This is a genomic window from Pseudomonas sp. NFACC46-3, assembly GCF_900114515.1.
Lineage (GTDB): Bacteria > Pseudomonadota > Gammaproteobacteria > Pseudomonadales > Pseudomonadaceae > Aquipseudomonas > Aquipseudomonas fluorescens_Q.
Window position 1 is genome coordinate 1 of sequence record NZ_FOTH01000026.1, and the last position, 57,671, is coordinate 57,671.

General features: G+C 59.6%; 52 protein-coding genes and 1 pseudogene. 30 read left to right on the top strand and 23 right to left on the bottom strand.

Translation table 11 applies throughout. The features are described from left to right. A partial coding sequence (locus tag BM300_RS22305) for a hypothetical protein (RefSeq protein ID WP_092464057.1) occupies positions 1-749 on the bottom strand: 749 nt, incomplete at its 3' end. Positions 750-856: 107 nt separating this feature from the next. Beyond that, a complete protein-coding gene (locus BM300_RS22310; RefSeq protein WP_092147770.1) occupies positions 857-1,822 on the bottom strand; it encodes an alpha/beta hydrolase in 966 nt (321 codons plus the stop codon). A gap of 142 nt (positions 1,823-1,964) precedes the next feature. On the opposite strand from BM300_RS22310, the gene aroC reads away from it, so the two are divergent. The 3 genes from aroC to BM300_RS22325 are packed head-to-tail and all read left to right on the top strand — an operon-like array spanning position 1,965 to position 4,804. Beyond that, entirely contained in the window at positions 1,965-3,056 is a 1,092-nt protein-coding gene (gene aroC, locus BM300_RS22315) for a chorismate synthase (RefSeq protein ID WP_003204486.1), read from the top strand. A gap of 34 nt (positions 3,057-3,090) precedes the next feature. Beyond that, a complete protein-coding gene (locus BM300_RS22320; RefSeq protein WP_063324824.1) occupies positions 3,091-4,236 on the top strand; it encodes an MFS transporter in 1,146 nt (381 codons plus the stop codon). 34 nt (positions 4,237-4,270) lie between these two features. Beyond that, positions 4,271-4,804, top strand: a complete 534-nt coding sequence (locus BM300_RS22325; RefSeq protein WP_092224668.1) for an acireductone dioxygenase — start codon at positions 4,271-4,273, stop codon at positions 4,802-4,804. Positions 4,805-5,008: 204 nt separating this feature from the next. Here BM300_RS22325 and BM300_RS22330 read toward each other — a convergent pair whose 3' ends face one another. Continuing rightward, positions 5,009-5,287: a DUF3509 domain-containing protein gene (locus tag BM300_RS22330; protein WP_003204481.1), complete on the bottom strand. Its 279-nt coding sequence runs from the start codon at positions 5,285-5,287 to the stop codon at positions 5,009-5,011. Positions 5,288-5,641: 354 nt separating this feature from the next. Here BM300_RS22330 and BM300_RS22335 point away from each other — a divergent pair, with 354 nt between their 5' ends. The 4 genes from BM300_RS22335 to BM300_RS22350 all read left to right on the top strand — a co-directional run bounded on the left by BM300_RS22335 (position 5,642) and on the right by BM300_RS22350 (position 9,136). After that, on the top strand, positions 5,642-7,480 hold the full coding sequence (locus tag BM300_RS22335; protein WP_092348818.1) for a long-chain-acyl-CoA synthetase: 1,839 nt from the start codon (positions 5,642-5,644) through the stop codon (positions 7,478-7,480). A gap of 94 nt (positions 7,481-7,574) precedes the next feature. Further along, complete coding sequence (locus BM300_RS22340; protein ID WP_092147782.1) at positions 7,575-8,093, top strand: ankyrin repeat domain-containing protein; 519 nt, start codon at positions 7,575-7,577, stop codon at positions 8,091-8,093. Between the two features lie 249 nt (positions 8,094-8,342). Then, positions 8,343-8,873, top strand: a complete 531-nt coding sequence (locus BM300_RS22345; RefSeq protein WP_063324827.1) for a hypothetical protein — start codon at positions 8,343-8,345, stop codon at positions 8,871-8,873. Between the two features lie 71 nt (positions 8,874-8,944). Then, positions 8,945-9,136, top strand: a complete 192-nt coding sequence (locus BM300_RS22350) for a PLDc N-terminal domain-containing protein (protein ID WP_003204476.1) — start codon at positions 8,945-8,947, stop codon at positions 9,134-9,136. A 60-nt stretch (positions 9,137-9,196) separates the two neighbouring features. Here BM300_RS22350 and BM300_RS22355 read toward each other — a convergent pair whose 3' ends face one another. From BM300_RS22355 to gcl, 8 genes are all read right to left on the bottom strand, one after another. Continuing rightward, complete coding sequence (locus tag BM300_RS22355) at positions 9,197-10,399, bottom strand: MFS transporter (RefSeq protein ID WP_092464110.1); 1,203 nt, start codon at positions 10,397-10,399, stop codon at positions 9,197-9,199. A gap of 293 nt (positions 10,400-10,692) precedes the next feature. Beyond that, complete coding sequence (locus BM300_RS22360) at positions 10,693-11,691, bottom strand: sulfate ABC transporter substrate-binding protein (RefSeq protein ID WP_092224672.1); 999 nt, start codon at positions 11,689-11,691, stop codon at positions 10,693-10,695. A gap of 93 nt (positions 11,692-11,784) precedes the next feature. Continuing rightward, positions 11,785-12,609: an ion transporter gene (locus BM300_RS22365; RefSeq protein ID WP_092464060.1), complete on the bottom strand. Its 825-nt coding sequence runs from the start codon at positions 12,607-12,609 to the stop codon at positions 11,785-11,787. Between the two features lie 20 nt (positions 12,610-12,629). After that, a complete protein-coding gene (locus tag BM300_RS22370; RefSeq protein ID WP_092464062.1) occupies positions 12,630-13,544 on the bottom strand; it encodes an urea transporter in 915 nt (304 codons plus the stop codon). A gap of 178 nt (positions 13,545-13,722) precedes the next feature. After that, on the bottom strand, positions 13,723-15,003 hold the full coding sequence (locus BM300_RS22375; protein WP_092464065.1) for a glycerate kinase type-2 family protein: 1,281 nt from the start codon (positions 15,001-15,003) through the stop codon (positions 13,723-13,725). An 88-nt stretch (positions 15,004-15,091) separates the two neighbouring features. Beyond that, entirely contained in the window at positions 15,092-15,982 is an 891-nt protein-coding gene (locus BM300_RS22380) for a 2-hydroxy-3-oxopropionate reductase (RefSeq protein ID WP_092348809.1), read from the bottom strand. Between the two features lie 178 nt (positions 15,983-16,160). Further along, positions 16,161-16,943, bottom strand: a complete 783-nt coding sequence (gene hyi, locus BM300_RS22385; protein ID WP_092147797.1) for a hydroxypyruvate isomerase — start codon at positions 16,941-16,943, stop codon at positions 16,161-16,163. A gap of 169 nt (positions 16,944-17,112) precedes the next feature. After that, positions 17,113-18,888: a glyoxylate carboligase gene (gene gcl, locus BM300_RS22390; RefSeq protein ID WP_092147800.1), complete on the bottom strand. Its 1,776-nt coding sequence runs from the start codon at positions 18,886-18,888 to the stop codon at positions 17,113-17,115. A gap of 267 nt (positions 18,889-19,155) precedes the next feature. Between gcl and BM300_RS22395 the strand changes: the two genes are divergently transcribed. After that, positions 19,156-19,596: a GlcG/HbpS family heme-binding protein gene (locus BM300_RS22395; RefSeq protein ID WP_092147803.1), complete on the top strand. Its 441-nt coding sequence runs from the start codon at positions 19,156-19,158 to the stop codon at positions 19,594-19,596. 129 nt (positions 19,597-19,725) lie between these two features. Here the strand turns inward: BM300_RS22395 and BM300_RS22400 are convergent, their stop codons facing one another. Continuing rightward, positions 19,726-20,331, bottom strand: coding sequence for a TetR/AcrR family transcriptional regulator (locus tag BM300_RS22400; RefSeq protein WP_014339596.1), 606 nt, complete (start codon positions 20,329-20,331; stop codon positions 19,726-19,728). 131 nt (positions 20,332-20,462) lie between these two features. Between BM300_RS22400 and BM300_RS22405 the strand changes: the two genes are divergently transcribed. Continuing rightward, entirely contained in the window at positions 20,463-21,377 is a 915-nt protein-coding gene (locus BM300_RS22405; protein ID WP_092464068.1) for a DUF808 domain-containing protein, read from the top strand. Between the two features lie 3 nt (positions 21,378-21,380). On the opposite strand, the gene BM300_RS22410 is transcribed toward BM300_RS22405, so the two are convergent. The 7 genes from BM300_RS22410 to BM300_RS22440 all read right to left on the bottom strand — a co-directional run bounded on the left by BM300_RS22410 (position 21,381) and on the right by BM300_RS22440 (position 29,920). Then, positions 21,381-22,280, bottom strand: a complete 900-nt coding sequence (locus BM300_RS22410) for a Cof-type HAD-IIB family hydrolase (protein ID WP_256575855.1) — start codon at positions 22,278-22,280, stop codon at positions 21,381-21,383. After that, the gene (locus BM300_RS22415; protein WP_092348798.1) at positions 22,267-22,935 is read right to left on the bottom strand and encodes a formyl transferase; all 669 of its coding nucleotides are present in this window, start codon (positions 22,933-22,935) and stop codon (positions 22,267-22,269) included. The genes BM300_RS22410 and BM300_RS22415 overlap by 14 nt, the downstream gene beginning before the upstream one ends. Next, positions 22,928-24,775, bottom strand: coding sequence for an aminotransferase class I/II-fold pyridoxal phosphate-dependent enzyme (locus tag BM300_RS22420; RefSeq protein WP_092147815.1), 1,848 nt, complete (start codon positions 24,773-24,775; stop codon positions 22,928-22,930). The genes BM300_RS22415 and BM300_RS22420 overlap by 8 nt, the downstream gene beginning before the upstream one ends. 12 nt (positions 24,776-24,787) lie before the next feature. Beyond that, positions 24,788-25,984 carry a hypothetical protein gene (locus BM300_RS22425; protein WP_092464074.1) on the bottom strand — a complete coding sequence of 399 codons (1,197 nt, stop codon included), beginning with the start codon at positions 25,982-25,984 and terminating at the stop codon, positions 24,788-24,790. Positions 25,985-26,093: 109 nt separating this feature from the next. Next, positions 26,094-27,368: an MFS transporter gene (locus BM300_RS22430; protein ID WP_092464076.1), complete on the bottom strand. Its 1,275-nt coding sequence runs from the start codon at positions 27,366-27,368 to the stop codon at positions 26,094-26,096. 472 nt (positions 27,369-27,840) lie between these two features. Continuing rightward, entirely contained in the window at positions 27,841-28,629 is a 789-nt protein-coding gene (locus tag BM300_RS22435; protein WP_092224681.1) for an MlaA family lipoprotein, read from the bottom strand. Then, a complete protein-coding gene (locus BM300_RS22440; RefSeq protein ID WP_092224683.1) occupies positions 28,622-29,920 on the bottom strand; it encodes an alpha/beta fold hydrolase in 1,299 nt (432 codons plus the stop codon). Before BM300_RS22440 ends, BM300_RS22435 begins: the two co-directional genes overlap by 8 nt. Before the next feature lie 422 nt (positions 29,921-30,342). Here BM300_RS22440 and BM300_RS22445 point away from each other — a divergent pair, with 422 nt between their 5' ends. The 3 genes from BM300_RS22445 (at position 30,343) to BM300_RS22455 (ending at position 33,504) form a co-directional block, all read left to right on the top strand. Continuing rightward, the gene (locus BM300_RS22445) at positions 30,343-31,197 is read left to right on the top strand and encodes a glycine betaine ABC transporter substrate-binding protein (RefSeq protein ID WP_063324839.1); all 855 of its coding nucleotides are present in this window, start codon (positions 30,343-30,345) and stop codon (positions 31,195-31,197) included. A gap of 340 nt (positions 31,198-31,537) precedes the next feature. After that, positions 31,538-31,849: a DUF485 domain-containing protein gene (locus tag BM300_RS22450; RefSeq protein WP_003179217.1), complete on the top strand. Its 312-nt coding sequence runs from the start codon at positions 31,538-31,540 to the stop codon at positions 31,847-31,849. After that, a complete protein-coding gene (locus BM300_RS22455) occupies positions 31,846-33,504 on the top strand; it encodes a cation acetate symporter (RefSeq protein WP_063324840.1) in 1,659 nt (552 codons plus the stop codon). The genes BM300_RS22450 and BM300_RS22455 overlap by 4 nt, the downstream gene beginning before the upstream one ends. 244 nt (positions 33,505-33,748) lie before the next feature. Here the strand turns inward: BM300_RS22455 and gltA are convergent, their stop codons facing one another. Then, positions 33,749-35,038, bottom strand: a complete 1,290-nt coding sequence (gene gltA, locus BM300_RS22460) for a citrate synthase (protein WP_092224685.1) — start codon at positions 35,036-35,038, stop codon at positions 33,749-33,751. 365 nt (positions 35,039-35,403) lie between these two features. Here gltA and sdhC point away from each other — a divergent pair, with 365 nt between their 5' ends. The 11 genes from sdhC to BM300_RS22515 all read left to right on the top strand — a co-directional run bounded on the left by sdhC (position 35,404) and on the right by BM300_RS22515 (position 49,559). Then, positions 35,404-35,778, top strand: a complete 375-nt coding sequence (gene sdhC / locus BM300_RS22465; RefSeq protein ID WP_024780620.1) for a succinate dehydrogenase, cytochrome b556 subunit — start codon at positions 35,404-35,406, stop codon at positions 35,776-35,778. Beyond that, a complete protein-coding gene (gene sdhD / locus BM300_RS22470) occupies positions 35,772-36,140 on the top strand; it encodes a succinate dehydrogenase, hydrophobic membrane anchor protein (protein ID WP_003204438.1) in 369 nt (122 codons plus the stop codon). The genes sdhC and sdhD overlap by 7 nt, the downstream gene beginning before the upstream one ends. Before the next feature lie 3 nt (positions 36,141-36,143). Further along, entirely contained in the window at positions 36,144-37,916 is a 1,773-nt protein-coding gene (gene sdhA, locus BM300_RS22475; RefSeq protein ID WP_063324841.1) for a succinate dehydrogenase flavoprotein subunit, read from the top strand. An 11-nt stretch (positions 37,917-37,927) separates the two neighbouring features. Next, entirely contained in the window at positions 37,928-38,632 is a 705-nt protein-coding gene (locus BM300_RS22480; RefSeq protein WP_003204434.1) for a succinate dehydrogenase iron-sulfur subunit, read from the top strand. Positions 38,633-38,894: 262 nt separating this feature from the next. Further along, entirely contained in the window at positions 38,895-41,726 is a 2,832-nt protein-coding gene (locus BM300_RS22485) for a 2-oxoglutarate dehydrogenase E1 component (RefSeq protein WP_092147827.1), read from the top strand. A gap of 43 nt (positions 41,727-41,769) precedes the next feature. Then, the gene (odhB, locus tag BM300_RS22490; RefSeq protein WP_072345690.1) at positions 41,770-42,993 is read left to right on the top strand and encodes a 2-oxoglutarate dehydrogenase complex dihydrolipoyllysine-residue succinyltransferase; all 1,224 of its coding nucleotides are present in this window, start codon (positions 41,770-41,772) and stop codon (positions 42,991-42,993) included. A gap of 113 nt (positions 42,994-43,106) precedes the next feature. Beyond that, positions 43,107-44,552, top strand: coding sequence for a dihydrolipoyl dehydrogenase (gene lpdA, locus BM300_RS22495; protein ID WP_092147830.1), 1,446 nt, complete (start codon positions 43,107-43,109; stop codon positions 44,550-44,552). A 196-nt stretch (positions 44,553-44,748) separates the two neighbouring features. Next, positions 44,749-45,915, top strand: coding sequence for an ADP-forming succinate--CoA ligase subunit beta (gene sucC, locus BM300_RS22500; protein ID WP_003179235.1), 1,167 nt, complete (start codon positions 44,749-44,751; stop codon positions 45,913-45,915). Beyond that, the gene (sucD, locus tag BM300_RS22505) at positions 45,915-46,799 is read left to right on the top strand and encodes a succinate--CoA ligase subunit alpha (protein ID WP_003179236.1); all 885 of its coding nucleotides are present in this window, start codon (positions 45,915-45,917) and stop codon (positions 46,797-46,799) included. The genes sucC and sucD overlap by 1 nt, the downstream gene beginning before the upstream one ends. A 492-nt stretch (positions 46,800-47,291) precedes the next feature. Next, entirely contained in the window at positions 47,292-48,605 is a 1,314-nt protein-coding gene (brnQ, locus tag BM300_RS22510) for a branched-chain amino acid transport system II carrier protein (protein WP_063324845.1), read from the top strand. A gap of 216 nt (positions 48,606-48,821) precedes the next feature. After that, complete coding sequence (locus BM300_RS22515; protein ID WP_063324846.1) at positions 48,822-49,559, top strand: DUF599 domain-containing protein; 738 nt, start codon at positions 48,822-48,824, stop codon at positions 49,557-49,559. A gap of 73 nt (positions 49,560-49,632) precedes the next feature. Here BM300_RS22515 and BM300_RS22520 read toward each other — a convergent pair whose 3' ends face one another. Next, positions 49,633-49,881: a hypothetical protein gene (locus tag BM300_RS22520; protein WP_063324847.1), complete on the bottom strand. Its 249-nt coding sequence runs from the start codon at positions 49,879-49,881 to the stop codon at positions 49,633-49,635. Positions 49,882-50,038: 157 nt separating this feature from the next. Between BM300_RS22520 and BM300_RS22525 the strand changes: the two genes are divergently transcribed. Next, complete coding sequence (locus BM300_RS22525) at positions 50,039-50,515, top strand: PaaI family thioesterase (protein ID WP_092147835.1); 477 nt, start codon at positions 50,039-50,041, stop codon at positions 50,513-50,515. Then, a complete protein-coding gene (locus BM300_RS22530) occupies positions 50,512-50,973 on the top strand; it encodes a PaaI family thioesterase (RefSeq protein ID WP_092464079.1) in 462 nt (153 codons plus the stop codon). Before BM300_RS22525 ends, BM300_RS22530 begins: the two co-directional genes overlap by 4 nt. A gap of 5 nt (positions 50,974-50,978) precedes the next feature. Here BM300_RS22530 and BM300_RS22535 read toward each other — a convergent pair whose 3' ends face one another. Then, positions 50,979-51,866, bottom strand: coding sequence for a DMT family transporter (locus tag BM300_RS22535; protein ID WP_092224689.1), 888 nt, complete (start codon positions 51,864-51,866; stop codon positions 50,979-50,981). A gap of 117 nt (positions 51,867-51,983) precedes the next feature. On the opposite strand from BM300_RS22535, the pseudogene BM300_RS22540 reads away from it, so the two are divergent. The 3 genes and pseudogenes from BM300_RS22540 to BM300_RS22550 form a co-directional block, all read left to right on the top strand. Continuing rightward, positions 51,984-52,103 (top strand): annotated as a pseudogene (locus BM300_RS22540) (PaaI family thioesterase); the annotation flags it as partial. A gap of 87 nt (positions 52,104-52,190) precedes the next feature. Further along, entirely contained in the window at positions 52,191-54,095 is a 1,905-nt protein-coding gene (gene htpG, locus BM300_RS22545; RefSeq protein ID WP_092348827.1) for a molecular chaperone HtpG, read from the top strand. A gap of 70 nt (positions 54,096-54,165) precedes the next feature. Continuing rightward, positions 54,166-54,894, top strand: a complete 729-nt coding sequence (locus BM300_RS22550; RefSeq protein WP_092464082.1) for a dienelactone hydrolase family protein — start codon at positions 54,166-54,168, stop codon at positions 54,892-54,894. Positions 54,895-55,019: 125 nt separating this feature from the next. On the opposite strand, the gene BM300_RS22555 is transcribed toward BM300_RS22550, so the two are convergent. Then, positions 55,020-55,880, bottom strand: a complete 861-nt coding sequence (locus tag BM300_RS22555) for a pirin family protein (protein WP_092464113.1) — start codon at positions 55,878-55,880, stop codon at positions 55,020-55,022. Positions 55,881-56,000: 120 nt separating this feature from the next. Between BM300_RS22555 and BM300_RS22560 the strand changes: the two genes are divergently transcribed. Both BM300_RS22560 and BM300_RS22565 read left to right on the top strand, forming a co-directional pair. After that, a complete protein-coding gene (locus tag BM300_RS22560; RefSeq protein WP_170862094.1) occupies positions 56,001-57,017 on the top strand; it encodes an amidohydrolase family protein in 1,017 nt (338 codons plus the stop codon). A 184-nt stretch (positions 57,018-57,201) separates the two neighbouring features. Continuing rightward, the gene (locus BM300_RS22565; RefSeq protein WP_063324852.1) at positions 57,202-57,666 is read left to right on the top strand and encodes a DUF3859 domain-containing protein; all 465 of its coding nucleotides are present in this window, start codon (positions 57,202-57,204) and stop codon (positions 57,664-57,666) included. The last annotated feature ends 5 nt before the right edge of the window (positions 57,667-57,671 follow it).

A 57,671-nucleotide genomic window follows, 5' to 3' on the forward strand; every position in this document is an offset into this window, starting at 1 on the left:
AACATGGCAAAGGCCACCAGGCAGGTGATGGTGAAGCGCAGGCCGGCGTCTTCGCGCTTGAACTTGGTGACCTTTTCTTCCTGCTGCTTGAGTTTGACTTCCTGTTCCGCCAGGTTCTGCTCGGCCTGTTGCAGCATCTGCGCCGCTTCAAGGATTTCCACGAACTGCAGCTTCTCGGTGTTCCAGTCCCCGAGCAGATCACCAACGTGGGTTGGCTTGACGCTGCCCTTGAGGTGCTGGGCGTCGGCGTAGACCACCTCGAAACCCTGGGCTTTGAGAAAGCGGTCGCGGCGCAGGCGAGTGTCTTCGTTCAGGGCGTCCTTGTTATCCAGGTCGTTGCCGTGCACCTGGTAGGCCGACCAGCGTTTCTTGGCCCAGGTAATGCCCTGGGCCGCCAGGAAACGGCCGATGCCACGGTTGGACGGCTCGACTTGCAGGTTGTCCGGGGAAAAAAACAGGCGTTTCTCGACGTGGTCCGCCCAGACGTCCAAGTGATTCTGTTCCTTGCGCACACGCTGGTTCGGCAACTGGATGCTCATGCGCAGCAGGCTGCGTTCCTTGCTGTGGCGCTCGGCATAGCTGAACTCGACAAACCGCAATGGCCGCGCACCGGTGGCGCGGTCGGTCTTGAGCGGCGCCAGGCGGAGCATCTTGTGATGCTCGGTATGCACGTCGGCCCACGGCAGTTCCACCGCAGACGAGGCGGGGGCTTCGGCAGCGGTGTCGGGGGAAGCTTGAGTTTCAGTCATAACGGCAAAAATCCTGTCCAGGCCGGCGGGTCGGTAGCCATTGCGCTATCCGACACCGGGTTATCGGCTGTTTTTGCCAGTACTGAAGCTAAATCGACTAAAACCGCCTAACGGGCGGCTAACGAGTCAATAAAACGCAAAATCCGCGTACCCAGCTCGGCCGCCAGGGGTAGGTTGGGATCCTTGTAGGAGGCCAGTTGCCGTTTCACGTCGTTGGGCACGATGCGCATCACGTGGTTCATGCCCTCGATCAGCGCCAATTCAGCGTCGGGCTTGGCGGCTTTCAACTGCCTGGCGTCATCGACGCTGACCTGGATATCGTTGCTGCCCTGGATGATCAAGGCTGGCATCTTCAATGCCGCAAAGGCCCGGGCCGGGTCCTGGCGGAACAACGAGATCAGGTAGGGCTGTACGCTGGGGCGGAAAATGACCAGCAGTTGTGCCGGCACGTTATCGTCGGGCCGACCGGCCTTGAGGCTGTCGAGCAGCTCGTTGCTGCGCAACATCAGCGGCGGTGGCAAGCGGTTGCTCAATTGTTGACGCAGCACCTGGTCGATCGGCCTGGCGCTGCCAGACAGTGAAATCACCGCCGCCGCGTTGGCCTGGGGCGCGGCGAGGCTGGCGATCAACGCGCCTTCGCTGTGGCCCAGCAGGATCAATGGGCCCAGGCGCGGATCGGCGGCGAGCTTGTGGCTCCAGGCCACGGCATCGGCCACATAGGCCTCGACGCTCAGGTTGCGCTCGTCCGGGGTCGCCGCGAGGCTGGCGGCCACCCCACGCTTGTCATAGCGCACGCTGGCGATGTTGTGCCTGGCCAGCACCCAGGCCAGGCGCTTGAGGCTGTCGTTGCGTCCGCCGTCGGGGTTGTTTCCGTCGCGATCCGTAGGACCTGACCCGGAGATGATCAGAACAACCGGCACCGGCGTGTCGGACTTGGGCAGCAACAAGGTACCGAAAAGCTCACCGCTGCCTGTGTCGAGGCTGATGGGGCGTTGCAGCACCGTGGCCTGGGCCACGCCGGAAAGCAGGCCGGTGAACAAGGTAAGGCTTAGAGCAAGCAGCTTTAACATCATCACGCCATTAGTTGCGAAGGTGCCGGTTGGACTGGTGGCCGCCGATAAGGTTCGAGGATGAACTACGCGGGGAGCCTGCGTATACTGGCGCCCATTACGAATCCAAGGTTGAGTCTCTCAGCGATTTCACGGAGCACCCTGCATGTCCGGCAATACCTACGGCAAGCTGTTCACTGTCACCACCGCGGGCGAAAGCCATGGCCCGGCGTTGGTCGCCATTGTCGACGGCTGCCCGCCGGGCCTGGAGATTTCCCTGGACGACCTGCAGCGTGACCTGGACCGCCGCAAGCCCGGCACCAGCCGCCACACCACCCAGCGCCAGGAAGCCGATGAAGTCGAAATCCTCTCTGGCGTGTTCGAAGGGCGCACCACCGGCTGCGCCATCGGCCTGTTGATCCGCAACACCGACCAGAAGTCCAAGGACTACTCGGCCATCAAGGATCTGTTCCGCCCGGCCCACGCCGACTACACCTACCATCACAAATACGGTGAGCGCGATTACCGTGGCGGCGGTCGCAGTTCGGCGCGGGAAACCGCCATGCGCGTGGCGGCCGGGGCGATTGCCAAGAAGTACCTGGCCAGCCAGGGCATCGTCATCCGTGGCTACATGAGCCAGTTGGGCCCCATCGAAATCCCGTTCAAGACCTGGGACTCGGTGGAACAGAACGCCTTCTTCTGCCCCGACCCGGACAAGGTGCCGGAACTCGAGGCCTACATGGACCAACTACGCCGGGACCAGGATTCGGTCGGCGCGAAGATCACCGTGGTCGCCGAAGGGGTGATGCCGGGCCTTGGCGAGCCGATCTTCGACCGCCTCGACGCCGAGCTGGCCCACGCGCTGATGAGCATCAACGCGGTGAAGGGCGTGGAGATCGGCGCCGGTTTCGCCTGTGTCGCCCAGCGCGGCACCGAGCACCGTGACGAACTGACTCCGCAAGGTTTCCTGAGCAACAATGCCGGCGGTATCCTCGGCGGCATTTCCTCGGGCCAGCCAATCGTGGCGCACCTGGCCTTGAAACCGACGTCCAGCATCACCACGCCGGGCCGCTCCATCGACATCCATGGCAACCCGGTGGACGTCATCACCAAGGGCCGTCATGACCCGTGCGTCGGCATCCGTGCCACGCCCATCGCCGAGGCGATGATGGCGATCGTGTTGATGGATCACCTGCTGCGTCATCGCGGCCAGAACGCCGACGTCCGCGTCAGCACCCCGGTGCTGGGGCAGCTTTGATGGTTGGCCTGCCGACCGCCGTGGCCTGACGACCGTGGCGGCACTGCCGTACTGGCGGCTCTCCAGTTTCTATCTGTTCTATTTCGCGCTGCTCGGTTCGACGGCGCCGTTCCTGGCGCTGTATTTCGATCACCTGGGGTTCAATGCGGCGCGCATCGGCGAGCTGGTGGCGATTCCCATGCTGATGCGCTGTGTGGCGCCGAACATCTGGGGCTGGCTGGGGGATTACACCGGCCGGCGCCTGGCGATTGTGCGTTTTGGCGCGATCTGCACGCTGCTGGCTTTCTCGCTGATCTTCATCGATAAAAGCTACGCCTGGCTGGCGATGGTCATGGCGCTGCATGCGTTCTTCTGGCACGCGGTGTTGCCGCAGTTCGAAGTCATTACCCTGGCCCATCTGGGCGGGCAGGCCTCGCGCTACAGCCAGATCCGCCTGTGGGGTTCCATCGGTTTCATCATCACCGTGGTCGTGCTCGGCCGCTTGTTCGAATGGCTGAGCCTGGACATCTATCCGGTGGCGCTGGTACTGATCATGGCCGGCATCGTGCTCGCCAGCTTCTGGGTGCCCAATGCCCAGCCATTGCAGGGGCCGCGCATCGCGGGGGAGGGGTTCCTACGGCAACTGCGCAACCCTGGCGTGTTGGCGTTCTATACCTGTGTGGGCCTGATGCAGGTGAGTCACGGGCCGTATTACACCTTCCTGACCTTGCACCTCGAACACCTGGGCTACAGTCGCGGGTTGATCGGCCTGCTCTGGGCCCTCGGCGTGGTGGCGGAAGTTCTGGTCTTCCTGCTGATGAGCCGGATCCTGACGCGGTTTTCCGTGCGCCGGGTGCTGCTGGCGAGCTTCCTGCTGGCGGCGTTGCGCTGGTTGTTGCTGGGCTCGCTGGCCGAGTTTCTCTGGGTATTGTTGTTCGCCCAGGTGCTGCACGCGGCGACCTTCGGCAGCTTTCACGCCGCTGCCATCCATTTCGTGCAACGCAGTTTCGGGCCTCGCCAGCAAGGCCAGGGGCAGGCGCTGTATGCGGCGTTGGCCGGTACGGGCGGGGCCCTGGGCGCATTGTATTCCGGCTATAGCTGGAACGCCTTGGGTGCCAGTTGGACGTTCAGTCTCGCCAGCCTCGCGGCTTTCGCGGCAGCCGTTATCATTGCCACACGTATGCAAGAGGACCGGCCATGAGCCTTCGAACCGTTAATTTGCTGGAGCCTTTGTCATGAGCAGCCTGTCCGTCTATCACGTTTCGAGCCCTGACATCCCGAACAAAGTGTTGACCCACGTCGAGGACATTGCCGCGACCCTGGCTGAACAAGGTATTCACTTTGCCCATTGGGAAGCGGCGGTGAAAATCCAGCCGGGTGCCAGTGAGGAGGACATCATTGCGGCTTACCAGGCTCAGATCGATGGGTTGATGACTGAGCGGGGTTATGTTGAGGTCGATGTTGTCAGTGTCAGCAGTGATCAGCCGGAACAGGCTGGGGAGCTCGATGAGTATCGCCATAGCCAGGATGAAGTGCGATTTTTCGTTGCTGGTCGTGGCTTGTTTAACCTGCACGTTGGGGATTATGTCTATGCGGTGCTGTGTGAAAGGAGCGACTTGATAACGGTGCCGGCTGGTATGCCGCATTGGTTTGACATGGGGGAGCGGCCGCATTTCGTTACGATTCGCTTGTCTGGTGATTTGCAGGGGTTGGTTGCTGAGGTTACAGGGGATGATATTGCTCGCCGGTTTCCTCGCCTGGAAGACTGACCTGCGCGGGTGGTGCCGTGAGGTTTTTTGGGTGTGTATATCCGTTGCTGCGCAACCGTCAGCAGCCATTACCGAAGAAACGGATATACAGACCAGAACCAAAAGCGGACTCGCCCAAAAGAAGCCCCAAAAAAAACGGCGCTTCCCATTTCTGAAAGAAGCGCCGTTTTTTCAAGCAAGCAGCATCGCGTTTTGCCAGCAGGCTCAAGCGCTATGGTAAGTCGGCAAAGCAAACCGATGCTGGCTCTGCAACAAGGTGATCTGTGGCAACTCGCTAGCCTGTTCAGCCAGGTCACGACGAATCGCGCTGATCGCCCAGGACAACTGATCCCCAGCGTGCAGTTGAGCATAGGAAATCGTGCGTTTGAACAGCTTGCCGTCGCTATTACGCAAGGTCAGCAGAATGCCGCCATCGGGGCGGGGCTGGGTGGTCACTTCGTAGTTGGAAAACAGGGACGCAAACTTTTCTTGAATCATGTTCATAGTTGACTGCTCCATGGTATGGCAAACCGTGGAGGGGAAGTTGCACTGTCTGTGCCAGCATTTGGCTTTATATAAAGTCCTTTAAAAACAGGTAGTTATGTTTTTACTGTATTTTTGATTTCGTGCATCTTGCATGAATAGCCATCGTGCATCCTGCATTTTGCGTGGTCGGGCAATGATTTTTGGAACCAAATCGTTTTGCGGCGCTCACGCTTCGCCTGTCTCGGGCAGTGGATACAAAACATTGCAAAAACCGCATGTACAGCGCCGCAATCGCCGGCGTACTTTCGAGCCAAATCATCTGCTGCCCGATAACAAGAACCGAGACCACGAGGTCGAACGGGGAAGATCACCATGAGTCGTACACCCAGCGACGCGATTACCTGGGGCATGATGCTGCGCAAGCTGCCTGCCATTGCCAAAGCCGTCCCCCGGATCGTCAAAGGCATGAAGCAGGCCAACGTCCAGGACCCGACCCAGCCTTGCGGCCTGGGCTGGTGCTTCGAACAGGCCACGCAACGCAATCCCCAGGGCCCGGCACTGCTGTATGGCGAGACGGTGTTGAGTTATGCACAGGTCAACGCGCAGGCCAATCGCATCGCCCATTACCTGCTGGCCCAAGGCATCGGCAAGGGCGATTGCGTGGCGATATTCATCGAGAACCGGCCGCAGCTGCTGATCAGCGTGCTGGCGATGGCCAAGGTTGGCGCGGTCAGTGCCATGCTCAACACCTCGCAAACCGGCGATGCGCTGGTGCATAGCCTGGCCTTGGTCAACCCGGTCGCGGTGGTGGTCGGGGATGAACGGGGCGCGGCCTTCAACGACATACGAGCGCGAACCACTCTGTCGAGCAGCAGGACCTGGTGGCTGGCGGATCAGGACTGCGCCGATACCCCGTCCCATGCACCGTCCGGTTTCATCGACCTGATGGCGGGCAGCGAGGATTACCCAAGCGATAACCCGGCATGCAGCCAACAGGTTTTCTGCAACGACCCGTGTTTTTATCTCTACACCTCGGGTACCACCGGCCTGCCCAAGGCTGGGGTGTTTCGCCATGGTCGCTGGGTGCGCACGTCCACCAGCTTCGGCCTGATCGCCTTGGACATGCAGCCCGACGACGTCGTGTATTGCACATTGCCGCTGTACCACGCCACCGGCCTGTGCGTGTGCTGGGGCGCGGCGATCTGTGGGGCATCGGGGTTCGCGATTCGGCGCAAGTTCAGCGCCAGTCAGTTCTGGAGCGACGTGCGCCGCTACCGGGCGACCACGCTGGGGTATGTCGGTGAGTTGTGCCGCTACCTGATCGACCAGCCTGCCGCTGCCGATGACCGTCACCACGGTGTGAAGAAAATGATCGGCAACGGTCTGCGGCCCGGGGCCTGGTCGACCTTCAAGACCCGGTTTGGCATCGACCATATCTGTGAGCTGTATGCCGCCAGCGACGGCAATATCGGTTTCACCAACATCCTGAATTTCGACAACACCATCGGGTTTTCCCTGATGGGCTGGGAGCTGGTGCAGTACGACCATGCCAGCGGCCTGCCGTTGCGCAACCTGCAAGGTCGCATGCAAAAAGTGCCCAAGGGCCAACCGGGCCTGTTGCTGGCGCGCATCGACGAGAAGGCGCCACTGGATGGCTACACCGAGCAAGCCTTGACCGAAAAAACCATCTGCCGGGATGTCTTCGTGCCGGGGGACCGTTACTTCAACACCGGAGACCTGCTGCGCAACATTGGTTTCGGGCATGGGCAGTTCGTTGATCGCCTCGGCGACACCTATCGCTGGAAAGGCGAAAACGTCTCCACCACAGAAGTCGAAAATGTGCTGCTGCAACATCCGCAGGTGGCCGAGGCGGTGGCTTATGGCGTGGAGATCAATGGCACCAATGGTCGTGCCGGCATGGCGGCAATCACCCCGTCCGAATCCCTGGCGACCCTGGACTTCAGCGAGTTGTTGCAGTTTTTGCAAGGCAAGCTACCTGCCTATGCCGTGCCGCTGTTCCTGCGTATCAAGGTGAAAATGGACACCACCGGCACCTTCAAGTACCAGAAGACTCGACTCAAGGCCGAAGCATTCGACCCATGCGTTACCGGGGATGAGCCGGTCTACGCCTGGCTGCCGGGCACCGATACTTACGTGCGGGTGGATCGGCAGCTGGCAGTTCGGATTCAGGGTGGACAATTGCGTTATTGATTCTGGCTATGACAGGCACAGTGAAAAAAGGGATGACAGCGCCCGGGTCCCTCGGGAAACTAGCCGCTTTGCGAAGAGCCGAGTGGAGTTTCCCATGTCCGATACAAGCCGCCAGATGACCCCGGAAGAGGCTGCGGAGTTTGCCGAGCAAGTGTTCAACGTCGCACGCCAGGGCGATGCGGCCATGATGGCTGCGTTGCTGAGCAAGGGCCTGCCGCCCAATCTGCGTAACCACAAGGGCGACACCTTGTTGATGCTGGCCGCTTACCACGGGCATGTGGAAACGGTGAAAGTGTTGCTGGAGCACAAGGCCGATCCGGAAATCCGCAACGACAACGGCCAGAGCCCGATTGCCGGCGCGGCGTTCAAGGGTGACCTGGCAGTGGTTTCGGCGTTGGTGGATGGCGGCGCGCAAGTGGAAGGTGCCTCCTTCGATGGTCGCACTGCGCTGATGATGGCGGCGATGTTCAACCGCGTGGAAATCGTCGACTACCTGATCGGCAAAGGCGCCGACCCGAAAGCCAAGGATGCCAACGGCGTCTCGGCTCTGGATGCCGCCAAGACCATGGGCGCGGTGGACACCACGGCGCAGTTGGAAAAGATGTTGGGCTGATCTTCCTCCGGGGCCGTGATCCTGGAGTGACATTGCTCTTGTGGCGAGGGGATTTATCCCCGCTGGGGCGCGAAGCGGCCCTAAAACCTGACAACTCGGTGTGGCAAGCTGTCTTTAGGGCTGCTTCGCAGCCCAGCGGGGATAAATCCCCTCGCCACAAAAGCTCCGGGGCCACAGGTTCCTGACTCGACCGATGTGATGCGCTATCCTGCCCGCCCTCAAGACACCCTTCGCCACAGGATCCACCCCATGAAAGCCGCACTCGTCGAACTCATCAGCAAAATCAGCTCCGGCTGCCTCGGCGAGGCGGACATTGCGAAAATCGCTGACGAAGCGGCCCAGGCCTACGCCGATCCGACGGCTTTCCTGGGGGCCAACCCCGATATCAACTACGACGACACGTTTCCGATCCCGTTGGGTGAGTGGGTAGTGGTGGGCAGCCTGCCGGACACCGTGCTGTTCCAGGCCGACACCTACGTGGACCTGTTCGAACAGATCGTTGCCTCGTTCGGCCCCGGCGTGGCGTTCAACCTCAAGCCCAAGCAGCTGGCGAAAACCGAAGCCCTGACCGCGCTCAACCGCATCCAGATCCAGATGAGCAGCCTGAACAAGGAAAACGGCGGCTACGTGCTGATGAACTTCAGCCAATTGCTCGACGATGAATTGCAAATGGTGTTGGTGTACGGCAACGATGTACCGCGTGTGCTGGAACTGTGTGCTGAAGTCGGCATCGCCGCCGCGCCCTCCCTGGAAGCCCTCAAGGTCGCGGTCCACGTCTGAAGCAATAAAACGGAACCCTTGCCAGGGGCCCGCTATCCTAAGTGTGCACATCACCATTTGGGAGCGACACCATGGGTTCCACTTTCAACGGCCTGGTCGGCCTGATCATCCTGGCGCTCGATATCTGGGCGATTATCAACGTACTCAAGAGTGGCGCGGAAACCGGGATGAAAATCCTCTGGGTGTTGCTGATCCTGCTGTTGCCGGTACTGGGCCTGATCATCTGGGCGATTGCCGGGCCGCGTGGCAACGTGCGGATTTGACACGCTCCACCAAAAAGCCCGGGCGCTGACGGCGACCGGGCTTTTTTATGCGTGGGGTATTCAGGCCGTAGCCAGGGACCGCTTGCGCGAGGTGCTCAAGAAGCGCAGCAAGGCCAACAGCGGGAAGGCACTGCCGACGATCACCACCCACAACCAGCCGCCGTGTTCGTACACCGCACTGGCAATCGATGAGCCGAAGGCGCCACCGACGAAGATGCTGGTCATGTACAGCGCATTCAGCCGGCTGCGACTCTTGGCATCGAGGGCATAGATGGTGCGCTGGCCCAGGACCAGGTTCATCTGCACACAGAAATCCAGGACCACGCCGGTCACCGCCAGGCCGATCACGCTGTAGAACGGATGGATGAATGTCGGCAGGAAACTCAGGCTGGCGAACAGCATCGCCAGCAGCGAGGCGATGTGGGTATGGCCGGCATCCGCCAGGCGACCGGCGATGGGCGCGGCAATGGCGCCAATGGCACCGACCAGGGCGAACAAGGCGATTTCAGTCTGGGACAGGCCATGGTTGCGTGACAGTTCCAGCGGCACGGCGGTCCAGAACAGACTGAACGTGGCAAACATGCAGGCCTGGTAGAACGCCCGTTGCCGCAACAGCGGTTGTTGGCGCAGCAGGGTGCCGAGCGAACCCAGCAGTTGGCCATAAGAGGCGCTGTGGTCGGGCTGGCGCTTGGGCACGGTCAGTGCCAGGACGATGCTGATGGCGGCCATCAACGCGGCGGCGATGATGAACATGGCCCGCCAGCCGAAGTGATCGGCCACGACGCTGGAGACCGGCCGCGCCAGCAGGATTCCCAGCAGCAGGCCACCCATGATCCCACCCACGACCCGACCCCGGGTCTGCTCCGGCGCCAGGTGTGCGGCCAGCGGAATCAGGACTTGCACCGACACCGAGCTGAACCCCACCAACAGCGAAACCAGCAGGAATACGTTCGGTTGATCGGTGAACGCTGCCCCTAACAAACTGGCGATCGCCACCACGGTAGTGATGATCATCAGCCGACGGTTTTCCAGCAAGTCCCCCAGTGGCACCAGGAAAAACAGGCCCAAGGCATAACCGATCTGGGTCAGCGAGACGATCAGGCTGGCCATGGTGCTGCTCAAGCCGACGTCGGGTGCGATCAGTTCGATGATGGGTTGGGCGTAGTAGATGTTGGCGACGATGGCGCCGCAGCAGAAGGCGAAGAGCAGGACCATGCCGCGGGTCAGGGGGCTGCCGGGCGAGGTAGGTGAATGAGCACTCATGGCAATCTCGTCGATCAATTGAAAGGATGGCGTGAGGCTAAAGTGTTCCCGGATGTTGCGACAGGCTTTGTGGTTGATAGCGGTCATGCTTGCCGTTAATGGTTGCAGCGAGCGCCTTGTTTGGAGCGGAGGCAGGTGGCCTTTGTGGCGAGGGAGCTTGCTCCCGCTGGGCTGCGTAGCAGCCCCTTGGGTCGGCCATCGAGGTGTTTCAGGCCGACCGCATTCTGCTTTATTGGGGCGGCTGCGCTGCCCAGCGGGAGCAAGCTCCCTCGCCACAGGGGATCGGCAGCGATTTATTGCCCGCTGTAGACCTGGTCGAAAATCCCACCGTCATTGAAGTGAGTCTTCTGCACCGTGCGCCAGTCGCCGAAGGTTTTTTCCACCGACAGGAAGTCCACTTTCGGGAAGCGGTCGGTGTATTTGGCCAGTACCGCCGGGTCCCGTGGGCGCAGATAGTTGGCGGCGGCGATTTCCTGGCCTTCGGGCGACCACAGGTACTTGAGGTAGGCCTCGGCGGCTTCGCGGGAGCCTTTTTTCTCGACAACCTTGTCGACCACGCTGACCGGTGGCTCGGCCTCGGCGGAAACGCTCGGGTAGATCACTTCGAACTGGTCGCGGCCGAATTCGCGGGCAATCATTTCCGCTTCGTTTTCAAAGGTCACCAGCACGTCGCCGATCTGGTTGGTCATGAAAGTGGTCGTCGCGGCGCGGCCGCCGGTGTCCAGTACCGGCGCCTGCTTGAACAGTTTGCCGACGAAGGCCTTGGCCTTGTTCTCGTCACCGCCATTTTTCAGCACGTAACCCCAGGCCGACAGGTAGGTGTAGCGACCGTTGCCGGAGGTTTTCGGGTTGGGCACGATCACCTGCACACCGTCCTTGAGCAGGTCGGGCCAGTCTTTCAAGGCTTTCGGGTTGCCTTTGCGCACGATGAACACCGTGGCCGAGGTGAACGGCGCGCTGTTGTTCGGCAGGCGGGTGGCCCAGTTCTCGGGCACCAGTTTGCCGTTGTCCGCCAGGGCATTGATGTCGGTGGCCATGTTCATGGTGATGACATCCGCTGGCAGCCCGTCGATCACCGAGCGCGCCTGCTTGCTGGAGCCGCCGAACGACATCTGCACGGTGATGTTTTCGTTGTGCTCGGCCTGCCAGTGCTTCTGGAAAGCGGTGTTGTAGTCCTTGTAGAAATCGCGCATCACGTCGTAGGAAACGTTGAGCAGGGTCGGGGCGGCGTGGGCCAGGCTGCCAAAAGTCAGGCCAGCGGCGAGAAGGGAGGCGCCAAAGAAGTTCTTCACTGCGAATTCCTTTTTATCAACGGGGGTTCCAGGCAATTAGCCAGCACACTAGCTGCAAGCCTATAGACCTTCAAGCATCAAAAAGTGCTTTGCTTATTCCAATTTCTTAAACAGCGCATTGCCACAACGGGAGCAGAAAGCGGCACCGTGTTCGTGGTTGTTTTTGTTGCACACCGGGCAATCGTGCTGGAGCTGGTCCCCGCGCATGGCGGTGGCCAGTTCAGCCGTGAAAATACCCGTCGGCACAGCGATGATCGAATAGCCGGTAATCATTACCAGGGATGACACCACCTGGCCCAGCGGCGTTTTGGGCACGATGTCGCCGAAGCCCACAGTGGTGAGTGTCACGATCGCCCAATAGATGCCCTTGGGAATGCTGGTAAAGCCATGCTCGGGGCCTTCGATGACGTACATCAGCGTGCCGAAGACGGTCACCAGGGTCGAGACGCTGACCAGGAACACGATGATTTTCTGCTTGCTCCCGCGCAGCGCCGCCATCAGGTAGTTGGCTTGCTTGAGGTAAGGGCTGAGCTTGAGCACGCGGAAAATCCGCAGCATGCGGATGATCCGAATGATCAACAGGTATTGGGCATCGCTGTAGTACAGCGCCAGGATCCCCGGCACGATCGCCAGCAGGTCCACCAGCCCGTAGAAACTGAAGGCATAGCGTAGCGGCTTGGGAGAGCAGTACAGGCGCAGGCCGTACTCGACGATGAAGACGAAGGTGAAGCCCCACTCGATACCGGCCAACAGGGCCGCGTAGTTTTTATGCACGCTGTCGATGCTGTCGAGCATCACGATCACCAGGCTGGCGAGGATGATCAACAGCAGGGTGCTATCGAAGCGCCGACCGGCGACGGTGTCGGACTGGAAAATGATCACGTAGAGGCGTTCGCGCCAGTTGTTGCTGCTTTGCATAATCGTCGCCTGAACCGGAATCAGCGAAGCCTAGGGCGATTGCCCTGCAGAGCGCAAGGCGTGCTGTCGAGGCTGGCCTGGCGCCACGCCCGGCCGGTGGCCTGGATCAACCAGCACGCGAGGATGAACGGTGCCGTCAGGGGAGGCAGGCCGAGGGCGATAAAACCTGGGGTAAGCATGACCGTCAGGAGAATGCCCGCCAGTGGCAGCCAGGCTTGGCGGCCCTGTTGGCTGAGGGCCAGCGCCACCAACACCGGGTTGTAGCCACCCAGCCCGCAAAGGGCGGTTGCGTTGTCATGTTGCGACAAGGCGAAGGCCAGGCCGACGGCGGAAGCGAACAATGCCCAAGCGCCGGCGCGACGGTTGGCCAGCAGCAGGCCGGCTGCGATCAGCGCCCCCGCCGCTGGGTGGCCGAGAAACATGACCTGGCCCAGCCCACTCAAATGCGCGGCCAGCAGGTTGGGTACTGTCATTTCAATCGAGGTGGTTGAGGGCGGCGGCAGGGTGAAACTCATCAGCAGCCAAGCCAACCCTACAAAAGGCGCAGTGTAGGCGGGCAGGCATCGAGGGCCTCGGCTGCGCTTGAGCCATTGCTGGGTCAGCATCGCGCTGAGACCGCCTGCGGCGATGATCAATGGCGGCAACAGGACGGACCAGGGCAACGCGAGGCTCAGCAGCAAGCCCAGCAGGATGCCGTTGTAGCTAAACAGCCCGGCTTGTCGGTCGGCCTTGGCGTAACCGCGTCGCTGGGCCGTGAGCAACCCGGCCACCCCGCCCAGTAACGCGCCGCCGAACAGCGCTGGCGCAGTGAGCAGAATCGCCAGCAGGCACAGCAGGCCGCACAACGGATGGCGCTGGAGGAAGACTTGGCTGAAGCCGTTGAGCAGGGCGGTGGCCCAGTCGGGGCAGTGGGTGTTGGAGAAATGGTTGGGCATGATGGATCGGAGATAAGAGAGCGCTGTGGCGAGGGAGCTTGCTCCCGCTCGGCTGCGTAGCGACCGTCAAAAAGAGGGGCCGTTGCGCAGCCCAGCGGGAGCAAGCTCCCTCGCCACAGAAAATTAGATCAACGTCTCAATGCGCAGCGAATCGACCGACCCGCAGCTTCGGGCCTTATCAGGCGTCATGTTTGGGGGTCTCGAGGATCAGGATGGCGCGAAGGTCGTTGACGTTGGTGCGGGTTGGTTCGGTGACGATCAGCGCATCCAGGGCGGCGAAGTAGCCGTAGCCATTGTTGTTGTCCAACTCGTCGCTGGCGCACAGGCCCAGCGCCGCGGCGCGGCGATAACTGTCCGGGGTCATGAGGGCGCCGGCGTTGTCTTCGGAGCCGTCGATGCCGTCGGTGTCGCCGGCCAGCGCATAGATGCCAGGATGACCCTTGAGGCTCTCGGTCAGGCTCAGCAGGAATTCTGCATTGCGCCCGCCCCGGCCATTGCCGCGCACGGTGACGGTGGTTTCGCCACCGGAGAGGATCACACACGGTGCTGCCAGCGGCTGGCCGTGCAGGGCGATTTGCCGGGCAATGCCGGCGTGGACTTTCGCCACCTCCCGGGATTCGCCTTCCAGGTCGCCGAGGATCAACGGGCTGAAGCCGGCCTGGCGCGCCTTTACCGCTGCCGCTTCCAGGGATTGCTGGGGGCGGGCGATCAATTGGAAGTGGCTGCGGGCCAGGCTCGGGTCGCCGGGCTTGACGGTTTCCGATGCAGGGTTGTGCAACCAGTTGCGGACCGAGGGCGGCACCTCGATCTGGTAGCGTTGGAGAATCGCCAGGGCTTCGGCCGAGGTGCTGGGGTCGGCCACGGTGGGGCCGGAGGCGATGACCGTGGCAAGATCCCCGGGGACGTCGGAAATCGCGTAGGTGTACACCGTCGCCGGCCAGCAGGCCTTGCCCAGGCGCCCGCCCTTGATCGCCGAGAGGTGCTTGCGCACGCAATTCATCTCGCCGATGGTCGCGCCGGATTTGAGCAGGGCTTTGTTGATCGATTGCTTGTCGGCCAGGGTGATGCCTTCGGCGGGCAGGGCCAGCAGGGCAGAACCGCCGCCGGACAGCAGGAAGATTACCCGGTCGTCTTCGCTGAGGTTGCTGACCATTTCCAGCACCCGCTGGGCCACGGCCAAGCCGGCGGCGTCAGGCACCGGGTGGGCGGCTTCCACTACTTCGATTTTCTGACAGGGCGCGCCATGGCCGTAGCGGGTCACCACCAGGCCAGACACTTCGCCTTGCCAGCAGCGCTCGACCACTTGCGCCATGGCCGCCGCGGCCTTGCCGGCACCGATGACGATCACCCGGCCGCTGCGATCGCCGGGCAGGTAGCGTTCAAGGACGTGTTGCGGATGGGCCGCGTCGATGGCTGTGGTAAACAGCTCGCGCAGCAGTTGTTGCGGATCGACCGACATGGCGGGCTCCCGGTTTTTATTATTGGCTGAAGCGACTCGGTTATCTGTGGGAGCGAGCAAGCTCGCTCCCACAAGGGGAATGCAGGGCTTATTTGTCGCGAATGGAGAAATTGGCCATATGCTCCAACCCCTTGATCAACGCCGAGTGATCCCAGTTGCTGCCACCGATGGCCGCGCAGGTGCTGAACATTTGCTGGGCATTGGCGGTGTTGGGCAGGTTGATGTTCAGTTCCCTGGCGCCTTGCAGGGCCAGGTTCAGGTCCTTCTGGTGCAGGCTGATGCGAAAGCCCGGGTCGAAGGTGCCCTTGATCATGCGTTCGCCGTGCACTTCGAGGATCTTCGACGAAGCGAAACCGCCCATCAGCGCTTCACGGACCTTGGCCGGGTCGGCACCGTTTTTCGAGGCGAACAGCAACGCTTCGGCCACCGCCTGGATGTTCAGGGCGACGATGATCTGGTTCGCCACTTTGGCGGTCTGGCCATCGCCGTTGCCGCCCACCAGAGTGATGTTCTTGCCCATGGCCTGGAACAGCGGCAAGGCTCGCTCGAAGGCGTTGCTGTCGCCACCGACCATGATGCTCAGCGTCGCAGCCTTGGCACCGACTTCACCACCGGAGACCGGGGCATCGAGGTACTGCGCGCCTTTTTCATTGATCTTCGCCGCGAAGGCCTTGGTGGCTGTGGGGGAGATCGAGCTCATGTCGATCACCACCTTGCCCGCGCCCACGCCCGCCGCCACGCCGTCGGTGCGGAACAGCACGTCGTCGACCTGCGGGGTGTCCGGGACCATGACGATGATGAACTCGGCTTCCTGGGCCACTTCCTTCGGGTTGGCCAAAGCCACCGCGCCACCGGCCAGCAGGTCGGCCGGGGCCGCGTCGTGGTGCTGGGACAGGAACAGGTTGTGCCCGGCCTTTTGCAGGTTCAGGGCCATGGGGTGGCCCATGATGCCGGTGCCGATGAATCCGATTTTAGCCATGAAAAAAATCCTCTTGTTGTTAGATGTCCCGGTGTCTCTGGGTTCGGTGTCCCTGTGGCGAGGGAGCTTGCTCCCGCTGGGGCGCGAAGCGGTCCCAGAAATCGTGCCGGGTAAAATCATGCATCTGCTTCGCAGCCGAGCGGGAGCAAGCTCCCTCGCCACAAAAGCTCGCGCGGGATCAGATCACGTTATGGGTTTTAAGCCAGCCCAGGCCGGCTTCGGTGGTGGTCAGCGGCTTGTATTCACAGCCGATCCAACCCTGGTAGCCGATGCGGTCCAGGTGTTCGAACAGGAAGCGGTAGTTGATCTCGCCTGTACCCGGCTCGTTGCGCCCCGGGTTGTCCGCCAGTTGCACGTGGTTGATCTCGCCCAGGTGCGCCGACAGGGTCCGGGCCAGGTCACCTTCCATGATCTGCATGTGGTAGATGTCGTATTGCAGGAACAGGTTGGCGCTGCCCACCTGCTCGCGGATCGACAGGGCCTGGGCAGTGTTGTTCAGGTAGAAGCCGGGAATGTCGCGGGTGTTGATGGCTTCCATCACCAGCTTGATGCCTTTGGCCTGCAGCTTCTCGGCAGCGTATTTCAGGTTGGCGACGAAGGTTTTTTCCACCAGGGTTTCACTGCAGTTCTGCGGGCGAATCCCCGACAGGCAGTTGACCTGGGTGTTGCCCAGCACCTGGGCGTAGGCGATGGCCAGGTCGACACCGGCGCGGAATTCCTCGACCCGGTCCGGCAGGCAGGCAATGCCGCGCTCGCCCTTGGCCCAGTCACCGGCCGGCAGGTTGAACAGCACCTGGGTCAGGCCGTTGGCGTCGAGCAGGGCCTTGAGTTCGGAGGAGCTGTAGTCGTAGGGGAACAGGTATTCGACGCCACTGAACCCGGCCTTGGCGGCGGCTTCGAAACGGGCGAGGAAATCCTGCTCGGTGAACAGCATGGACAGGTTGGCGGCGAAACGCGGCATGACAGTCTCCTATGGACGAGTAGAGGCCCCTTGTGGCGAGGGAGCTTGCTCCCGCTCGAGTGCGAAGCACTCACAAAATGGGCTGCTGCGCAGCCAGCGGGAGCAAGCTCCCTCGCCACAGGTCCGGTGATTTCCTTGATGAACAGTATTGCCTGTGAAGGCCTCAGTACTAGTCGAGCAACGAAATGGCGGTCGGTGCATCGTTGCCCACCAGCGCCAGATCTTCAAACTCATTGACGGCGTTGATCTCGGTGCCCATGGAAATGTTAGTCACCCGCTCCAGGATAATCTCGACGATCACCGGCACCTTGAACTCCTCGATCATTTTCTCGGCCTGGCGCAGTGCCGGTGCGATCTGACTCGGTTCGAACACCCGTAGCGCTTTGCACCCCAGGCCTTCGGCCACGGCAATGTGGTCCACGCCATAGCCGTTGAGCTCCGGTGCGTTGAGGTTGTCGAAGGACAGCTGCACGCAGTAATCCATGTCGAACCCGCGCTGGGCCTGGCGGATCAGCCCCAGGTAAGAGTTGTTCACCACCACATGGATGTACGGCAGCTTGAACTGCGCACCCACCGCCAGCTCTTCGATCATGAACTGGAAGTCATAGTCGCCCGACAGCGCCACGACCTTGCGGCTCGGATCGGCCTTGACCACCCCCAGCGCGGCCGGAATGGTCCAGCCCAAAGGACCGGCCTGGCCACAGTTGATCCAATGGCGTGGCTTGTAGACGTGGAGGAACTGCGCCCCGGCGATCTGTGACAGGCCAATGGTGCTGACGTAGCAGGTGTCCTTGCCGAATACCTGGTTCATTTCTTCGTACACACGTTGTGGCTTGACCGGCACGTTGTCGAAGTGCGTCTTGCGTTGCAGGCTGGCCTTGCGTTGCTGGCAGTCTTGCAACCAGGCGTCGCGGTTTTTCAGCTTACCGGCGGCTTGCCATTCACGGGCCACTTCGATGAACACCGTCAGGGCCGAGGCGGCATCGGAAACGATGCCCAGGTCGGGAGTGAACACGCGGCCGATCTGGGTCGGCTCGATGTCCACGTGAATGAACGTGCGGCCTTCGGTATAGACATCCACCGAACCGGTGTGACGGTTGGCCCAGCGGTTGCCGATGCCCAGCACCACGTCCGACTTGAGCAAGGTTGCGTTGCCATAGCGATGGGAGGTTTGCAGGCCGACCATGCCGACCATCAGCGGGTGATCGTCGGGGATGGTGCCCCAGCCCATCAAGGTTGGGATAACGGGGATGCCAGTCAGTTCGGCGAACGCCACCAGCAGTTCGCTGGCATCGGCGTTGATGATGCCGCCGCCAGCCACCAGCAATGGACGCTCAGCCTGATTGAGCATCGCCAGGGCTTTCTCGATCTGCAGGCGGTTGGCCGCGGGTTTGGCCAGGGGCAGTGGCTGGTAGGCGTCGATATCGAATTCGATCTCGGCCATCTGCACGTCGAACGGCAGGTCGATCAGCACCGGGCCTGGACGGCCGGAGCGCATCTCGAAGAACGCCTTCTGGAAGGCATACGGCACCTGGCCCGGCTCGAGCACGGTGGTTGCCCATTTGGTCACGGGTTTGACGATGCTGGTGATATCCACAGCCTGGAAGTCTTCCTTGTGCAGACGGGCGCGAGGGGCTTGCCCGGTGATGCACAGGATCGGGATCGAGTCGGCCGAGGCGCTGTAGAGCCCTGTCACCATGTCGGTGCCGGCCGGGCCCGAGGTGCCGATGCACACACCGATATTGCCGGCCTTGGTGCGGGTGTAGCCCTCGGCCATGTGGGAGGCGCCTTCAACATGGCGAGCAAGGACGTGATCGATGCCACCCACCTTCTGCAGGGCGGAGTACAGCGGGTTGATCGCGGCACCCGGGATACCGAAGGCGGTGTCCACGCCTTCACGGCGCATTACCAGAACGGCGGCTTCGATTGCTCTCATTTTGCTCATTATTTGTGCCTCTTACGTTTTGTAATTGTATACAAGTGGCTGTGTGAAGAGTGTATTTACGGGAAATGGCGCAGGTCAATCCATTTCCTCAAGCATCTGTTTCATTCGTCGGAAGGCCAGGTTTTGCTGCGGTCTTCATCGATTAAAGTGCCTTTTGAGAAATTATTGTATACAAAAATATGTATTGTTGTGTTCTATTTGTTGTGTTCGGTTTTGCTGAAAGTGAAGCCCGAAAGGTTCTCCCATAACAGAAGAAGGACAGTACCCATGAGCGTTCTAACCTTGAAAATCGCCGTTAACCTGGCCGGGCAAGCCCTTGCCGTCGGTCGTGAAATCAGCGCTGCACCCCTGGCCGTCGCGGTCCTGGACAGCGGCGGGCACCTGGTTGCCTTGCAGCGCGAAGACGGCGCCAGCCTGCTTCGCCCGCAGATCGCCATCGGCAAGGCCTGGGGCGCCATCGCCCTGGGTAAAGGCTCGCGCCTGCTCGCCCAGGACGCCCAGCAACGCCCGGCGTTCTTTGCCGCTTTGAATGGGTTAGGACAGGGCAACGTGGTACCGGCCCCGGGTGGGGTATTGATCAGGGATCAGGATGGGAAGGTGCTGGGGGCGATGGGGGTCAGTGGTGATGTTTCGGATGTGGATGAGCAGGTGGCGGTCAGGGCGGTGGAGGCGCTGCGGTTGAGGGCGGATGTGGGGGTGGTTGCTTGATTTTTTGGTGAATTGACTGGCGCCATCGCGAGCAAGCTCGCACACAGATTTGATGCTGGACACATAATGTCTAAATACCGCAAACCCAGTGTGGGAGCGGGCTTGCTGCGATTGAAGGCGACTCGGCCTTCAGTCTGGCTCACATCCCTTCAACACCAACCGAATAATCGTCTGCGCCGCCGCTTCGTAATCCGCTTCATCCAGCTTGGCCTTGCCGGTCACGGCGCTGATCTGCCAGTCGAAATCGGCATAGGTCTGGGTGGCGGCCCAGATGCTGAACATCAGGTGGTTGGGGTCGATGGGGGCGATCTGGCCACGGTCGATCCAGGTCTGGATGCAGTCGATGTTGTGCCGGGCCTGGGCGTTGAGTTGTTCCACCAGGTCGGGGCTCAGGTGGGGGGCGCCGTGCATGATTTCGCTGGCGAAGACTTTCGAGGCGAAGGGCAGGTCGCGGGAAATGCGGATCTTGGAGCGGATGTAATGACTCAGTACCTCGCCGGGCACGCCGTCGGCGTTGAACGGTGTCGAGGCCTGGAGGATCGGCTCGATAATGCTTTCCAGTACCTCGCGGTAGAGGTTTTCCTTGGATTTGAAGTAGTAGTAGACGTTGGGTTTGGGCAGGCCCGCCTTGGCCGCGATGTCGCTGGTCTTGGTCGCGGCGAAGCCCTTGTCGGCAAACTCTTCGCTGGCGGCACGCAGGATCAATTCTTTGTTGCGCTCGCGGATAGTGCTCATAAACCCAGGGGTTCCTTGCCTGTTCTGGCGGTGGCGCATGGTAGCACCGGCCTCGCGCGGCGCTCAAGAATGCCCAAGGCGCCGCGGCTCGCGGTATGCTGCACGGCATTATTATTCAAGGAGCCCACTCCATGGCTGGAAGCAGTTTGCTGGTACTGATCGACGATATCGCCACCGTGCTCGACGATGTCGCGCTGATGACCAAGATGGCCGCCAAGAAAACCGCCGGCGTGCTCGGCGATGACCTGGCGCTCAATGCCCAGCAAGTCTCGGGTGTGCGTGCCGAGCGGGAGCTGCCGGTAGTCTGGGCAGTGGCCAAGGGTTCGTTTATCAACAAGTTGATCCTGGTGCCGTCGGCGCTGGCGATCAGCGCCTTCGTGCCCTGGCTGGTGACGCCGTTGTTGATGGTGGGTGGCGCCTACCTGTGTTTCGAAGGGTTCGAAAAGCTGGCCCACAAGTTCCTCCACAGCCCGGCCGAAGACCAGGCTGAACATGCGCAACTGGTCGAGGCCGTGGCGGATCCGGCGGTCGATCTGGTGGCCTTTGAAAAGGACAAGATCAAGGGTGCGGTACGCACCGACTTCATCCTGTCGGCGGAAATCATCGCCATCACCCTCGGCACCGTTGCCGACGCCGCACTGACCCAGCAGGTGATCGTCCTGTCGGGCATCGCCATCGTCATGACCATTGGCGTCTATGGCCTGGTGGCCGGCATCGTCAAGCTCGATGACCTGGGGCTTTGGTTGACCCAGAAACCAGGGCAGGCCGCCAAAAGCATCGGCGGCGCCATCCTGAGTGCAGCGCCCTACATGATGAAAAGTCTGTCGGTGATCGGCACGGCGGCGATGTTCCTGGTGGGCGGTGGCATCCTGACCCATGGCGTGCCGGTGGTGCATCACTGGATCGAAGGCGTGGCTGCCAGTGTCGGCGGTGCCGGGTTTATCGTGCCGATGTTGCTCAATGCGGTGGCGGGCATTGTCGCCGGTGGCGTGGTGTTGCTGGGCGTCATGGCCGTGGCCAAGCTTTGGAAAGCGGTACGATCCTGAACCTCAGGATTGCGCTACCGATTGAATCGGCAGCAGCACATGTTTCGAGAGGTATCGGGCCACGGCTTCGTCACAGCAGGCGCCAATGATCTGCGCATCAGGCAGCGCCTGGGTGACGTCTTGATGAGCGGTTCCCATGATGACCGCCTTGCCTGCCACTGAGAGCATGCCAATGTCATTCATGCCGTCACCAAAGGCGATGCACGCGCCAATGGGGACATCAAGAAACGCGGCCAGCTGTTTCAGGGCGTGGCCCTTGCAAACGTCGCTGGCCATGACTTCCAGGCACCAGGTAAACGAGAACACCGTGCTGATGCGGTTTCCGAATTTCCGCTCCAGCCGCTTCTGCAAAGCCAGTAAAGCCTGGTGATCTTTTTCCTTCTGAAAGAAAAACACCTTTTCGACGTTTTCCGTGGGCCACGTGTCGGGTCGGATCACGGTCGGTTGGAAATGCGGGTTGCGATTAAAGTCGCTGACATCATGCTCACAGCCGATTAACCAGCCGCAAGGACCGTACAGGTTGATGATCAGGTCAGGGCTGTGGCGGGCTTCTTCAATCAGCCCTTGGACAACGTCGTCAGGCAGCGCTTCGCAACGCATCAATCCGCCACAGGCGCTGCTGATCTTGGCGCCGTTGGAGGTGATCAGGTGCAAGGGAGGCGAGCTGTCGTCGAGCAACGTCTCGACGTCGGCCTGTTGGCGACCTGTTGCCAACACCACATGCAGGCCGGCATCGTAAAGATGGCGCATCACCGTCCGGGTGTAGTTGCCCAGCGTATCGCCGGGCATCAGCAAGGTTCCGTCCAGGTCCGTAGCAATCAATGAATACATGGTGTTCCTCGAATAGGCTGCCGAGCCACAACCAAGGGCTGTGGCTCGGCACGGTAGATCAACGTCGGCCAAGCATTTTCAGCGACTGCTCGCGGGTGAACGTCATCCGTTCTTCCAATCGGGCGTTATCCTTCTCGAAATAGATGCTCATCTCTTCGTGACGTTGCTCAACAGGGATAATCCTGTCGAGCAACGGCAGCGTGTCGATCAGCAACTGGCGGGCGTAGCCGATTGCCCGATTGTAGGTGTCGATGACTTCTTCGAACTCCGGGTAAATACAGAACGACACCTGGTTGAGAATCGGGCCGTCGTCGATGCCTTCATTGATTTCATGAAGGGTCACCCCATGTTGGTGCTCGTTGTTCTTTAACGCCCAGTTGACGGGCCGCACCCCACGATAATGGGGCAGGTACGACAAGTGCAGGTTGACGATGCGCTTGCAGCAGTCGATGTAGGCCCGAGGCAGTATTCGTTTGTGGAAGATCACCAGGCACAGGTCGCATGAAAAGAGACCTTCCTTGTAGCCAGGCAAGTCTTCTATCTTGCCGCTTTCAATGAGGGGAATGTTCTTGTTACGGCAGTACTGGATCAACGTGAGCTCGCTGCTCACTGGCTCGAACGGATCCGCAACCACATAAGCGACGATGTGTTCGGACGAGGCATTGAAGTATTCACAGGCAAAAATCGCCAGTTCACCCTTACCGCAGATCACTACATTTTTAGGCATGGGACAGTTCCTTCTTCATGCGTGTACTTCTCGGTGTCGTCAGTGCCTGCATGGTCGATTTCAAGGCGCTTATGAGTTGGGCGTTTTCCTGGCGGGTGCGGCAGGAAATTCTCAGGTAGTGGTCTGAGTCGGTGTTGCGCTTGCCAGAGCATTCCTTGACGTAAAGGTTGTGCTCAAGCAAAAGGCGGCACAAGGTTTGCGCCGGGACCTGCTCGGTCTGGCAATACACAAAGTTGGAGTCGGTTGCAAAAGCTGTGATGCCTTCGATTTCGTCCAGCGCCTGGCGCAATGCCTGGGTGTCACGGATGACCTGCTGGCAGCTGTCCAGGTATTCCTGTTTGTATTGCGGCAGATGCAGCAACACTTCCTCGGCAAAGCCATTGAGATTCCAAATGGGCAGTAGCGAGTTGATCTGTGCCAATAAGCCGTGATTTGCACTGGCGAGGTAACCGATACGGATCCCCCCGATGCCGAATGTCTTGCTCATGCTGCGAATAACGACAAGGTTCGCGTGCTGGTCCAGCGAAGACAGCAGGGTGTTTGCGGCGCTGGGCGAAAAGTCCAGGAACGACTCGTCGACAATCAGCGCGATATCCAGTTCAGCCAGTTGGCTCGCCAGTTCCGAGAGCGCTGCGGCTGGCGTGAGGCAGCCGGTCGGATTATTCGGCGACTCGATGACGACGACCGATGGGCGCTCTTTCCTACAGGTCTGCAACAAGGCATCCAGATCGATATTGAAGCCTTGGTCTGCCTGGGTGTGATGACTGAGCGTGCGCTCCTCACCGAAAACATTGGCGTATTCGTTGAAGGACGGAACAGTGACCAACACTTTGCCTGGATACACAGAGGGCAATAATTTGATGATTTCCGCTGCGCCATTGGCCACGCAAAGGTGTCGGGCGGGGACGCTTATGAATTCGCTCAGCGACTCTTCAATGAGTTTCCGGCCGCCAGGATAGTTGAGGAGAATATCGTCGAAGTTTTCCTTGATCCGGTCTTTCATCTGCTGGGGGGGAAAGTGGAAATTATAGATCAGGGCGAAATCGAGGACCGGGTAGCGCCAGTAGCCACCGTGGCGGCTCTGGAGAAACGCTAGGCGATCCCGACTGGAAATGTAATTGCACACTGTCAGGTCATAATAGTTGTCGACCTCGTACCATTCGGTCGAAGGCACCACGGCGGCCTCGATGTCCCACTTTCCGGTCTTGCATGCTTGTTTGAAAACGTCTTCGTAATAGGCGTTCAGGTTGCCTTCTGCGACCTCGGCTTCGAGTTGCTCGCGCACGTGTTGGGCGAACAGCGGGGAGCCTATCCGATATAAGTTGACGGTCTTGTACTGTTCCTCCTGCGCCTGATGACCGCTATCTTTAGTCGAGCCGAAACTCTGGAGCTGTCCCTCATAAAGGTTGGCGTAGGTACCCTCCATGTTTTTCCCCAGCGGCGAGACCAGTGCAACCAGATCGCTTGACGTTCGCAGCAGTTTTTCCAGGCAGGCTTCGGAGAAAAAGATGTCACCTTCAACGATGAGTGTGTCCTGACCGATGTGTTGGCGAGCCAGATACAACGAATAGATGTTGTTGGTCGTCTCCCAGTCCGGGTTATTCACATACTCGATATCCAGCAGGGTCTCCAGGCTGTTCAGGTGCCCGGTAATGATCTCGGCTTGATAACCCACTACCACCACGACCCGCTTGACGCCATGCAGTTGAAGATTGCTCAACGCGTTATCTATAAATGCGATGTCGTTGGTCTTGACCAGAGGTTTGGGCATATGACGGGTGCGATTGGCCAAGCGGCTGCCGCGTCCGGCGCAGAGAATAATGGCTGTTCCAGTGTTCATTGAATGTCCTTATTAATGAAAAGCGAGTCGGGGCACCACGTGCTGGTAAATCCACACGCCGTCTATCCGGCCGCTGAAGCTTTCCTCGCCGCCGCTGTCACCCCCGGTCTTGATGCCGGCGCCCAAGCCGAAGGCGTGGAAGTTCTCTAGCGTTCGATCCGATATCGTGGTGGGATTCAGCCGGTGATCCACGATCAGGCCGTGGGCGTCCTGGCGCAGCGTGATAGGGGAGCCGTCGATATCGAGCAGTCGGACTGGCGTTGCGCTGAAACCGGTGCATTTGATCGTCAGATCGACCGAGTCAAGGCGCTTGCGCAGTGTCTCGGGACCCTCGGCGCTGATGTTCACAACGGTCAGGTTGGGGATTTCTCCCCGTTGGATCTTGCGAGCAAACGCGAGCGAGTCATACCGAAGGCCAGAGTAGCGATTGACACGCTGGCTGGCCTGGCAAACATCCGCATCGACAAAAGGGTAGCCCTGAGCCAGTGCCGCTTGTGGGGAGTCAAAGAAAAGCTTGAAGTTACGCTTGACCAGCAGTTGGATAGGGCCTTGAAAATCCAATTGTTCAATCAGGCGGATCAGGCAGGAAACGGCGCTATGGGATGAGCCCAGAATTGCAATGCTTGGGTATTGGCCTGCCTTGATTTGCTCGTCATATTGGCCTTTGAGCATGGCGTCGCTATTGATGGCATTCGGGTGTGGCAAGGCGACGTTGTTGACTTGTCCACCCAGGTTGACCATGACTTTCCTGCACAGCGCCTCTCGGGTTTGGCCGTCAACGGTATAGCGCACGGTATAGCGCCCATCGCCGGTCAGTTGGATTTCTTCGACGGTGGACAAGGTCGATACTTCGAAGCGCTTGTACAGCGTCTTGTGCTGTTGGACGAAGGCGCCGATGTGTTCCAGAAACTGTCCTACGTAGCGCAACTCGACCGCCTCGTCACGTCGTTCGCTGAAATACGCCCATTCCGCCGTGGTACGCATGTATCGGCTGAGTTCATCCTGCTTGCCCTGGAACTTTTCCAGGAAAACGCCGCCCAGAGAGTTGGCGGTAATGCGGTACTGTCCGATCGCACCGCTGCCCAAGGTGTTGGATTTCTCCAGAATCAAACACCGATGGATATCTTCCTTCTGTATGAGGTCAGGCAACAATGAAATGTTTGCCGGGCCCGCACCACATAAAATAATGTCGTAGTCGTCCTTGTTCATTCTTACTCCAGTTGAGCGCTGCATAGTTAAAAACATAATTTCAAGGCGCAGAAAGGCCTGATGTCATTGTGAGTGACCTCAATAGAATGGCGGGTGCATGCGTCAGGCGTTATTGGCCGATAGGGAGTTCCTGGCCGGTGCTGCGGGTTCCCTGTTTGTCGTTAGTTAAGTTGCGGTGGTGCAGTCGGGTGAAAATAGTGGCGAAGGTAAAGGCCATGACGAGACTGGTCACCGTCAGGAAAACAAACAGCGCTGTTCCGCTCAACGCTTGTATGAAAAAGCCTCCGACAATGGGCGCCATGGAAAAGCCAATGCTGTAAAGCGACGCGGCGCCAAAGTAAGCGCCTCTCAGGTTTCGAGGTGCCAGGCTGTCGACAAAAAGATTCAAACATGGAAACAGTAGGGCCTGGCTAAGGCTCAGCAGCAGCACCGCGCCGTACCACAATAGTTGCACTTGATAAAAGTGTGCCGCCAGTGTCATGCCGGCCTGACTTAAAACCAGCAATACAGAACCGATATGGATCTTGGTCTCTAATGTTGCCTGTGCCAGAACCCTGGCCAGTGGCAGTTGAAGCAGCACGATCACGGTGGCATGCAGCACGATCAGATTGGCGACAAAGGGCAGGTACCCCTCGAACGCCAGCGAAGCCATCAATTGAGGCACGCTGGAATCAAAGCTGCCGAAGATGAACATCATGACGATGTTGTTGATCACGAGCAGGAGGAACACATGATCCCGGGAGAGGATCTGCAAGGTACTTCGCAAGGAGGTGGTGTTGATGGCCTTCAGGGTAATACCGCGACCGAACACCATGACGCCCGCCAGCAGGGCCAGGTAGGAGGCCGTCACCAGCACAAAGGACAGGGAATCCGTGGAAATGCCAAGCTTGAGCCCGAAGTAAGGGCCCACGGCGGCCCCAGCATTGAGAAAGAAATAGCGCAGGTGCATGGCACGTTCCACCAGAGAACAGGACTCGATGACATCACCGATGACCGTCTTGATTGGATTGTTGACCAGGGCCCAGGAGAGATTGGCCAACAGTGTTCCGGCGATGTAGCCCTCGGCATGCGTGCTGATACCCAGCAGCAAGTAGGAGACCATCGCCACTACGCAACCGACCAGGATGATCTTGAGGCGCCCGATCTTGTCGGAAAGATACCCGCTGTAGAAGCTGACCAGCGAAGAGAGGGCGATAGAGCAAGTCAGAATCAGGCCGATGGTCGAAGTGCTGAAACCGAACCGCGTATAGAGAACAATCGAAATGAATGGCCAAACCATCATTGACGTAGCGCGCGTCAGAAAGGTGCCAATGAACAGCATCCATATAAAGAATGGCAGCGATGAGAAATAGTATTTAAAACGGACAAGTTGGAAGGCGAGCATAAATAATCACATTGGATGTAATGCTTGGCGCATGACAATGAGGTAACGAAACGCAAACGACGAGACTTGAGTGTCTGGAGTTTAACGAAGGGCGGGCGCTGTAGAGTGTTTCCTGAGCCAGTTGTGCTCAGTCACTTTATTTAGTAAGCGCAGGCGTGTACCGAAGTTTGCCGATCGAAGCATCTGGTGATGCACAGCGAGGGGAGAGGAATTTTTTCATATCGATCCTTGATCTTAAACACGGTATTGCATCCTTTCTTTGGATCCAATCCTACACGACGTGTCACAAAATGTTAATAAAAAATTCACAATCGAACATTTGCTGTCGTTGAGCACCTCATGACGCTGCAATCGCGCACATGTTGTCTTCATTAAACGAAGTTGAACCAGAAGAAATTAGGTCGGCGGGAGGGGGCATTGCGCAGGGATACAGCAGCCAACACGCCGGACTCAGGCGTGTTGGCCTTAAGGATTACTCGGAAATCTGCAACTTGCGCGACTCGGTGTACACGTAGCGCACCTTCTCATACTCGAACGGCGAGTTCAGTTGCCCGTAGCGGAAGCTGGTCTGGTAGCGTTTGTCGACGCCGCGCAGAAGCAGCAATTCCGGGTGGTTGGCGCTGACTTCGGCGACATTGAGGTAGTTGATCGCTGATTCGGCCGTGTAGTCCACCAACAAGCCTGAGGTGTCGCGCAGGTTCGAAGGGCCGAAGATCGGCAATACGAAGTACGCGCCGCCAGGGACGCCGTAGAAGCCCAGGGTCTGGCCGAAGTCTTCGCTCTGGCGCGGCAGGCCCATGGCGGTGGCCGGGTCCCACAGGCCGGCGATGCCGACGGTGGTGTTGAGCAGCAGGCGCGCTGTGGTTTCCATCGAACGCTTGCCCTTGAATTGCAGCAGGCTGTTCATCAGGTTCGGCACATCCCCCAGGTTGTTGAAGAAGTTGCTGACGCCGGTGCGCACGAAGCTGGGCGTGACGTAGCGGTAGCCATCGACCACCGGCAGGAAGACCCATTGGTCGAAGCGGTAGTTGAAGTGGTAGACGCGGCGGTTCCAGGATTCCAGCGGGTCATAGACGTTCAAGGCATTGAGCGTCGAGCGCTCGAACTCACGCTGGTCCAGCCCCGGGTTGAACTTGAGCTTGCTCAACGGCTCCTTGAAACCGTCGGAGTCCACCACCACAGGCGCATTGGCCTTGCTGTTATCGGCCTGGACCAGGCCAGCACTCATTAACGCAGCGATAAGCAGGAGATATTTAGCCACGGAAGAACTCCAGCATCGCGTCGCTGTTGACGCGGTAATTAATGTTGCCGCAATGGCCGCCCAGTGGATAAACCGTCAAGCGGTCGCCAAAGGTCTTGCGCAGGAAGCCCAGGTCACCCGGGCCGAGGATCACGTCGTCAGCGTTGTGCATGACGGAGATCTTCGGGCTGTCGTGCAGGTAATCCTTCAGCGCGTACAGGCTGACCTGGTCGACCAGTTGCAACAGGCTGCCGCCGTCAGTGCGCGCGCGCCACATCGGAATCACCTGCTCGGTGAGGTAACAGTCGAAATCGCATTGCAGCGCACGCTTGAGGAACGGCGTCAGGCTGGTGCTTTCGGTAATCGGGAACTTGGGCGGGATGATCAGCCCGCGCCGATTGATCAGGTCCGAAGTGAACGCGATGTCGGCCGCCGAGAAACGGAACGAGGTGCCGATCAGCATGGCCATCTGCTCGTTGCTCAAGTGTTGCTTGGACTGCTGGAAGTCATAGAGCAGCGCATCGTTGAGGTCGATGTAGCCTTTTTGCTGGAAGTAGCGCGTCAGCTTGTTCAGTACCAGTTCGTAGAACGTGGTGGTGCTGTTGATGCCCTTGACCTCGGTCTGGACCAGTTTGTCCAGGTTGGTGATCGAGGTGTAGAGGTTCACCGGTGGGTTGAGCAACAGCACTTTCTTGAAATTGAAGCTGCGCCGGGTTTCGTCCAGGTGTGCGACGAAGGCCGCGTCCAGGGCGCCGAGGCTGTAGCCGGTCAGGTAATACTCGGTCACTGGCAGCTTGGGGTTCTGCGCGCGCACGGCTTGCATCACCCGGTACATGTCTTCGGCGTCTTCCTTGCTGATGCCCGGGGTGGCAAAGCGTGAGGCGGCGCTCATGAAGTCGAAGCTGGTGGGCGAGGACAACTGCACCACGTGGTAGCCGGCCTTGTAGTAGAGGCGCTTGAGGTATTCATTAATGCTACTGTCAAAGCGCGCACCGGTGCCGGCGATGAGGAAGATCAGCGGCGCGGGTTTGTCCTGGGTGGCCATGCGGTAAGTGAGGCTTTTCACCGGCCAGAAGTTGTCCGGCAGGATGAACTCGCGTTCCGGGCGCAGGGTCAGGCTGTGGTCCGCCTGATTGATGTCTTCGATCAGCGGCAGCTCCGGGCGCAGGTCCGGCGGAGTGGTGGCGATGGTCGCTTCGAACGGGTTGGTCAAGGGGTAGCCATAGCTGGCGGCGTCAATGTCTGCCGCCAGCGCGGACGCACTCAGGATAAGGCCGCCGAGAAGGGCAGCGAAGCGCAAGGAACGGAGCATGACTGGATCCCTTAGAGGAAGGTGCCGAATGAGGTTCGCAGGCTATGACCACCGAAGCGGAGCCAAGTGCCATGACGGGCACAAAACAGGCACGGACGGGGTGCGATAGTAGCGGGACGATACACGGTCGTGCGTGCTGGCGGCTAGTTATCTGGCGTTTGCCGGATTTGACTGCTAAATCTCATGTGTGATGGAGCTACAAATGCCCGGAACTGAGAGCTGGCGTTCTGATGTCGTTTCTCGTTGCCTCGACGTCGCAGGCAGAGCAGGTTCCAGATCGGCGCGGGTTGATGATCGACAGGTCAGTACTCCACTGACGTTCGAGCCGGTTTCTAAGCGGGCGTGATGGGGGCGCTGCCACCATAACTATACGTTGACGCCGCTCGGCATCCGCCGGGCGCAGCACTTTCGGGGAAGTAACGATGAAGATGCGACGACTCTTGGGCGCAGGTGCCGCACTGGTACTGGCGATCAGCTCCACACTGGCTAGCGCCGAAACCAAAACCCTGAGCATCGGTTACGTTGACGGCTGGTCCGACAGCGTCGCGACCACTCACGTGGCCGCCGAAGTGATCAAGCAGAAACTCGGTTATGACGTGAAGCTGCAAGCGGTCGCGACCGGGATCATGTGGCAAGGCGTGGCCACCGGCAAACTCGACGCGATGCTTTCGGCTTGGCTGCCGGTGACTCACGGCGATTATTGGACCAAGAACAAGGACCAAGTGGTCGATTATGGCCCGAACTTCAAGGACGCCAAAATCGGCCTGATCGTGCCGGAGTACGTCAAGGCCAAGTCGCTCGAAGATCTCAAGACCGACGACTCCTTCAAGAAGCGCATCGTCGGCATCGATGCCGGTTCAGGCGTGATGCTCAAGACCGAACAGGCAATCAAGGACTACGACCTGACCGGTTATCAACTCAAGGCCAGTTCCGGTGCCGGCATGATTGCCGAGCTGACCCGTGCCGAGAAGAAAAACGAATCCATCGCGGTCACCGGTTGGGTACCGCACTGGATGTTCGCCAAGTGGAAACTGCGCTTCCTGGAAGACCCGAAAGGCGTCTACGGCGCGGCTGAGACTGTAAACAGCATCGGCAGCAAGGAACTGGGCGCGAAGGCGCCGGAAGTGGCCGAGTTCCTGAAGAAGTTCCAGTGGGCTTCGAAAGACGAGATCGGCGAAGTCATGCTGGCGATCCAGGAAGGGGCTAAGCCGGACGCAGCGGCCAAGGACTGGGTCGCCAAGCACCCGGACCGTGTAAAAGAGTGGACCGGCAAGTAACTCACCGGGTTTAGCTGGCTCGAAAACCGCATGGCGTTGTGTCATGCGGTTTTTTTGTGCCCGCAATTCCTGAGTTCTACACCGAGCCCGGTGGGAGCAAGGTCTGTGGGAGCAAGGCTTGCCCGCGATAGCATCGCCTAGGTCTCAAGTTCAATCGAGGTGCCTGCATCGCGGGCAAGCCTTGCTCCCACAGGGGCTCGCTCCCATAGGGGGGCACAAGTAAACGCGGGAAACTGGTAAAGCGTCATGTCGTTCTAATACTAAGGTCGTCTGGAACCTGGCCTTGAGCCGCATAGAGTAGGGCTGTTCCAATTAAATCTGTGCTGCGAGGATAAAAACAATGAACGACAGCATTTACCTCTCGATTCAAAACAGCCCGCGCTTCAAGGAGCTGGTTCGAAAAAGAGAAAAGTTCGCCTGGATTCTCTCGGCGATCATGCTTGGGTTGTATTCCGGCTTCATTCTTCTGATCGCCTACGGGCCACACATTCTCGGGGCCAAGATCACGCCTGAGTCCACCATGACCTGGGGTATTCCCATCGGTGTCGGCCTGATTCTCTCGGCTTTCGTTCTGACTGCAATCTACGTACGGCGCGCCAACGGCGAGTTCGACGACCTGAACAATGCGATTCTCAAGGAGGCTCAGCAATGATCCGGCGTCTATTGGCCCTATTGAGCATCGCAGCGTTCGCCCCGGGCGCCTGGGCGGCTGAAGCCCTGACCGGTGCCGTGCAGAAGCAACCCCTTAACGTCGCGGCGATCCTGATGTTCGTTGCCTTCGTCGGCGCGACTTTGTACATCACCTACTGGGCGTCCAAGAAAAACAACTCGGCGGCCGACTACTATGCGGCCGGCGGCAAGATCACCGGCTTCCAGAACGGCCTGGCAATTGCTGGCGACTACATGTCGGCGGCGTCTTTCCTGGGCATTTCCGCGCTGGTGTTCACCTCCGGTTATGACGGTCTGATCTACTCCATCGGGTTCCTGGTGGGCTGGCCGATCATTCTGTTCCTGATCGCTGAGCGCCTGCGTAACCTGGGTAAATACACTTTTGCCGACGTGGCGTCCTATCGCCTCGGGCAAACCCAGATCCGCAGTCTGTCCGCCAGCGGCTCGCTGGTGGTGGTGGCGTTCTACCTGATCGCGCAAATGGTCGGTGCCGGCAAGCTGATCCAGCTGCTGTTCGGCCTGGACTACCACGTTGCGGTGATCCTGGTGGGCATCCTGATGTGCCTCTACGTGTTGTTCGGCGGCATGCTGGCCACCACCTGGGTACAGATCATCAAGGCGGTGCTGTTGCTGTCGGGTGCTTCGTTCATGGCGCTGATGGTGATGAAGCACGTCAACTTTGACTTCAACATGCTGTTTGCCGAAGCGGTCAAGGTTCACCCTAAGGGTGAGGCGATCATGAGCCCTGGCGGCCTGGTGAAGGATCCGATCTCGGCCTTCTCCCTCGGTCTGGCGCTGATGTTCGGTACCGCTGGCCTGCCACACATCCTGATGCGCTTCTTCACCGTGAGCGACGCCAAGGAAGCGCGCAAGAGCGTGCTGTATGCCACCGGCTTCATCGGTTACTTCTACATCCTGACCTTCATCATCGGCTTCGGCGCGATCCTGCTGGTCAGCACCAACCCGGCCTTCAAGGACGCGGCAGGTGCCTTGCTCGGCGGTAACAACATGGCGGCGGTGCACCTGGCCAATGCCGTGGGCGGCAGCATCTTCCTCGGCTTCATCTCGGCGGTAGCCTTTGCCACCATCCTGGCGGTAGTCGCGGGTCTGACCTTGGCCGGTGCCTCGGCGGTGTCCCATGACCTGTATGCCAGCGTGATCAGGAAAGGCAGGGTCAACGAGAAGGATGAGATCCGCGTCTCGAAAATCACCACCATTGCCCTGGCGGTGCTGGCGATCACCCTGGGTATCCTGTTCGAGAAGCAGAACATCGCGTTCATGGTCGGCCTGGCGTTCTCCATCGCGGCGAGCTGCAACTTCCCGGTACTGCTGCTTTCGATGTACTGGAAGAAGCTGACTACCCGTGGCGCCATGATTGGCGGCTGGCTGGGCCTGGTCAGTGCCGTGGGCCTGATGATCCTCGGCCCGACCATCTGGGTGCAGATCATGGGTCACGAGAAGGCGATCTTCCCGTATGAATACCCTGCGCTGTTCTCGATGGCCATCGCCTTCGTCGGCATCTGGTTCTTCTCCATTACCGACAAGTCGGCTGAAGGTGCAAACGAGCGGGCGCTGTTCTTCCCGCAGTTCGTGCGTTCGCAGACTGGTTTGGGGGCGAGTGGGGCGGTTAACCACTGATGCGGTAAGCAGTAAGCGTCGTGATTGAAGAAATACCCCGGTCGAGAGGCTGGGGTATTTTTTTGTGCCGGGTTTAAGGGGGGGCAGGGCTGCCGCCATCGCGAGCTTGCTCGCGATGGCGTCGGGCCTATCAATGCCGCTTCTGGATCAGATGAAAAGAGGCACAAACAAAACAGCCCCCGCTCTTATATAAGAAGCAGGGGCCGTTTCGGTGCAGCTTGAGACCTTGTTGCAAAGGCAGGTCTTACTTGCGATCTTCCAGCTTGGTGATATCACGCGACTCGTAGCCGGTGTACAGCTGGCGTGGGCGGCCGATCTTGTACGGGCTGGAGAGCATTTCCTTCCAGTGGGAGATCCAGCCCACGGTCCGCGCCAGGGCGAAGATCACGGTGAACATGCTGGTTGGAATGCCGATCGCCTTGAGGATGATCCCCGAGTAGAAGTCGACGTTCGGGTACAGCGAGCGCTCGATGAAGTACGGGTCGGTCAGGGCGATCTCTTCCAGGCGCATGGCCAGTTCGAGTTGCGGATCGTTCGTGATTCCCAGTTCCTTGAGCACTTCGTCGCAGGTCTGCTTCATCACGGTGGCGCGAGGGTCGCGGTTCTTGTAGACCCGGTGACCGAAGCCCATCAGCTTGAACGGATCGTTCTTGTCCTTGGCCTTGGCGATGAACTTGTCGATGTTCGAGACATCGCCGATTTCATCGAGCATGGTCAGTACCGCTTCGTTGGCACCGCCGTGGGCTGGGCCCCAGAGTGCGGCGATACCGGCGGCGATACAGGCGAACGGGTTGGCGCCCGAGGAACCCGCCAGGCGCACGGTGGACGTGGAGGCGTTCTGCTCGTGGTCGGCATGGAGGATGAAGATCCGGTCCATGGCCTTGGCGAGCACCGGGCTGATCGGTTTGATCTCGCACGGGGTGTTGAACATCATATGCAGGAAGTTCTCTGCATAGGTCAGGTCGTTGCGCGGGTACATCATGGGCTGGCCCATGGAGTACTTGTAGACCATGGCTGCCAGGGTCGGCATCTTCGCCACCAGGCGGATCGCGGAGATTTCGCGATGCTGGGGGTTATTGATGTCCAGGGAGTCGTGGTAGAAGGCCGAAAGGGCGCCGACAACGCCGCACATGACGGCCATCGGGTGGGCATCGCGACGGAAGCCGTTGAAGAAGGTCTTCAACTGTTCGTGAACCATGGTGTGGTTCTTCACGGTGCTGACGAACTGGGCCTTTTGCTCTGCGGTTGGCAGCTCGCCATTGAGCAGCAGGTAGCAGGTTTCCAGGTAGTCCGATTTTTCAGCCAGTTGCTCGATCGGGTAGCCGCGGTGCAGCAGGATGCCGTTGTCGCCGTCGATATAGGTGATTTTCGACTCGCACGAGGCGGTCGACATGAAACCTGGGTCAAAGGTGAAACGGCCCGTGGCCGTCAGGCCCCGTACGTCGATTACATCGGGACCAACGGTGCCGGTTAAAATGGGCAGCTCGACGGGGGCTGCGCCCTCGATGATCAACTGCGCTTTTTTGTCAGCCATGTGGCCTCCTATTAATGCTTGGAATCATCAGACAGACCCCCCACGCAGGGCCCGCACCACTATAGTGAGATAAATCCGAATGTCAATTTGCCTAAAGTCTTGCTCCAGAAGGCTTTAACCGGACTTTTTCCGCGAAATTACCTGCCGTTTACGCCTTTTGCGCCGTATGTGCAATGCGCTATTAGGGGAAGGTGAACGCGTTGTCATTAGTAGCCTAACTGTCTATACTCGGCCACCGACCGCCAGGGGCTTTTGGGCCTGCTTTCTTGGGGGTCGTCACTCCCTGGGTGGTGAGTACCTGACCAGTGCGCGCCCCAACAACTTTGCCCTGATTGTTAGGGGCTCTTCAGTGTGAAAAAAAAGCCGTGAAAAGCCAACGACCTGTAAACCTAGACCTAAGGACCATCAAACTCCCAGTCACTGCTTACACGTCCATTCTTCACCGTATTTCCGGTGTCATCCTCTTCGTCAGCCTGGCCATCATGCTTTATGCATTGGACAAGTCGCTCGATTCGGAAGAAGGCTTCGGTCAGGTGAAAGCGTGTCTGACCAGTCCGCTAGCCAAGCTAGTGATTTGGGGCATCCTGTCCGCCTTGCTGTATCACTTGGTTGCCGGTGTGCGCCACTTGATCATGGACATGGGCATCGGTGAGACGCTGGAAGGCGGCAAGCTGGGCTCGAAAATCGTTATCGCCGTTTCCGTGGTGGTAATCGTTCTGGCAGGAGTTTGGATATGGTAACCAACGTCACGAACCTTTCGCGTTCGGGCCTCTATGACTGGATGGCCCAGCGTGTGTCTGCGGTCGTTCTCGCGGCTTACTTCATCTTCCTGATCGGATATGTCGTAGCAAACCCAGGCCTGGGCTACGCCCAATGGCATGAACTGTTCGCAAACAACTGGATGCGTATCTTCAGTCTGCTGGCACTTGTCGCACTAGGCGCTCACGCCTGGGTCGGCATGTGGACCATCGCGACCGACTACCTGACGCCAATGGCGTTCGGCAAGTCGGCGACTGCCGTACGTTTCCTCTTCCAGGCAGTATGCGGCGTTGCGATGTTCGCTTACTTCGTCTGGGGTGTGCAGATTCTCTGGGGTATCTGATCCATGGCTAACATTCCAACGATTTCTTTCGACGCTATCATCATTGGTGGCGGCGGTGCCGGCATGCGCGCAGCGCTGCAGCTGGCACAGGGCGGTCACAAGACTGCCGTGATCACCAAGGTTTTCCCGACCCGTTCGCACACTGTTTCCGCCCAGGGCGGCATCACCTGCGCCATCGCTTCGGCCGACCCGAACGATGACTGGCGCTGGCACATGTACGATACCGTCAAGGGTTCCGACTACATCGGTGACCAGGACGCTATCGAATACATGTGTCAGGAAGGCCCGGCCGCGGTGTTCGAACTGGACCACATGGGTATGCCATTCTCGCGTACCGAGCAAGGTCGTATCTATCAGCGTCCATTCGGTGGCCAGTCCAAGGACTACGGCAAGGGCGGCCAGGCTGCGCGTACTTGCGCGGCGTCCGACCGTACCGGTCACGCGCTGCTGCACACCCTGTACCAGGGCAACCTGAAAGCCGGTACCACGTTCCTGAACGAGTACTACGCCGTTGACCTGGTGAAGAACCAGGACGGCGCCTTCGTCGGTGTGATCGCGATCTGCATCGAAACCGGCGAAACCACCTACATCCGCGCCAAGGCCACCGTACTGGCGACCGGCGGTGCAGGCCGTATCTACGCATCCACCACCAATGCCCTGATCAACACCGGTGACGGCGTCGGCATGGCCCTGCGCGCTGGCGTGCCGGTGCAAGACATCGAAATGTGGCAGTTCCACCCGACCGGCATCGCCGGCGCCGGTGTACTGGTGACCGAAGGTTGCCGTGGCGAAGGTGGTTACCTGATCAACAAGCACGGCGAGCGTTTCATGGAGCGCTATGCTCCGAACGCCAAGGACCTTGCCGGTCGTGACGTGGTTGCCCGTTCGATGGTTAAAGAAATCATCGCTGGCAACGGTTGCGGTCCGAATGGCGACCACGTGATGCTCAAGCTCGACCACCTGGGCGAGGAAGTGCTGCACAGCCGTCTGCCAGGCATCTGCGAACTGTCCAAGACCTTCGCTCACGTCGATCCAGTCGTTGCGCCGGTTCCAGTGGTTCCAACCTGCCACTATATGATGGGCGGCGTTGCCACCAACATTCATGGCCAGGCAATCACCCAGAACGCCGAAGGCGTGGACGAAATCATCCCTGGCCTGTTCGCAGTGGGTGAAGTGGCTTGCGTATCGGTCCACGGTGCCAACCGCCTGGGCGGCAACTCGTTGCTCGACCTGGTGGTCTTCGGTCGCGCTGCCGGCCTGCACCTGGAAAAAGCCCTCTCCGACGGTATCGAATATGACGATGCCACCGACGCCAACATCGAAGCCGCCTTGGCGCGTCTGTCCGCCCTGAACGAGCGTACCGAAGGCGAAGACGTGGCGACCCTGCGTCGCGAGTTGCAAAACTGCATGCAGAACTACTTCGGTGTATTCCGTACCGGCGAATACATGCAGAAGGGTATTGCCCAGCTGGCGCAATTGCGTGAACGAATCGCCAACGTGAAGATCAACGATAAGTCGCAGGCGTTCAACACTGCCCGTATCGAAGCGCTGGAGTTGCAGAACCTGCTGGAAGTGGCCGAAGCCACCGCCATCGCCGCAGAAGTGCGTAAAGAGTCCCGTGGCGCCCACGCCCGCGAAGACTTCGAAGACCGTGACGACGAAAACTGGCTGTGCCACACCTTGTACTTCCCGGGTGAAAAACGCGTCGCCAAGCGTGCCGTGAACTTCTCGCCGAAGACTGTTCCGACTTTCGAACCAAAAGTCCGGACTTATTAAGGGTGACCGCTATGTTGCAAGTCAGTGTTTATCGCTACAACCCTGATCAGGACGCTGCGCCGTTCATGCAGGACTTCCAGGTCGATACCGGTGGTAAAGACCTGATGGTGCTGGACGTGCTGGCCCTGATCAAGGAACAGGACGAAGGTTTCTCCTACCGTCGTTCCTGCCGTGAGGGCGTTTGCGGCTCCGACGGCATGAACATCAACGGCAAGAACGGCCTGGCCTGCATCACGCCGCTGTCGGCCGTGGTCAAGGGCAACAAGCTGATCGTTCGTCCGCTGCCAGGTTTGCCGGTTATCCGTGACCTGGTCGTCGATATGAGCATCTTCTACAAGCAATACGAGAAGGTGAAGCCATTCCTGCAGAACGACACGCCGGCTCCGGCCATCGAGCGTCTGCAGACTCCTGAAGAGCGTGAGAAGCTCGACGGTCTGTACGAGTGCATCCTGTGCGCTTGCTGCTCGACCTCGTGCCCATCCTTCTGGTGGAACCCGGACAAGTTCCTGGGCCCGGCCGCCCTGCTGCAAGCGTACCGCTTCCTGGCAGACAGCCGTGACACCAAGACGTCCGAGCGCCTGGCTTCGCTGGATGACCCGTTCAGCGTATTCCGCTGCCGCGGGATCATGAACTGCGTCAACGTCTGCCCGAAAGGCCTGAACCCGACTAAGGCCATCGGTCACATTCGTAACATGCTGCTGCAAAGCGGCGTTTGATTCAGCTGCTGTACCCGTAGGACCGTTGTACCCGTAAAGGCCAGGGCGCGGGCTTCAACCCGCGTCTTGGCTATAACCAGAACAGCCGCTCACAAAGCGGCGGTTCTTATTTTGAAGAAATGAGACAAGCAGGGGCATCCGGGCTGGTACCCGGACTATCAGCGTGATCCTAAGTGGCTTGTTTTAGTCGCTGCACTCGGACTTCTGCAAGTTTGCTCGGTGTTTTCGCCGGTGGTGTTCCCCTAATCGAGGGTGACCAAGCATGCAAGAAAGCGTGATGCAGCGCATGTGGAACAGTGCCCACCTTTCCGGTGGTAACGCTGCCTATGTGGAAGAGCTTTACGAGCTCTACCTGCACGACCCTAACGCTGTGCCAGAAGAATGGCGCACCTACTTTCAGAAGCTACCGGCCGACGGTAATTCTGCCACTGATGTTTCGCACTCGACGATTCGCGATCATTTCGTGTTGCTGGCAAAGAACCAGCGCCGCGCTCAACCGGTATCTGCCGGCAGCGTGAGCTCCGAACACGAGAAGAAGCAAGTTGAAGTATTGCGACTGATCCAGGCCTACCGGATGCGTGGCCACCAGGCAGCCCAGCTTGACCCGCTGGGGCTGTGGCAGCGTCCTGCACCTGCAGACCTGTCGATCACTCATTACGGCTTGACCAATGCCGACCTTGATACGACCTTCCGTGCCGGCGACCTGTTCATCGGCAAAGAGGAAGCGAGCCTACGCGAAATTCACGAAGCGTTGCAGCAGACATATTGCCGCACCATCGGCGCTGAATTTACGCACATCACCGATTCCGAGCAGCGCCAGTGGTTCCAGCAGCGTCTGGAAAGCGTTCGTGGCCGTCCGACGTACTCCGCCGACATCAAGAGCCACTTGCTCGAGCGCGTCACCGCCGGTGAAGGCCTGGAGAAATACCTGGGCACCAAGTACCCGGGTACCAAGCGTTTCGGCCTGGAAGGCGGCGAAAGTCTGATTCCGATGCTCGACGAGCTGATCCAGCGTTCCGGTTCCTACGGCACCAAGGAAGTCGTCATCGGCATGGCCCACCGTGGCCGCCTGAACGTACTGGTCAACACCTTCGGCAAGAACCCGCGCGAGCTGTTCGACGAGTTTGAAGGCAAGAAGAAGGTCGAGTTGGGTTCCGGTGACGTGAAATACCACCAGGGCTTCTCGTCCAACGTGATGACCACAGGTGGCGAAGTCCACCTGGCCATGGCGTTCAACCCGTCTCACCTGGAAATCGTTTCCCCGGTGGTCGAGGGTTCGGTCCGCGCTCGCCAGGATCGTCGCAACGATCCGACCGGCGAGAAGGTGCTGCCGATTTCCATCCACGGTGACGCGGCATTCGCCGGTCAGGGCGTGGTCATGGAAACCTTCCAGATGTCGCAGACCCGCGGTTTCAAGACCGGCGGCACCGTGCACATCGTGATCAACAACCAGGTCGGTTTCACCATCAGCAACCCGGAAGACTCGCGTTCCACCGAGTACGCGACCGACGTTGCGAAAATGATCCAGGCGCCGATTCTCCATGTGAATGGCGATGACCCGGAAGCCGTACTGTTCGTGACCCAGTTGGCCATCGACTACCGCATGCAGTACAAGCGCGACGTGGTCATCGACCTGGTCTGCTACCGTCGTCGCGGCCACAACGAGGCCGACGAGCCAAGCGGCACCCAGCCGTTGATGTACCAGCAGATCGCCAAGCAGCGCACCACCCGTGAGCTGTATGCCGAGCGCCTGACCCAGGGCGGTGTTCTGGATGCCGAGCGCGTCCAGGAAAAAGTCGATGAATACCGCAACGCCCTGGACAATGGCCTGCACGTTGTAAAAAGCCTGGTCAAAGAGCCGAACAAAGAGCTGTTCGTGGACTGGCGTCCATACCTGGGCCACGCCTGGACCGCGCGTCACGACACCCGTTTCGACCTCAAGACCCTGCAGGAACTGTCCGCCAAGCTGCTGGAAATCCCGGACGGCTTCGTGGTTCAGCGCCAGGTCGCGAAAATCTACGAAGACCGGCAGAAGATGCAAGCCGGCGGCCTGCCGATCAACTGGGGTTACGCTGAAACCATGGCGTACGCGACCCTGGCGTTCGAAGGCCACCCGGTTCGCATCACCGGCCAGGACGTAGGCCGCGGCACTTTCTCGCACCGCCACGCGGCGCTGCACAACCAGAAAGACGCCAGCACCTACATCCCGCTGCAACACCTGTACAAGGGCCAGCCACGTTTCGACCTGTACGATTCGTTGCTGTCCGAGGAAGCCGTCCTGGCGTTCGAATATGGCTACTCCACCACCGAGCCGAATGCGCTGGTGATCTGGGAAGCCCAGTTCGGCGACTTCGCCAACGGTGCCCAGGTGGTGGTCGACCAGTTCATCACCAGCGGCGAGCACAAGTGGGGCCGTCTCTGCGGTCTGACCATGCTGTTGCCACACGGTTATGAAGGGCAGGGGCCGGAGCACTCTTCGGCACGTCTGGAGCGTTACCTGCAACTGTGTGCCGAGCACAACGTCCAGGTCTGCGTACCGACCACGCCGGCACAGATCTACCACCTGCTGCGTCGTCAGGTCATCCGTCCGCTGCGCAAGCCGCTGATCGTGCTGACACCGAAGTCGCTGCTGCGTCACAAGCTGGCGATCTCCACGCTCGAGGATCTGGCCGAAGGCTCGTTCCAGACCGTTATTTCGGAAATCGACACGCTGGACGCGGCGAAGGTGACTCGCCTGGTCCTGTGCAGCGGCAAGGTCTACTACGACCTGCTGGAAAAACGTCGTGCCGAAGGCCGCGAAGACATCGCCATCGTGCGTATCGAGCAGCTTTACCCGTTCCCGGAAGAAGACCTGATGGAGGCCATCGCGCCTTACACCAACCTCACCCATGTGGTGTGGTGTCAGGAAGAACCGATGAACCAAGGCGCGTGGTACAGCAGCCAGCATCACCTGCGTCGCAGCATCGGCAACCATAACAAGGCCCTGGGTCTTGAATATGCCGGTCGTGATGCGTCCGCTGCACCTGCGTGTGGTTATGCGTCGATGCACGCCGAGCAGCAGGAAAAACTGCTGCAAGATGCTTTCACTGTTTAAGCCTTCGTGCTGACTGAAACCGAATTTTAAGGACCCACAGATAATGGCTATCGAAATCAAAGCCCCGTCATTCCCGGAATCGGTTGCCGATGGCACCGTTGCCACTTGGCATAAGAAACCAGGCGAAGCTGTAAAGCGTGATGACCTGATCGTCGACATCGAGACCGACAAAGTCGTTCTGGAAGTGTTGGCCGAAGCTGACGGCGTGCTTGGCGCAATCGTTGCCGAAGAGGGCGCTACCGTCCTGTCCAACCAGGTACTGGGCTCGATCGAAGAGGGCGGCGCTGCTGCCGCTGCTCCGGCCGCCGCCGCTGCGCCTGCCGCTGCCCAGGCCGCTGCTCCAGCTGCCGATGGCGAAGACGATCCAGTCGCTGCCCCGGCCGCGCGCAAGATCGCCGAAGAGAACGGCATCAACATCGCCTCCGTTGCCGGCACCGGCAAGGGTGGTCGCGTGACCAAGGAAGACGTGGTTGCCGCCGTTGCCGCCAAGAAAGCCGCGCCAGCCGCTGCTCCGGCCAAGGCTGCTGCGCCTGCCGCTGCCGCGCCAGTGTTCGCTGCCGGTGACCGTGTTGAAAAACGCGTTCCGATGACCCGCGTTCGCGCTACCGTGGCCAAGCGTCTGGTCGAAGCCCAGTCGAACATGGCGATGCTGACCACCTTCAACGAAGTCGACATGACCGAAGTCATGGCCCTGCGTTCGAAGTACAAGGATCTGTTCGAGAAGTCCCACAACGGCGTACGCCTGGGCTTCATGTCGTTCTTCGTCAAGGCTGCCACCGAAGCGCTGAAACGCTTCCCGGCCGTCAACGCGTCGATCGACGGTTCGGACATCGTCTACCACGGCTACGCCGATATCGGTGTTGCTGTTTCCAGCGACCGTGGCCTGGTGGTTCCAGTACTGCGTAACGCCGAACTGATGAGCCTGGCCGAAATCGAAGGCGGCATCGCCACCTTCGGCAAGAAGGCCCGTGACGGCAAGCTGTCCATCGAAGAGATGACCGGCGGTACGTTCACCATCACCAACGGTGGTACATTCGGTTCGATGATGTCGACCCCGATCGTCAACCCGCCGCAAGCGGCTATCCTGGGCATGCACAACATTCTGCAGCGTCCTATGGCGATCAATGGTCAGGTCGTGATTCGTCCGATGATGTACCTGGCACTGTCCTACGATCACCGCCTGATCGACGGTAAAGAAGCCGTGACGTTCCTGGTAACCATCAAGAACCTGCTTGAAGATCCGGCTCGTTTGCTGCTGGATATCTGATTTTCGCCGCGAGGGCCGGTCTGTTGTGACCGGCCTCTTGCTGAAACAACCGGTTTCGTCCCACGACGGTCACCACAAGTGACCGTTCGGTTTGATTCGAAAAGGAATGACTCATGACTCAGAAATTCGACGTGGTAGTGATTGGTGCGGGCCCTGGCGGCTACGTAGCGGCCATCAAGGCTGCGCAACTGGGCCTCACCACTGCCTGCATCGAGAAATACACCGACAAAGAGGGCAAGCTGGCCCTTGGCGGTACTTGCCTGAACGTCGGTTGCATTCCCTCCAAGGCGCTGCTGGACAGCTCCTGGAAGTTCCACGAAGCGCAAGACGGCTTGGCCATTCACGGTATTGGCGGTGTCAACCGCGAAAATGTCACCATTGACGTGCCTGCCATGGTTGGCCGCAAAGCCAACATCGTCAAAGGCCTGACCTCGGGTGTTGCCACCCTGTTCAAGGCCAACGGCGTGACTTCGATCCAGGGCCACGGCAAGCTGCTGATGGGCAAGAAAGTCGAAGTGACCAAGCCAGACGGCTCGGTTGAAGTGATCGAAGCCGAGAACGTCATCCTGGCGCCAGGCTCGCGTCCGATCGACATTCCGCCGGCTCCGGTCGACCAGAACGTGATCGTCGATTCCACCGGTGCCCTGGAATTCCAGAGCGTGCCAAAACGCCTGGGCGTGATCGGCGCCGGCGTGATCGGCCTCGAGCTGGGTTCGGTATGGTCGCGCCTGGGCGCGCAAGTGACCGTCCTGGAAGCCCTCGACACCTTCCTGATGGCCGCCGATGCCGCGGTCTCCAAGGAAGCGCTGAAAACCCTGACCAAACAGGGCCTGGACATCAAGCTGGGCGCTCGCGTGACCGGTTCGAAGGTCAACGGCGAAGAAGTCGTGGTCAACTACACCGACGCCAATGGCGAACAGACCATCACTTTCGACAAGCTGATCGTTGCGGTCGGCCGTCGTCCGGTGACCACCGATCTGCTGGCTGCCGATAGCGGCGTGGACCTCGACGAACGCGGTTTCATCAAGGTTGATGATTTCTGCGCCACCACCGTACCGGGCGTCTTCGCCATCGGTGACGTGGTTCGCGGCATGATGCTGGCGCACAAGGCGTCCGAGGAAGGCATCATGGTCGTCGAGCGCATCAAGGGCCACAAAGCCCAGATGAACTACGACCTGATCCCTTCGGTTATCTACACCCACCCGGAAATCGCATGGGTCGGCAAGACCGAGCAGGCCTTGAAAGCCGAAGGCGTTGAAGTTAACGTCGGCACCTTCCCGTTTGCAGCCAGTGGCCGTGCCATGGCAGCCAACGATACCGGTGGTTTCGTGAAAGTCATCGCCGATGCCAAGACGGATCGCGTATTGGGCGTTCACGTCATTGGCCCGAGCGCTGCCGAGCTGGTACAGCAAGGCGCGATCGGCATGGAATTCGGCACCAGCGCTGAAGATCTGGGCATGATGGTCTTCTCCCATCCGACCCTGTCCGAAGCCTTGCACGAAGCGGCCCTGGCCGTAAATGGCGGCGCCATCCACGTGGCCAACCGCAAGAAGCGTTAATAGACAATAAGAAACCACGGCGGTATGGCCCGTCGTGAGCCTTGCGAGCAAGACTCACCGCGGAATATCCGCTGGACGCAGCCTTGCGTAGCTGCACCGGTTAACTGGAAAGCTACGCAAGCAGCAGTCACAGGTGGTGCGGCACCAGAACGGTGCAGCACCGAATGCGCAGTACCTAACGAAGACGGTAATAAGCATGAATCTTCACGAGTATCAGGGTAAGCAGCTGTTCGCTGAGTACGGCCTGCCAGTATCCACCGGTTACGCGGTAGACACCCCGGAAGCGGCAGCAGAAGCTTGCGACAAAATCGGCGGCAGCGAATGGGTTGTCAAAGCCCAGGTTCACGCCGGTGGTCGCGGTAAAGCGGGCGGCGTCAAGCTGGTTCGCAGCAAAGAAGACGCCAAAGCCTTCGCACAGCAGTGGCTGGGCAAGCGTCTGGTGACTTACCAGACTGACGCCAACGGTCAGCCAGTCACCAAGATCCTGGTTGAATCGTGCACTGATATCGCTAAAGAGCTGTACCTGGGCGCTGTCGTTGACCGTTCGAGCCGCCGCATCGTGTTCATGGCTTCCACCGAAGGTGGCGTGGACATCGAGAAAATCGCTCACGATACCCCTGAGAAAATCCTCAAGGCCACCATCGATCCACTGGTTGGCGCACAGCCATTCCAGGGTCGCGAGCTGGCATTCCAGCTGGGCCTGGAAGGCAAGCAGGTCACTCAATTCGCCAAGATCTTCGTAGGTCTGGCCAAGCTGTTCCAGGACCACGACCTGGCACTGCTGGAAGTGAACCCGCTGGTGATCAAGGCCGACGGCGACCTGCACTGCCTCGATGCCAAGATCAACATCGACGCCAACGCCATGTACCGTCAGCCTAAGCTGAAGACTTTCCACGATCCGTCGCAAGACGATCCGCGCGAAGCGCACGCTGCCAAGTTCGAACTGAACTACGTAGCCCTGGAAGGCAACATCGGCTGCATGGTCAACGGTGCCGGCCTGGCCATGGGTACCATGGACATCGTCAACCTGCATGGCGGCAAGCCAGCCAACTTCCTCGACGTGGGCGGTGGTGCTACCAAGGAACGCGTAACCGAAGCGTTCAAGATCATCCTGTCCGACACTAACGTCGCTGCAGTACTGGTCAACATCTTCGGCGGCATCGTTCGCTGCGACATGATTGCCGAAGGCATCATCGGCGCCGTGAAAGAAGTCGGCGTGAAAATCCCGGTTGTTGTTCGCCTCGAAGGCAACAACGCTGAGCTGGGCGCTAAAGTACTGGCAGAAAGCGGTTTGAACATCATCGCTGCTACCAGCCTGACCGACGCTGCTCAACAAGTCGTTAAAGCTGCGGAGGGCAAATAATGAGCGTCCTGATCAATAAAGACACCAAGGTTATCTGCCAGGGCATTACCGGTTCGCAAGGTAGTTTCCACACCCAGCAAGCCATCGAATACGGCACCAAGATGGTTGGCGGCGTAACACCAGGCAAGGGCGGCACCGAGCACCTGGGCCTGCCAGTGTTCAACACCGTGAAAGACGCTGTAGCCGCAACTGGCGCCACCGCCAGCGTGATCTACGTTCCAGCTCCTTTCTGCAAGGACTCCATCCTTGAAGCAGCGTTCGGCGGCATCAAGCTGATCGTCTGCATCACCGAAGGCATCCCGACCATCGACATGCTGGAAGCCAAGGTCAAGTGCGACGAGCTGGGTATCACCCTGATCGGCCCTAACTGCCCAGGCGTGATCACTCCAGGCGAATGCAAGATCGGCATCATGCCAGGTCACATTCACTTGCCAGGCAAGGTCGGTATCGTTTCCCGTTCCGGCACCCTGACCTACGAAGCTGTGAAGCAGACCACTGACGCCGGTTTCGGTCAGTCGACTTGCGTCGGCATCGGCGGTGACCCGATCCCGGGTTCGAACTTCATCGACATCCTGAAGCTGTTCCAGGAAGACCCGAAGACCGAAGCGATCGTCATGATCGGTGAGATCGGCGGTTCGGCTGAAGAAGAAGCGGCAGCCTACATCAAGGCCAACGTGACCAAGCCGGTTGTTTCCTACATCGCTGGTGTGACTGCTCCTCCGGGCAAGCGCATGGGCCATGCTGGCGCAATCATCTCTGGCGGCAAAGGCACTGCAGACGAGAAATTCGCTGCACTGCAAGACGCAGGCGTGAAAACCGTGCGTTCGCTGGCAGACATCGGCAAGGCCCTGGCCGAGCTGACTGGCTGGGAAATGAAGAAGTAAGCTTCGGCTGACTTTTTGTTCCAGCAACAAAGGCCACCTTCGGGTGGCCTTTGTCGTTTCTGGCCCTTGAGAATTCATGTGTTGTGGCGGCGGCTCTTGTGGCGAGGGAGCTTGCTCCCGCTCGGCTGCGAAGCAGTCGTAAACCAGGCAACGCATTTTGTCTGAATGAATACGGTCGCCTGTATGGGGGCTGCTTCATCGCAGCCCAGCGGGAGCAAGCTCCCTCGCCACGGGGGGCTGGCTCCTGAAAATTCCGCCGCGAGCCGAAAAATAGATACGTAAACGCGACACTGGAATGTCGCGTATCGGATAGTTCGCCCCTTAACAGTGCGTTTTTTCGCTAAATTCGTTAGGCTAGCAGCCATTTTTGCGACCGCTGCCCACAAGGAAGCGCCGCGCTAAACGGGTCGGTCCCATACGGATCGGCAGCATTTCCCTCACCCATAAGGGAAATCCCTCTCTAAATTCCGATTCAGTAGTGTGGTTTCCTTAATGAAAGTGTTGAAAGGCCAGGACATCCTGGCGCTTGGTTTCATGACATTTGCCCTGTTCGTCGGGGCCGGCAACATCATCTTCCCGCCTATCGTCGGTTTGCAGTCCGGGCCTCATGTCTGGATGGCGGCGCTGGGCTTTTTGATCACGGCGGTCGGGCTGCCGGTCATCACGGTCGTTGCACTGGCCAAGGTGGGCGGGGCAATGGATGCCTTGAGCAGCCCCATCGGCAAAGTCGCCGGTGGGTTGCTGGCGGCGGTGTGCTACCTGGCCGTCGGCCCGTTGTTCGCCACGCCGCGTACCGCCACCGTTTCGTTCGAAGTCGGCTTGGCGCCGTTGACCGGTGAAAGCCCGCTGGCCCTGTTCCTCTACAGCGCAGCGTATTTCCTGCTGGTGTTTTTCATCTCGCTCTACCCGGGCCGCCTGCTGGACACCGTCGGGCGCTTTCTCGCGCCACTGAAGATCATCGCCCTGGCCGTGCTCGGCATCGCGGCGTTTGCCTTGCCCGCGGGTGATATCGGCGTGGCGACCCCCGAGTACATCGCGGCGCCGTTCTCCCAAGGATTCATCAACGGCTACCTGACCATGGATACCCTGGGCGCCTTGGTGTTCGGCATTGTCATCGTCAACGCGATCCGTTCCCGGGGCGTCGAGTCGCCGGCCTTGATCACCCGCTACGCGATCATCGCCGGGCTGATCGCCGGGGTGGGCCTGGCGCTGGTCTACGTCAGCCTGTTCCGCCTCGGTTCCGGCAGCCATGAGGTGGCCGCAGGGGCGACCAACGGCGCCGCTGTGCTGCATGCCTACGTGCAACACACCTTCGGCAGCCTGGGCAGCGGTTTCCTTGCCGTGTTGATCTCCCTGGCGTGCCTGGTGACCGCAGTCGGCCTGACCTGCGCCTGCGCCGAATACTTCAGCCGTGTCCTGCCGCTGTCCTACAAGACCCTGGTGGTGATCCTGGCGGCGTTTTCGCTGCTGGTGTCCAACCTGGGCCTGACCAAGCTGATCGCGTTCTCGATTCCGGTTCTCACCGCGATCTATCCACCGTGCATCGCCCTAGTGGCCCTGAGCTTCTGCAAGGACTTCTGGCACGAGCAGGGGCGCATCGTTGGCCCGGTGATGCTGGTGTCGTTCCTGTTTGGCCTGATCGACGCGCTCAAGGGCGCCGGCCTGGCAGACTGGATGCCGACGCAACTGGCCCACCTGCCGCTCAGCGAGCAGGGCCTGGCCTGGCTGGTGCCTTCGGTGATGACCCTGGCGGTCGCGGTGGTGTGCGATCGCCTGCTGGGCAAGCGCAGCGAAGCGTTGGCTTAAGCGGCTACAGGCAGATTCATCGGCAAGAACCGAAATGCCCCGTATCAATCGATACGGGGCATTTTTTTTGAGTGCAGTGTCTTTTTCCGTGGGCTAACGTCGAAGCAGTGTCTTGAAAGGCTTGCACAAAACCTTGTGGGAGCTTGCTCCCACAGGTCGGCATTTCAAGGCAAGTCTGGCTTTAGACGTCATGTTTTTAGACATACAGGAAATCGAATGTCATTCATCCAAGCCAACCTGATCCACCTGCTTGCCGCCGCCTGGTTCATTATCTGCTGGGCGGGCTACACCCGTTATGCCACCTGGAAGGCGCGCGACACGGCGTGCCTGGCCAGCGTGATGCACCTGTACCGCGAAGACTGGATGCGCCGCATGCTGCTGCGTGAGAACCGTATCGCCGATGCCAGCGTGATCGGCAACCTGGAGCGCAACGCATCCTTCTTCGCCTCCAGCACATTGATCATCCTGGCCGGTATCCTGACGGTACTCGGGGCGTCCGATCGGGCGGTGTCGTTGCTGGCGGACATACCCTTGGTGCAGCAGGCGTCCCAGGGCATGGCGGAGGTCAAGTTGCTGTGCCTGGCACTGGTGTTCGTGTATGCGTTCTTCACGTTCAGTTGGTGCATGCGCCAGTACAACTTCGCGGCAGTCCTGATTGGCTCAGCGCCGATGATTGGTGAGCGGCATGTGTCGGAGCAGGAGCGCAAGGCCTTTGCACTAAGGGCTGCGCGGGTCATTTCCATGGCCGCCAACCAGTTCAACTTTGGCCTGCGTTCCTATTATTTCGGCATGACCATGTTGGCGTGGTTCGTCAGCCCCTGGTTATTCATGTTGATGAGTGCCGGCGTGGTGTTCGTGCTGTATCAGCGCGAGTTTCACTCCGATGTGCTGGACGTGATGGTCTATACCCCCACCGAAGCGCCAGTGTCCGAGGTGGGCAAGGAAGCGGCCTGACAGGCGGTGCCGCCAAATCGCAGGCAAAAGAAAACCCGCATCAGGCGGGTTTTCCTTCACTGCTAAAACCGTATCAGTTGGTTTTAGGCGCGGTAGCAGGTGCTTCCTGCTGGGCGGCACTGTTCGATTCAGACTGAGCTTTGGCGGCTTCGGCGTTTTCTTTCGCCGCTTCGTTCACTTTATCCTGTGCTTCGCCCATTTTCTGCTGGGCTTCTTGGGAGTGTTGGTTGGCATCTTGAGCTTTGTCCTCGGATTTTTTATCGCAGGCAGCGAGGCCGAGGGAAGCGGCCAACATCAAGGCAATAGCAAAAGTCTTACGCATGGGGTGTTTCTCCTTATGGAAATAACTACTGGCCTTTTGAACGCCACCCCTCGGATTAAGTTCCTGTTGTGTAACAGATATATAACTTTGCCCTGCAATGGAACTTTGTGCATCGCGCCTGTTGCCAGGTCTCGTCACTCATTGGAGCGTTGATCGAATGGCCGAAGACCCCGTTTTTGAGCGTGCCACACGTTTTTTATCCGCACTCAGGCATTGCCAGGTGCTGGGCTTGAAGTTGCACAGTGCCAGTCGTGACGGGCTGACGGTCATCCTGCCGTTCAGCCCGCAAATCGTCGGCAATCCCCTGACGGGCATCATCCATGGCGGGGCGTTGACCTCATTGATGGACACCGCCTGTGGTATGTCGACCCTGTGTGTGCTGCCGCAATTCGAAGTCTGTCCCACCCTCGACCTGCGGATCGACTACATGCACGCTGCCGAGCCCCACAAGGATGTCTACGGCTTCGCCCAATGCTATCGGGTGACCCCGGACGTGATCTTCACCCGGGGTTTCGCCTACCAGGACGATCCCGAGCAACCCATCGCCCATGTGGTGGGCACCTTCATGCGCCTGGGCCAGCATGCCAGGGGAATGGGGAAGGGCGGTCCGATGACCGCTGTGGGCCAGCCATGACCGATATCCTCCAGGAACAACTGCGCCGTGCCTGCGAGCAGGGCGACTACGCGCTGCTGCTCGCCTCGATTCCCTATGCCCAACTCATCGGCGTCGAATGCACGCGCCAGGGCGACGACTTGTTGTTTCGCCTGCCAGCCAACAAAGACAACATTGGTAACCCTTTACTGCCGGCCATCCACGGTGGGGTCATCGCCGGTTTCATGGAACTGGCCGCTGCCGTGCATTTGTTGATCGCCACGGGTACGTCGGGCATACCGAAAATCATCGATTTCTCCCTGGATTACCTGCGCACCGGACAGTTTCGCGACACCTACGCCAAATGCCAGGTCTGGCGCCAGGGCCGGCGGGTCGCCAACGTCGCGGTCACCGCCTGGCAAGACGTCGAGGCCGAACCCATCGCCACTGCCCGGGCCCATTTCAAGATCCAGGAACCGTCGAAACCGGATCGCCCTTGAGCTGATCACTCGGAGCTTGGTGAAGTTGACGATGGCATTTTCTTTTGTTCGATCCGGAAGGTCAGATAGTTTGAGGCGAAGATAATCACTGCGCCGACCAATACCCAGATTTCAAGAGGCTCACCGTAGAGAAGAAAACCAACGACGGCAATGAGTGGCACCCTGAAAAAATCAATCGGGATGGCAATGGAAGCTTCCATGACGCTCAGCGCCTTGGCCATGGCGAAGTGCGCACTTAAACCCGTTATACCCAACAGCAGGATCCAGGGGATGCAGGCGAGCGTAGGGGTACGCCATTGTGCCAGGGACAGACCAAGGCCCAAGGGCAATTGTAGAAGCACCATCCAGATCACGATGATGGCGGGACTGCTGGTCAACGTCAGTTTTTTCACCATGATGATGGATGTTGCGTAGCCCATGGCGGCCAGAAGAACGATGAACGCGGCGGGTTCAATGCTATCAAGGCCGGGCCTTAGAACGACCAGGACACCCAGGAAACCGCCGATGGCGGCGAATACCCTGGCGGTGGAGAGTTTTTCCTTCAAGAATAAAAACGCCAGGAGGGAGACCCATATCGGGGTGGTGAACTCCAGGGCAAAGACCTTAACCAACGGAAGTGATGCCACGCCAATGGTCCAGGCATATTGTCCGGCGAAGTGAACCGCGTTCCTGCCAATCTGTAGACCCAGGTCACGGGCTTGTTTGAGCTTGGCGCGCTGTTGGTAAATAACCGGAAAAACAATGATCAGTCCAACCAAGGACCTGAAAAACAGGATCTCGAAGATCGACATGAACTTGGAAAGCTCTCGCGCCGCGACAGCCATGCCTATGAATGAAAGCAGGCTTGCTGCCATCCATAATGCTCCACCTAATGGCAGCTTTACCTGATGCATTGACGCTCCTTTTTATTCGGCCATTGTTCTTCGTGAACCGCCGCCGGGTATTAAAGCAGCGATTATCCGTGGCTCAGGCAATTTCTTCGCAACGCATTTCGTCAGTACCCGGCCAGGCGCCAGAGGCGGGTCGCCAACGTCGCGATCACCGCCTGGCAAGACGTCGAGGCCGAACCCATCGCCACTGCCCGGGCCCATTTCAAGATCCAGGAACCGTCAAAACCGGATCGCCCTTGAAATCATCAGCGTTGCCCCCACCTTGAGGACATCCCGCCGCCAATCTCAGCGAGGCGGACACCACCATCCACTTGGAGTTTGATGACCATGAGCGTGGAAACTCAAAAGGAAACCCTGGGCTTCCAGACCGAGGTGAAGCAACTGCTGCACCTGATGATTCACTCGCTGTATTCCAATAAGGAAATTTTCCTTCGCGAGTTGATTTCGAACGCCTCTGACGCTGTCGACAAATTACGTTTCGAAGCCCTTTCCAAGCCTGAATTGCTGGAAGGCGGCGCTGAGCTGAAAATCCGTGTGAGCTTCGACAAGGACGCAAAAACCGTCACCCTCGAAGACAACGGCATCGGCATGAGCCGCGAAGAGGTGATCACGCACCTGGGCACCATCGCCAAGTCCGGCACCGCCGACTTCATGAAGAACCTGTCCGGCGACCAGAAGAAAGATTCCCACCTGATCGGCCAGTTCGGCGTCGGTTTCTATTCCGCGTTCATCGTGGCCGACCAGGTCGAAGTGTTCAGCCGCCGTGCCGGCCTCGCTGCGAGCGAAGGCGTGCACTGGTCGTCCAAGGGCGAGGGCGAGTTTGAAGTCGCCACCGTCGACAAGGCCGATCGCGGCACCCGCATTGTGCTGCACCTCAAGTCCGGCGAAGACGAGTTCGCCGATGGCTGGCGCCTGCGCAACATCATCAAGAAGTACTCCGACCACATCGCGCTGCCAATCGAGCTGCCGAAGGAAGTCACCGCTGCCGAAGGCGAAGAAAAGCCTGAAGTGGAATGGGAAACCGTCAACCGCGCCAGTGCCCTGTGGACCCGTCCGCGCACCGAAGTGAAAGACGAGGAATACCAGGAGTTCTACAAGCACATCGCCCACGATTACGAGAACCCGCTGAGCTGGAGCCACAACAAGGTCGAAGGCAAGCTGGAGTACAACTCGCTGCTGTACGTGCCGGCCCGTGCGCCGTTCGACCTGTACCAGCGCGAAGCGCCACGCGGTCTGAAGCTGTATGTCCAGCGTGTGTTCGTGATGGACCAGGCCGAGTCGTTCCTGCCGCTGTACCTGCGTTTCATCAAGGGTGTGGTGGATTCCAACGACCTGTCGCTGAACGTGTCGCGGGAAATCCTGCAGAAAGATCCGATCATCGACTCCATGAAGTCGGCGCTGACCAAGCGTGTGTTGGACATGCTGGAAAAACTGGCGAAGAACGAGCCCGAGCAGTACAAGAGCTTCTGGAAAAACTTCGGCCAGGTCATGAAAGAGGGCCCGGCCGAAGACTTCGCCAACAAAGAGAAGATCGCCGGCCTGCTGCGCTTTGCGTCGACCCAGGGTGACGATGGCGAACAAGTCGTAGGCCTGGCCGATTACCTGGCCCGCGCCAAGGAAGGCCAGGACAAGATCTACTACCTGACCGGTGAAACGTATGCTCAGGTCAAGAACAGCCCGCACCTGGAAGTCTTCCGCAAGAAAGGCATCGAAGTGCTGCTGCTGACCGACCGCATCGACGAGTGGCTGATGAGCTACCTCAACGAGTTCGACGGCAAGAGCTTTGTCGACGTGGCCCGTGGTGACCTGGACCTCGGCAACCTGGATTCGGAAGAAGACAAGAAAGCCGCCGAAGAAGTCGCCAAGAGCAAGGAAGGCCTGGTCGAGCGGATCAAGACCGCCCTGGGCGATGCTGTCAGTGAAGTGCGCGTCTCGCACCGCCTGACCGATTCCCCGGCGATCCTGGCCATCGGTGAGCAGGACCTGGGCCTGCAAATGCGCCAGATCCTCGAAGCCAGCGGCCAGAAAGTCCCGGACTCCAAGCCGATCTTCGAATTCAACCCGGCCCACCCGTTGGTGGAAAAACTCGACAACGAGCAGAGCGAAGAGCGTTTCGGCGATCTGTCGCACATCCTGTTCGACCAAGCGGCCCTGGCGGCTGGCGACAGCTTGAAGGACCCGGCGGCGTATGTACGCCGCCTGAACAAGCTGTTGGTTGAACTGTCAGCTTAATCACGTGCAGGAAAAACCCGCTTCGGCGGGTTTTTTCATTTCTGGTGTTCCGATTGAAGAGGAGTCCGTCATGAGTCAGGTTACGGTTCGTTCGCTGGTCTATCAGATTGAAGGTCAAACCTATGAAGGCCGCCTGGCCTTCGACATTAGCCAGCAGGGCTCGCGCCCGGGGTTGCTGATGGCGCCGAATTGGATGGGCGTAGGGGCGGGGGCCGAGGACATCGCCAGATCGGTGGCGGCCAACGGTTATGTGGTGTTGATCGCCGACCTGTACGGGCAGACGGTCCGCCCGAGCAATGCCGATGAGGCGGGAGCGGCGATGATGCCCCTCAAGAACGACCGGGCGTTGTTGCGCAAGCGCATGCAGGCGGCGCTCGAGCAACTGCAGAGCCAGGACGAAGCGCAGGTCGATGCTTCCAGGCTGGCCACGTTCGGCTTTTGCTTCGGTGGCTGCTGCGCCCTGGAACTGGCCCGCAGCGGCGCACCGCTGAAGGCGGCGATTTCCTTCCACGGCACCCTGGATACACCGAACCCGGCCGATGCGCAGAACATCAAGGGCGCGGTGTTGGTGATGCATGGCGCCTCCGACCCGCTGGTGCCCAAAGAGCAGCTACCGGCTTTCGAAGATGAAATGAACGCCGCTGGGGTGGATTGGCAATTGCTGAGCTACGGCGGTGCAGTGCATTCGTTCACCGACCCGCAGGCCAATGTGCCGGGCAAGATGATGTACAACGCCAAGGTCGCCGGGCGGGCGTTCCGGTCGATGCATAACCTGTTGGATGAAGTGTTCAAGGGCTGAGTGCTTCAAGCAAACCCCGTGGCGAGGGAGCTTGCTCCCGCTGGGCTGCGTAGCGGCCCCGTTTTTTCTGCGGTTGCTGCGCAACCGAGCGGGAGCAAGCTCCCTCGCCACGGGATGTTGTGAATCTAGGGCAACTCGATCCGCTCACTTTCCCCTGGCACGGTCGGCCAGTCTCCGGCTGCCCAGCGTCGACGGGCATCGTCGATCCGTGCCGGGTCGCTGGAGACGAAATTCCAGTTGATCCGTCGCGGTCCGTCCAGCGGTGCGCCGCCGAACAGCACGGCATGGCAGTCGCTCTCTGCAAACAGCGTCATTTCTTCCCCGCTTGGCAGTATCACCAACGAGTGGGGTTCCACCGGCTCACCGCCCAGCGACGCCTCGCCGTTCAAGACATACAGCGCCCGCTCTGCATGCTCGGTGGGAATCAGCAAGGTCGTCGCGGTCAGCAGGTTCAGTTCGGCGTAAAGCGTCGGCGACAGCACCGGCACCGGTGATTCCAGGCAAAAGCCCGACCCGGCGATCATCCGGATGCTGACCCCCAGGTTCTCGCTGACGGGCAGGCTGTGTGCCGGGTGATGGCTGTAGTGCCCGGGGCCTTGTTCGTGGGCCTTGGGCGAGGCCAGCCAGACTTGCAAGCCGTGCATGACGAACGCGTTGCCCAGCAATGACTCGGGGGTGCGCTCGACATGGGCGATGGCGCTGCCTGCGGTCATCCAACTGACATCCCCGGCGTCCACCACCTGGTCGGAACCCAGGCTGTCCTTGTGCTGGAGTTTTCCTTCGAACAGGTAGGTGAGGGTGGACAGGCCGATATGCGGATGTTGGCGGATGTTCATTCCTTTGCCCGCCGGGTAGGTGGTTTGCAGCATGTGATCGAAGAACACGAAAGGCCCGACGCTGCGGCATTTGGCGGACGGCAGCGGGCGAAGAATCGGCTGGCCTTCGACATCTTCGGCGCGGGGGCGAACGGTCAGGGGAGTGGTCATGTTGTTTTCCAGGTTGAACAACGGTTGCATGAAGCATAACCCGTCGTCGGCAGGCGCGGCAGATACGCCTTGAACCCCAGCGGGACGGTGGGGGTCTATGTTGCTCATGGCTTCTGGAGACTGCCTGTGCCTTTGACCCGTTTGATCTTTGCCTGGCTGCTGGTTGTTTCGAGTAGCGGTGCCGCGGCTCGCGAATATGCCTACAGCGATGCGCACCTGCATTACGTCGATTTTTTCCAGGAAACCGCCGGCATGCCCAAGTTGCTCCAGGCGATGGCGGACAATCGCATCGAGCATGTGATGATTTCCGGTGTGCCAGTGGCCAAGAAATGGCACGAAGACGAGCCCAAGCGTCCTCGTTATTACGCCGGTGACGATGCGGATGCCTATTGGTACAGCGCCACCGACGTGATTGTCGCCGCGGCGGTGAGCAAGCTGACCGACGAGCAGCGCCGGCACTTTCATCCATTCCTGTCGGGCTTCAATCCCAACGACAAGAACTCCGCCGCGCATATCCAGCGCATGCTCGACCTGTACCCGGGGCTGTGGCAAGGCATCGGTGAGGTGTTCACCCGCCATGACGACCTGACTGCGCTGACCTCGGGCGACACCCCGCGGGCCAACAACGAAGCCATGACGCGGATCTATCACTTGGCGGCCGAGAACGACCTGCCGGTGATGCTGCATTCCAACATCACTTCCAAGCGTGAGAAAAATCCGCTGTACCTGGCGGAAATCGAGGAGCCGTTGCGCAATCATCCGCACACGCGCTTCATCTGGGCCCACGCCGGTACCAGCATGGAAATCCATCGCCACCAGACCCGCTTGGATTTTCTGTTGCCGACCCTGACCCGCATGCTCGAGGCCTATCCAAATCTGTACATAGACCTGTCCTGGAGCGTGCTCACGCCGTACTTGCTGGACGAGGCGGGTGAGCCTCGGCAGGAGTGGGTACGCCTGGTAGAGCGCTTTCCGGAGCGCTTCATGGTGGGGTCGGACGTGGTAGGACGTTTCAACACGCTTGGCAAGGAGTTGCGCGGTTTCGATCCGTTCCTCGATGCCTTGCCCGAAGACGTGGCGCGGAAGGTGGCGCGGGATAACTTTCTTTCGGTATTGCCGCGCTCAGTGGCCCGCTAAGTCCGCTTTTGTGGCGAGGGAGCTTGCTCCCGCTGGGCTACGCAGTAGCCCCAAATCTGGCGACTGCTGCGCAGTCGAGCGGGAGCAAGCTCCCTCGCCACGGGATTATCGGTGGGCAGGGTTTGTCATCAGCCTGTCACTCCCGTGTCATACCCTCGCGCTCATCTCAATCAAGGAGCGCACTATGCACCTCACCCGTTCAAGCGCACTGGTCGCGCTGTGGTTGACCTGCGGCCTGGCACAGGCCGAAGTCCGTGTCGAAGGCCCGGTGGAGTACGGTGTTTTCGAAGGGCCGCAAGCCGAGCTGCAATCGGGAGAGCGGGTCCTGCGACGCAGCAATGAGCAGATCCGCCAGACCGAGAGCGTGCCGGCGAAGCTGGGCACCAAGTTCGGCATGCGCTACCAGTTGGCCGGCAAGGTCGCGGATGACCAGCCGTTGACCCTGTTGTACTTCACTCCCGGTATCCGTACCCCCGATGGCGTGCGCCACGACAAGTTCGAGGTCATCCAGAAACTGGTGCCCGGCGCGCCTCAGGATGTCATGGCCTACGAATTCACCGAAAGCCACGAAGTGGTGCCGGGAGAGTGGCGGTTCATGGTGTTCCAGGGCGATCGGCTGCTGACGCAGCAGCGGTTTGTGGTGCGCTGAATTCC

Bases quoted from the DNA above. Each gene is read 5' to 3' on its own strand.
- BM300_RS22355 (WP_092464110.1), bottom strand. From the start codon at position 10,399: ATGAGTGCTCATTCACCTACCTCGCCCGGCAGCCCCCTGACCCGCGGC.
- BM300_RS22345 (WP_063324827.1), top strand. From the start codon at position 8,343: ATGAAAGCCGCACTCGTCGAACTCATCAGCAAAATCAGCTCCGGCTGC.
- gcl (WP_092147800.1), bottom strand. From the start codon at position 18,888: ATGAGCAAAATGAGAGCAATCGAAGCCGCCGTTCTGGTAATGCGCCGT.
- BM300_RS22480 (WP_003204434.1), top strand. From the start codon at position 37,928: ATGTTGCAAGTCAGTGTTTATCGCTACAACCCTGATCAGGACGCTGCG.
- BM300_RS22405 (WP_092464068.1), top strand. From the start codon at position 20,463: ATGGCTGGAAGCAGTTTGCTGGTACTGATCGACGATATCGCCACCGTG.
- BM300_RS22535 (WP_092224689.1), bottom strand. From the start codon at position 51,866: ATGCATCAGGTAAAGCTGCCATTAGGTGGAGCATTATGGATGGCAGCA.
- gltA (WP_092224685.1), bottom strand. From the start codon at position 35,038: ATGGCTGACAAAAAAGCGCAGTTGATCATCGAGGGCGCAGCCCCCGTC.
- BM300_RS22555 (WP_092464113.1), bottom strand. From the start codon at position 55,880: ATGACCACTCCCCTGACCGTTCGCCCCCGCGCCGAAGATGTCGAAGGC.
- BM300_RS22335 (WP_092348818.1), top strand. From the start codon at position 5,642: ATGAGTCGTACACCCAGCGACGCGATTACCTGGGGCATGATGCTGCGC.
- aroC (WP_003204486.1), top strand. From the start codon at position 1,965: ATGTCCGGCAATACCTACGGCAAGCTGTTCACTGTCACCACCGCGGGC.
- BM300_RS22530 (WP_092464079.1), top strand. From the start codon at position 50,512: ATGACCGATATCCTCCAGGAACAACTGCGCCGTGCCTGCGAGCAGGGC.
- BM300_RS22485 (WP_092147827.1), top strand. From the start codon at position 38,895: ATGCAAGAAAGCGTGATGCAGCGCATGTGGAACAGTGCCCACCTTTCC.
- BM300_RS22350 (WP_003204476.1), top strand. From the start codon at position 8,945: ATGGGTTCCACTTTCAACGGCCTGGTCGGCCTGATCATCCTGGCGCTC.
- BM300_RS22330 (WP_003204481.1), bottom strand. From the start codon at position 5,287: ATGAACATGATTCAAGAAAAGTTTGCGTCCCTGTTTTCCAACTACGAA.
- htpG (WP_092348827.1), top strand. From the start codon at position 52,191: ATGAGCGTGGAAACTCAAAAGGAAACCCTGGGCTTCCAGACCGAGGTG.
- BM300_RS22380 (WP_092348809.1), bottom strand. From the start codon at position 15,982: ATGGCTAAAATCGGATTCATCGGCACCGGCATCATGGGCCACCCCATG.
- BM300_RS22445 (WP_063324839.1), top strand. From the start codon at position 30,343: ATGAAGATGCGACGACTCTTGGGCGCAGGTGCCGCACTGGTACTGGCG.
- BM300_RS22370 (WP_092464062.1), bottom strand. From the start codon at position 13,544: ATGCCCAACCATTTCTCCAACACCCACTGCCCCGACTGGGCCACCGCC.
- odhB (WP_072345690.1), top strand. From the start codon at position 41,770: ATGGCTATCGAAATCAAAGCCCCGTCATTCCCGGAATCGGTTGCCGAT.
- sdhA (WP_063324841.1), top strand. From the start codon at position 36,144: ATGGCTAACATTCCAACGATTTCTTTCGACGCTATCATCATTGGTGGC.
- BM300_RS22440 (WP_092224683.1), bottom strand. From the start codon at position 29,920: ATGCTCCGTTCCTTGCGCTTCGCTGCCCTTCTCGGCGGCCTTATCCTG.
- BM300_RS22325 (WP_092224668.1), top strand. From the start codon at position 4,271: ATGAGCAGCCTGTCCGTCTATCACGTTTCGAGCCCTGACATCCCGAAC.
- BM300_RS22415 (WP_092348798.1), bottom strand. From the start codon at position 22,935: ATGCCTAAAAATGTAGTGATCTGCGGTAAGGGTGAACTGGCGATTTTT.
- BM300_RS22395 (WP_092147803.1), top strand. From the start codon at position 19,156: ATGAGCGTTCTAACCTTGAAAATCGCCGTTAACCTGGCCGGGCAAGCC.
- BM300_RS22450 (WP_003179217.1), top strand. From the start codon at position 31,538: ATGAACGACAGCATTTACCTCTCGATTCAAAACAGCCCGCGCTTCAAG.
- BM300_RS22550 (WP_092464082.1), top strand. From the start codon at position 54,166: ATGAGTCAGGTTACGGTTCGTTCGCTGGTCTATCAGATTGAAGGTCAA.
- BM300_RS22525 (WP_092147835.1), top strand. From the start codon at position 50,039: ATGGCCGAAGACCCCGTTTTTGAGCGTGCCACACGTTTTTTATCCGCA.
- hyi (WP_092147797.1), bottom strand. From the start codon at position 16,943: ATGCCGCGTTTCGCCGCCAACCTGTCCATGCTGTTCACCGAGCAGGAT.
- BM300_RS22565 (WP_063324852.1), top strand. From the start codon at position 57,202: ATGCACCTCACCCGTTCAAGCGCACTGGTCGCGCTGTGGTTGACCTGC.
- BM300_RS22430 (WP_092464076.1), bottom strand. From the start codon at position 27,368: ATGCTCGCCTTCCAACTTGTCCGTTTTAAATACTATTTCTCATCGCTG.
- BM300_RS22375 (WP_092464065.1), bottom strand. From the start codon at position 15,003: ATGTCGGTCGATCCGCAACAACTGCTGCGCGAGCTGTTTACCACAGCC.
- BM300_RS22520 (WP_063324847.1), bottom strand. From the start codon at position 49,881: ATGCGTAAGACTTTTGCTATTGCCTTGATGTTGGCCGCTTCCCTCGGC.
- BM300_RS22420 (WP_092147815.1), bottom strand. From the start codon at position 24,775: ATGAACACTGGAACAGCCATTATTCTCTGCGCCGGACGCGGCAGCCGC.
- BM300_RS22515 (WP_063324846.1), top strand. From the start codon at position 48,822: ATGTCATTCATCCAAGCCAACCTGATCCACCTGCTTGCCGCCGCCTGG.
- BM300_RS22425 (WP_092464074.1), bottom strand. From the start codon at position 25,984: ATGAACAAGGACGACTACGACATTATTTTATGTGGTGCGGGCCCGGCA.
- sdhD (WP_003204438.1), top strand. From the start codon at position 35,772: ATGGTAACCAACGTCACGAACCTTTCGCGTTCGGGCCTCTATGACTGG.
- BM300_RS22365 (WP_092464060.1), bottom strand. From the start codon at position 12,609: ATGCAAAGCAGCAACAACTGGCGCGAACGCCTCTACGTGATCATTTTC.
- BM300_RS22455 (WP_063324840.1), top strand. From the start codon at position 31,846: ATGATCCGGCGTCTATTGGCCCTATTGAGCATCGCAGCGTTCGCCCCG.
- lpdA (WP_092147830.1), top strand. From the start codon at position 43,107: ATGACTCAGAAATTCGACGTGGTAGTGATTGGTGCGGGCCCTGGCGGC.
- brnQ (WP_063324845.1), top strand. From the start codon at position 47,292: ATGAAAGTGTTGAAAGGCCAGGACATCCTGGCGCTTGGTTTCATGACA.
- BM300_RS22340 (WP_092147782.1), top strand. From the start codon at position 7,575: ATGTCCGATACAAGCCGCCAGATGACCCCGGAAGAGGCTGCGGAGTTT.
- BM300_RS22310 (WP_092147770.1), bottom strand. From the start codon at position 1,822: ATGATGTTAAAGCTGCTTGCTCTAAGCCTTACCTTGTTCACCGGCCTG.
- sucC (WP_003179235.1), top strand. From the start codon at position 44,749: ATGAATCTTCACGAGTATCAGGGTAAGCAGCTGTTCGCTGAGTACGGC.
- BM300_RS22400 (WP_014339596.1), bottom strand. From the start codon at position 20,331: ATGAGCACTATCCGCGAGCGCAACAAAGAATTGATCCTGCGTGCCGCC.
- sucD (WP_003179236.1), top strand. From the start codon at position 45,915: ATGAGCGTCCTGATCAATAAAGACACCAAGGTTATCTGCCAGGGCATT.